At 66.8% G+C, this 56735-nt stretch carries 52 protein-coding genes (2 of these 52 cut by a window edge); 20 read left to right on the top strand and 32 right to left on the bottom strand.

Annotated features, from left to right (window positions below; translation table 11 throughout):
• Positions 1-123, bottom strand: partial view of an HAD-IB family hydrolase gene (locus tag PWF70_RS22890; protein ID WP_035754003.1) — the beginning only. It extends 1365 nt beyond the left edge of the window; only the first 123 of its 1488 coding nucleotides appear in the window; it begins with the start codon at positions 121-123; the stop codon falls past the left edge of the window.
• Positions 120-2423 (bottom strand): glycerol-3-phosphate 1-O-acyltransferase, encoded by a 2304-nt coding sequence (locus PWF70_RS22885; RefSeq protein ID WP_042376006.1) that lies wholly within the window; start codon positions 2421-2423, stop codon positions 120-122. Before PWF70_RS22885 ends, PWF70_RS22890 begins: the two co-directional genes overlap by 4 nt.
• 222 nt (positions 2424-2645) lie before the next feature.
• Here PWF70_RS22885 and PWF70_RS22880 point away from each other — a divergent pair, with 222 nt between their 5' ends.
• The gene (locus PWF70_RS22880; protein ID WP_035754005.1) at positions 2646-3287 is read left to right on the top strand and encodes a trypsin-like peptidase domain-containing protein; all 642 of its coding nucleotides are present in this window, start codon (positions 2646-2648) and stop codon (positions 3285-3287) included.
• A 101-nt stretch (positions 3288-3388) separates the two neighbouring features.
• Here PWF70_RS22880 and PWF70_RS22875 read toward each other — a convergent pair whose 3' ends face one another.
• The 8 genes from PWF70_RS22875 to PWF70_RS22840 form a co-directional block, all read right to left on the bottom strand.
• Complete coding sequence (locus tag PWF70_RS22875; RefSeq protein ID WP_005193773.1) at positions 3389-3592, bottom strand: cold-shock protein; 204 nt, start codon at positions 3590-3592, stop codon at positions 3389-3391.
• A gap of 180 nt (positions 3593-3772) precedes the next feature.
• Positions 3773-5020, bottom strand: a complete 1248-nt coding sequence (locus PWF70_RS22870; RefSeq protein ID WP_286352781.1) for an NAD(P)/FAD-dependent oxidoreductase — start codon at positions 5018-5020, stop codon at positions 3773-3775.
• The gene (locus PWF70_RS22865; RefSeq protein WP_035754009.1) at positions 5017-5337 is read right to left on the bottom strand and encodes a 2Fe-2S iron-sulfur cluster-binding protein; all 321 of its coding nucleotides are present in this window, start codon (positions 5335-5337) and stop codon (positions 5017-5019) included. Before PWF70_RS22865 ends, PWF70_RS22870 begins: the two co-directional genes overlap by 4 nt.
• 45 nt (positions 5338-5382) lie before the next feature.
• Positions 5383-6873 (bottom strand): glutamine synthetase family protein, encoded by a 1491-nt coding sequence (locus PWF70_RS22860; RefSeq protein ID WP_006357781.1) that lies wholly within the window; start codon positions 6871-6873, stop codon positions 5383-5385.
• A 56-nt stretch (positions 6874-6929) separates the two neighbouring features.
• Positions 6930-7619 (bottom strand): type 1 glutamine amidotransferase, encoded by a 690-nt coding sequence (locus PWF70_RS22855; protein WP_035754011.1) that lies wholly within the window; start codon positions 7617-7619, stop codon positions 6930-6932.
• Complete coding sequence (locus tag PWF70_RS22850; protein ID WP_035754013.1) at positions 7616-7924, bottom strand: hypothetical protein; 309 nt, start codon at positions 7922-7924, stop codon at positions 7616-7618. The genes PWF70_RS22855 and PWF70_RS22850 overlap by 4 nt, the downstream gene beginning before the upstream one ends.
• A gap of 2 nt (positions 7925-7926) precedes the next feature.
• The gene (locus PWF70_RS22845) at positions 7927-8526 is read right to left on the bottom strand and encodes an aromatic-ring-hydroxylating dioxygenase subunit beta (protein ID WP_042376001.1); all 600 of its coding nucleotides are present in this window, start codon (positions 8524-8526) and stop codon (positions 7927-7929) included.
• Positions 8523-9869 (bottom strand): aromatic ring-hydroxylating oxygenase subunit alpha, encoded by a 1347-nt coding sequence (locus PWF70_RS22840; protein WP_035754015.1) that lies wholly within the window; start codon positions 9867-9869, stop codon positions 8523-8525. The genes PWF70_RS22845 and PWF70_RS22840 overlap by 4 nt, the downstream gene beginning before the upstream one ends.
• Positions 9870-10062: 193 nt before the next feature.
• Between PWF70_RS22840 and PWF70_RS22835 the strand changes: the two genes are divergently transcribed.
• Together PWF70_RS22835 and PWF70_RS22830 are read left to right on the top strand one after the other, a co-directional pair.
• On the top strand, positions 10063-10968 hold the full coding sequence (locus PWF70_RS22835) for a MurR/RpiR family transcriptional regulator (RefSeq protein ID WP_006357776.1): 906 nt from the start codon (positions 10063-10065) through the stop codon (positions 10966-10968).
• 159 nt (positions 10969-11127) lie between these two features.
• On the top strand, positions 11128-11958 hold the full coding sequence (locus tag PWF70_RS22830; protein ID WP_035754016.1) for an aldo/keto reductase: 831 nt from the start codon (positions 11128-11130) through the stop codon (positions 11956-11958).
• Between the two features lie 68 nt (positions 11959-12026).
• Here the strand turns inward: PWF70_RS22830 and PWF70_RS22825 are convergent, their stop codons facing one another.
• The 4 genes from PWF70_RS22825 to PWF70_RS22810 all read right to left on the bottom strand — a co-directional run bounded on the left by PWF70_RS22825 (position 12027) and on the right by PWF70_RS22810 (position 16831).
• Positions 12027-12809 carry a class I SAM-dependent methyltransferase gene (locus PWF70_RS22825; protein ID WP_042376000.1) on the bottom strand — a complete coding sequence of 261 codons (783 nt, stop codon included), beginning with the start codon at positions 12807-12809 and terminating at the stop codon, positions 12027-12029.
• A 118-nt stretch (positions 12810-12927) separates the two neighbouring features.
• Complete coding sequence (locus PWF70_RS22820) at positions 12928-14322, bottom strand: FGGY family carbohydrate kinase (RefSeq protein WP_035754017.1); 1395 nt, start codon at positions 14320-14322, stop codon at positions 12928-12930.
• Positions 14319-15794 (bottom strand): mannitol dehydrogenase family protein, encoded by a 1476-nt coding sequence (locus PWF70_RS22815; RefSeq protein ID WP_042375999.1) that lies wholly within the window; start codon positions 15792-15794, stop codon positions 14319-14321. The genes PWF70_RS22820 and PWF70_RS22815 overlap by 4 nt, the downstream gene beginning before the upstream one ends.
• Positions 15791-16831, bottom strand: a complete 1041-nt coding sequence (locus tag PWF70_RS22810) for an NAD(P)-dependent alcohol dehydrogenase (protein WP_042375998.1) — start codon at positions 16829-16831, stop codon at positions 15791-15793. The genes PWF70_RS22815 and PWF70_RS22810 overlap by 4 nt, the downstream gene beginning before the upstream one ends.
• 123 nt (positions 16832-16954) lie before the next feature.
• Here PWF70_RS22810 and PWF70_RS22805 point away from each other — a divergent pair, with 123 nt between their 5' ends.
• The 5 genes from PWF70_RS22805 to PWF70_RS22785 all read left to right on the top strand — a co-directional run bounded on the left by PWF70_RS22805 (position 16955) and on the right by PWF70_RS22785 (position 22402).
• A complete protein-coding gene (locus PWF70_RS22805) occupies positions 16955-17998 on the top strand; it encodes a sugar-binding transcriptional regulator (RefSeq protein WP_035754019.1) in 1044 nt (347 codons plus the stop codon).
• On the top strand, positions 17995-19344 hold the full coding sequence (locus PWF70_RS22800) for an ABC transporter substrate-binding protein (protein ID WP_081724847.1): 1350 nt from the start codon (positions 17995-17997) through the stop codon (positions 19342-19344). The genes PWF70_RS22805 and PWF70_RS22800 overlap by 4 nt, the downstream gene beginning before the upstream one ends.
• Before the next feature lie 2 nt (positions 19345-19346).
• Complete coding sequence (locus PWF70_RS22795; protein WP_035754057.1) at positions 19347-20306, top strand: carbohydrate ABC transporter permease; 960 nt, start codon at positions 19347-19349, stop codon at positions 20304-20306.
• The gene (locus PWF70_RS22790) at positions 20306-21193 is read left to right on the top strand and encodes a carbohydrate ABC transporter permease (RefSeq protein WP_035754021.1); all 888 of its coding nucleotides are present in this window, start codon (positions 20306-20308) and stop codon (positions 21191-21193) included. The genes PWF70_RS22795 and PWF70_RS22790 overlap by 1 nt, the downstream gene beginning before the upstream one ends.
• Before the next feature lie 102 nt (positions 21194-21295).
• Positions 21296-22402: an ABC transporter ATP-binding protein gene (locus tag PWF70_RS22785; RefSeq protein ID WP_035754022.1), complete on the top strand. Its 1107-nt coding sequence runs from the start codon at positions 21296-21298 to the stop codon at positions 22400-22402.
• Position 22403: 1 nt separating this feature from the next.
• Here PWF70_RS22785 and PWF70_RS22780 read toward each other — a convergent pair whose 3' ends face one another.
• Positions 22404-23186: a sulfite exporter TauE/SafE family protein gene (locus tag PWF70_RS22780; RefSeq protein ID WP_035754023.1), complete on the bottom strand. Its 783-nt coding sequence runs from the start codon at positions 23184-23186 to the stop codon at positions 22404-22406.
• A 36-nt stretch (positions 23187-23222) separates the two neighbouring features.
• The gene (locus PWF70_RS22775) at positions 23223-24209 is read right to left on the bottom strand and encodes a DUF808 domain-containing protein (protein ID WP_196222020.1); all 987 of its coding nucleotides are present in this window, start codon (positions 24207-24209) and stop codon (positions 23223-23225) included.
• Positions 24210-24509: 300 nt separating this feature from the next.
• Between PWF70_RS22775 and PWF70_RS22770 the strand changes: the two genes are divergently transcribed.
• Positions 24510-25799 (top strand): bifunctional 3,4-dihydroxy-2-butanone-4-phosphate synthase/GTP cyclohydrolase II, encoded by a 1290-nt coding sequence (locus PWF70_RS22770; protein WP_006359597.1) that lies wholly within the window; start codon positions 24510-24512, stop codon positions 25797-25799.
• Here PWF70_RS22770 and PWF70_RS22765 read toward each other — a convergent pair.
• The 3 genes from PWF70_RS22765 to PWF70_RS22755 are packed head-to-tail and all read right to left on the bottom strand — an operon-like array spanning position 25796 to position 28403.
• Positions 25796-26542, bottom strand: a complete 747-nt coding sequence (locus PWF70_RS22765) for a GntR family transcriptional regulator (protein ID WP_006359598.1) — start codon at positions 26540-26542, stop codon at positions 25796-25798. The two genes, PWF70_RS22770 and PWF70_RS22765, sit on opposite strands and share 4 nt — an antisense overlap.
• A gap of 16 nt (positions 26543-26558) precedes the next feature.
• Positions 26559-27335 (bottom strand): 3-oxoacyl-ACP reductase FabG, encoded by a 777-nt coding sequence (gene fabG / locus PWF70_RS22760; RefSeq protein WP_035754059.1) that lies wholly within the window; start codon positions 27333-27335, stop codon positions 26559-26561.
• A gap of 48 nt (positions 27336-27383) precedes the next feature.
• Positions 27384-28403 (bottom strand): phosphotransferase enzyme family protein, encoded by a 1020-nt coding sequence (locus PWF70_RS22755; protein WP_006359600.1) that lies wholly within the window; start codon positions 28401-28403, stop codon positions 27384-27386.
• A gap of 279 nt (positions 28404-28682) precedes the next feature.
• On the opposite strand from PWF70_RS22755, the gene PWF70_RS22750 reads away from it, so the two are divergent.
• Positions 28683-30005 carry an aspartate aminotransferase family protein gene (locus PWF70_RS22750; protein ID WP_006359601.1) on the top strand — a complete coding sequence of 441 codons (1323 nt, stop codon included), beginning with the start codon at positions 28683-28685 and terminating at the stop codon, positions 30003-30005.
• A 27-nt stretch (positions 30006-30032) separates the two neighbouring features.
• Here the strand turns inward: PWF70_RS22750 and PWF70_RS22745 are convergent, their stop codons facing one another.
• The 4 genes from PWF70_RS22745 to PWF70_RS22730 all read right to left on the bottom strand — a co-directional run bounded on the left by PWF70_RS22745 (position 30033) and on the right by PWF70_RS22730 (position 32861).
• Positions 30033-30818, bottom strand: a complete 786-nt coding sequence (locus PWF70_RS22745) for an SHOCT domain-containing protein (protein WP_006359602.1) — start codon at positions 30816-30818, stop codon at positions 30033-30035.
• An 85-nt stretch (positions 30819-30903) separates the two neighbouring features.
• Positions 30904-31410 (bottom strand): flavin reductase family protein, encoded by a 507-nt coding sequence (locus PWF70_RS22740; RefSeq protein ID WP_006359603.1) that lies wholly within the window; start codon positions 31408-31410, stop codon positions 30904-30906.
• The gene (locus PWF70_RS22735) at positions 31407-31922 is read right to left on the bottom strand and encodes an NADPH-dependent FMN reductase (protein ID WP_006359604.1); all 516 of its coding nucleotides are present in this window, start codon (positions 31920-31922) and stop codon (positions 31407-31409) included. The genes PWF70_RS22740 and PWF70_RS22735 overlap by 4 nt, the downstream gene beginning before the upstream one ends.
• Positions 31923-32006: 84 nt before the next feature.
• A complete protein-coding gene (locus PWF70_RS22730) occupies positions 32007-32861 on the bottom strand; it encodes a GntR family transcriptional regulator (protein WP_042375995.1) in 855 nt (284 codons plus the stop codon).
• Between the two features lie 296 nt (positions 32862-33157).
• On the opposite strand from PWF70_RS22730, the gene PWF70_RS22725 reads away from it, so the two are divergent.
• The 6 genes from PWF70_RS22725 (at position 33158) to PWF70_RS22700 (ending at position 39937) form a co-directional block, all read left to right on the top strand.
• Positions 33158-34318 carry an ABC transporter permease gene (locus tag PWF70_RS22725; protein WP_040004230.1) on the top strand — a complete coding sequence of 387 codons (1161 nt, stop codon included), beginning with the start codon at positions 33158-33160 and terminating at the stop codon, positions 34316-34318.
• 3 nt (positions 34319-34321) lie between these two features.
• Entirely contained in the window at positions 34322-35197 is an 876-nt protein-coding gene (locus PWF70_RS22720) for an ABC transporter permease (protein WP_006359607.1), read from the top strand.
• 59 nt (positions 35198-35256) lie between these two features.
• Complete coding sequence (locus PWF70_RS22715) at positions 35257-36876, top strand: ABC transporter substrate-binding protein (RefSeq protein ID WP_006359608.1); 1620 nt, start codon at positions 35257-35259, stop codon at positions 36874-36876.
• Positions 36873-37760 (top strand): ATP-binding cassette domain-containing protein, encoded by an 888-nt coding sequence (locus PWF70_RS22710; protein ID WP_042375993.1) that lies wholly within the window; start codon positions 36873-36875, stop codon positions 37758-37760. The genes PWF70_RS22715 and PWF70_RS22710 overlap by 4 nt, the downstream gene beginning before the upstream one ends.
• A complete protein-coding gene (locus PWF70_RS22705) occupies positions 37757-38530 on the top strand; it encodes an ABC transporter ATP-binding protein (protein ID WP_006359610.1) in 774 nt (257 codons plus the stop codon). Before PWF70_RS22710 ends, PWF70_RS22705 begins: the two co-directional genes overlap by 4 nt.
• 72 nt (positions 38531-38602) lie before the next feature.
• Positions 38603-39937 (top strand): NtaA/DmoA family FMN-dependent monooxygenase, encoded by a 1335-nt coding sequence (locus tag PWF70_RS22700; RefSeq protein WP_006359611.1) that lies wholly within the window; start codon positions 38603-38605, stop codon positions 39935-39937.
• A 56-nt stretch (positions 39938-39993) separates the two neighbouring features.
• Here the strand turns inward: PWF70_RS22700 and PWF70_RS22695 are convergent, their stop codons facing one another.
• The gene (locus tag PWF70_RS22695) at positions 39994-40845 is read right to left on the bottom strand and encodes an oxygenase MpaB family protein (RefSeq protein ID WP_006359612.1); all 852 of its coding nucleotides are present in this window, start codon (positions 40843-40845) and stop codon (positions 39994-39996) included.
• Complete coding sequence (locus tag PWF70_RS22690) at positions 40842-41828, bottom strand: esterase/lipase family protein (protein ID WP_035753653.1); 987 nt, start codon at positions 41826-41828, stop codon at positions 40842-40844. The genes PWF70_RS22695 and PWF70_RS22690 overlap by 4 nt, the downstream gene beginning before the upstream one ends.
• A gap of 293 nt (positions 41829-42121) precedes the next feature.
• On the opposite strand from PWF70_RS22690, the gene PWF70_RS22685 reads away from it, so the two are divergent.
• On the top strand, positions 42122-43768 hold the full coding sequence (locus PWF70_RS22685; protein WP_035753654.1) for an acyl-CoA synthetase: 1647 nt from the start codon (positions 42122-42124) through the stop codon (positions 43766-43768).
• 17 nt (positions 43769-43785) lie between these two features.
• On the opposite strand, the gene PWF70_RS22680 is transcribed toward PWF70_RS22685, so the two are convergent.
• From PWF70_RS22680 to PWF70_RS22660, 5 genes are all read right to left on the bottom strand, one after another.
• Positions 43786-45081, bottom strand: a complete 1296-nt coding sequence (locus tag PWF70_RS22680) for a competence/damage-inducible protein A (RefSeq protein ID WP_035753656.1) — start codon at positions 45079-45081, stop codon at positions 43786-43788.
• A 127-nt stretch (positions 45082-45208) separates the two neighbouring features.
• Positions 45209-46741, bottom strand: a complete 1533-nt coding sequence (locus PWF70_RS22675) for a catalase (protein WP_006359616.1) — start codon at positions 46739-46741, stop codon at positions 45209-45211.
• A 94-nt stretch (positions 46742-46835) separates the two neighbouring features.
• Positions 46836-48026, bottom strand: coding sequence for a CaiB/BaiF CoA transferase family protein (locus PWF70_RS22670; protein ID WP_006359617.1), 1191 nt, complete (start codon positions 48024-48026; stop codon positions 46836-46838).
• A 109-nt stretch (positions 48027-48135) separates the two neighbouring features.
• Entirely contained in the window at positions 48136-49827 is a 1692-nt protein-coding gene (locus PWF70_RS22665) for an MDR family MFS transporter (protein ID WP_035753659.1), read from the bottom strand.
• A gap of 267 nt (positions 49828-50094) precedes the next feature.
• The gene (locus tag PWF70_RS22660; protein WP_006359619.1) at positions 50095-50580 is read right to left on the bottom strand and encodes a MarR family winged helix-turn-helix transcriptional regulator; all 486 of its coding nucleotides are present in this window, start codon (positions 50578-50580) and stop codon (positions 50095-50097) included.
• A 189-nt stretch (positions 50581-50769) separates the two neighbouring features.
• Between PWF70_RS22660 and PWF70_RS22655 the strand changes: the two genes are divergently transcribed.
• Positions 50770-51186, top strand: a complete 417-nt coding sequence (locus PWF70_RS22655; RefSeq protein WP_042375989.1) for a DUF5313 domain-containing protein — start codon at positions 50770-50772, stop codon at positions 51184-51186.
• Between the two features lie 8 nt (positions 51187-51194).
• On the opposite strand, the gene PWF70_RS22650 is transcribed toward PWF70_RS22655, so the two are convergent.
• The gene (locus tag PWF70_RS22650) at positions 51195-52031 is read right to left on the bottom strand and encodes an SDR family oxidoreductase (RefSeq protein WP_006359621.1); all 837 of its coding nucleotides are present in this window, start codon (positions 52029-52031) and stop codon (positions 51195-51197) included.
• Positions 52032-52466: 435 nt separating this feature from the next.
• Between PWF70_RS22650 and PWF70_RS22645 the strand changes: the two genes are divergently transcribed.
• Complete coding sequence (locus tag PWF70_RS22645; RefSeq protein ID WP_006359622.1) at positions 52467-54074, top strand: GMC oxidoreductase; 1608 nt, start codon at positions 52467-52469, stop codon at positions 54072-54074.
• 132 nt (positions 54075-54206) lie between these two features.
• On the opposite strand, the gene PWF70_RS22640 is transcribed toward PWF70_RS22645, so the two are convergent.
• The gene (locus tag PWF70_RS22640) at positions 54207-54866 is read right to left on the bottom strand and encodes a TetR/AcrR family transcriptional regulator (protein ID WP_006358058.1); all 660 of its coding nucleotides are present in this window, start codon (positions 54864-54866) and stop codon (positions 54207-54209) included.
• 205 nt (positions 54867-55071) lie between these two features.
• On the opposite strand from PWF70_RS22640, the gene PWF70_RS22635 reads away from it, so the two are divergent.
• A protein-coding gene (locus PWF70_RS22635; RefSeq protein ID WP_006358057.1) for an OPT family oligopeptide transporter crosses the window boundary here: on the top strand, positions 55072-56735 show its 5' portion. The gene runs 364 nt beyond the window's last position; the window shows 1664 of its 2028 coding nt (coding positions 1-1664); its start codon is at positions 55072-55074; the stop codon falls past the right edge of the window.

The raw sequence follows: 56735 nt of genomic DNA, 5'->3' as shown, positions 1-56735 counted from the left end.
CCGCATGATGGCGGCGGCGGAGAAGCCCTCGATCAGCGTGCCGTCGTAGTCGAAGAGCGCGGCCACCTTCTTGCCCGTCGGCGCGGAACGGATGGCCCGCATCCGGTCGGTGAACGCGCTCACCGCTCCTCCTCCCCGACGACGATCGGCTGCAGGTCCTCGATGGCCGCGATCCGTGCGAGCCGATCCCGCATCAGTTCGACCTCGTCGAGCCAGTTCTGGCGGGCGACGCGGAGATCGACAATGTCCTCACCGTGGATCAGGCCGCGGTTGTCGGCGAGACGATAGGCGCCGTCGTAGAGATCCTTGGACACCGAATCCTTGCTCCGCAGAACAGCTTGCAGCGCGAGCTGCCGACCCAGACCGAGGCAGTCCGCGATCAGCGCATCCTTCTCCTGGGCGGTGTTGCCCAGTTCCACCAATTTGGTCGCGACCACCAGCTGGGCGTCGAAGAACGGTTGGAGGGTGCGTCGCGCGAACAGTGCTCCGGTGTGGCCGTGCAACACCTCGTAGGTCCACTCCTGCGTGGGGGTGACCGCCCGCCAGCCAGGAGCGAGGAGGTCGAGTTCGATGCCGAGCCGATGCAGGAACTCGGTTTTGGGTGGGAAGAAGAACTCGAACTTGAGGAGGTCGCGGATGCGGAGGGCCTCGCGCTGTGCGGCGGTCAGCAGCGCCTCGTCGGGTGCCGGTGGGGAACCGACGTGGCTGCTCCGGATGGGGGTGCTCCCGGCCTTGACCTCGCCCTCGGCCAGCGCCAGCAAGCCCATCTCGACGATCGCGCGGTCGACGAAATGGTGCAGCGCGCCGTTGCGGTAATACGCTGCGACGGCCCGGTTCTCGGGAACCACCGACCAGACCTGTTCCGAACCGCCCTCGTAACAGCTGACCACGCCGTTACCGGCCAGCACGCGCAGCGTCCGGACGAGTCCGACGCCGCGGCAGCGCGCGGGATCGGGTCCGGGTAGGCCACGGCGGTCGATGTAGTCGAGCAGCGGAGCGAGGACGGCCTCGATCTCGGGCAGGGTGTACGCGCGGTCCTGTGCACCGAGCGCTGCGAAGCCGACGAGTGAGGTCGCGGTGATCGGTGTGGCAGAGTTGATCTCGTCCATCACGCGGAACGCGACCTTCTCCAGCTGCGCGGGCCCTTCGCCGACCTCTTCCAGCGTCTCCCGCAGCGAGATCGGGGTGCCGAAGCGGACTCTGGCCTCGCCGAGGTAGCTGCGTTGGGCCTTGGCGTAGCGCAGCAACCAGCCGACGCCCTCGGGCTTCTTGACGCCACCCGCGTCCTCGTCGGCGATCGCGCCGACCTCCTGCAACTGGTCGTAGACGATCGACGTGGGAACGATCGTCACGTCGGCGTCGTCGAGCTGTCCCGCGGCGTCGACGACGTAGTTCAGGAGTCCGAGCATCGGCTTGCGCAGCTTGCCCGTCCGGCTCCGGCCGCCCTCGATGTACCACTCGAGGTTGAACCGCTTCTCGATGATGTAGGCCAGATAGGAACGCATCGCGAACTTGTAGACCGGGTCCGACCCGAACTTGCGCCGGATGAAGATCATCCCCGCGCGCCGGGCGACCGGACCCACCGGCCAGAACGACAGATTGTTGCCACCCAGCACGAGGTTCGGCGGGAAGTCGTTGTTGCGCAGGACCGTTGCCAAGACCAACGGGTCCACGTAGGAACGGTGGGAGGGCAGGAAGACCAGGCCGGTCGACTTGTTCAGCGTCCGTAGCGAGTTCAGGGTGTCGACGTCGACGGCGACGTTCCAGGCGCGTTCGTGGAGACGGTTGAACGTCGCGGAGAAGATGTCGTCCATCAACCTGCTCTGCGTGGCGACGAATCCGGACAGTTTGTCGGTGGCCTCGGACACCACCGCATCGGTGGGTCGGCCGAGTTCGGCGGCGAGTTTGGCCGCGCCGCTCTGGAATCTGGCCGAGCTGCTGATCTGTTCGGCCACCAGGCGCGGAACCTTGTACCGGTCGCCGACGATCTGGCGTTCGGCACGTTCGGCCGAGACCGACGCCGCGATCCGGACGTACCGGTCGAAGGGTTCGCCCTCGGCCTGGTCGCGCGCATGCCGTTCGCGGAGCTCGGCGATGGTCGCCGGTTCTCCGGCCACCACGCGAAGAGCGTCGGGCCGGCGTCTGCGGATTATCGGCTGCATGAGGCCGAGCGGTCGACGCGGATTCGACAGCACCAGCACGTCGCCGAGGGTCACGCGACGCTCGCCCTGGCGCGCCGCCGGTAGCCAGACCGGCCGTACGGGCACGAGGAGCGTGTTCGGCGAGAGGGCGTCGAAATCGACGTCGGCGCCCTGCCGCACCTCGGCGTCCGGGTAGGCGTTCGCGGCCCAGTCGTTGACCGCGCGCATCTCACACGAGGTGCGGGCCTTGGTCAGGACCAGAACGGGATCGGACATCTGCATCACCCTCACGTCTCCTCGTCGACACCGTGGCGCGCTTCTCCGCGGCGCGGTGTTCCCCATGTCCGTTGTCCGCAGGCGGCGATCGCCGCCCGGCAGACGCCGGCCCGCATGCCCATTGTGACTTGGCACACATCAGGCGGGGCCGGTTTCGGCGACGGCGCACTCTGTGGAGCCCGCGCCCGCCCGCACGGTTAGGCTGTCCGTATTGCCTGGGGAGGAAACATGGGGATTCGAGGTTGTGCGGTGATGGCGCTGGGCGCGTCGGCCGCGATGATTGCGACGCCCGCGGTGGTGGCGGATGCGGCTGCGCTCACCGTTCGATCGGGAATGGCGATCAGCATCGACGACACGGTCGTCACCTCGAACAGCTGTACGCTCGGCGCGGTGATCTCCCGGACCAAGGCGTTGACCGCGGGGCACTGCGGGGATGTGGGCCGCCCCGTGTTCGACCGCAAGGGGAGCCGGATCGGGACGATCACCGCCAATCGCGTTGCACAACGGCTCGACATCGCGGTCATCGGATTGGCTCCGCGTACCGCGGCGCGTATCGACCCGGTGGATTGGAATGCGAAGTTCGACCGGGGACAGCTGGTCTGGAAGTCGGGGATCACCACGGGTTACGGAACGGGCAAGGTCACCGATCCGGCCGAGGTGCTGCGGACGTCGCACGGCTTCTCGCTCGCACCGCCGTTCCTGACGAGGCACGACTCGTATTCGATTCAGACGAGCCTGCGTTCGGAGTCGGGAGACAGTGGCGCGGGTGTCCGGGACAGCCGGGGCCGGGTCGTCGGCATCCTGTCCTCGGCGACCCTCGAGGGCACGGTCGTCGTCCCGGTATCACGTCTCCCGCGCGCACTCCGGTGACGACAAGGCCGTGCGACAACCGATTCGATGCCGAACTCGGAAACGACGAAGCGCCCCATCTGGCCGGAGCCGGATGAGGCGCTTCGTGAAGTCAGGTGTGCTTAAAGCGCGCTGACGTTGGTTGCCTGCGGGCCCTTCTGGCCCTGCTCCACGTCGAATTCGACGCGCTGGTTCTCTTCGAGGTTGCGGAAGCCGCTACCGGTGATCGAAGAGTAGTGGACGAAAACATCGGCGCCCTGATCGTCGGGTGCGATGAAGCCGAAGCCCTTTTCGCCGTTGAACCACTTGACGGTTCCCTGTGCCATACTGCTGTACTTCTTTCTTCAGTTCAGCAGCCACCAAAACTGATGACCGCCCGCCAAGTGTGGCACAGAAAACCCGTCCTGGGAAACGGGGAGTGCGAAATTCCACAAAACAGGTGCGCAATGGCGGGTTCCGGGTGCCGACTCGGCGCGTTCAACCGCCGATCACGCGGAGCGCTTCACTCAGCTGGTCGGGGTCAGGGGCGTGACGAGCGACCTGAGTGGCTTCGACGTGTCCGACGCCACGTCCGGATCGATCGCGGCCCCCTGTGCCAGCGCCCTTTTGATGGCCATGTGCTCACGAGGATCATTGACGGTGTCGCCGGCGATGAGCACGTCATCGCGGTAGTAGAGCACGGTGAGCCGATCCTCGGCGCCTCGGCGCACGACAAACCGGTCGTGGCCGTCCGAGATTCCGGCGATCTGGATCTTCAGCGCGCCCTGGTTGGACCAGAACCACGGCACTCCCCGCGCCGGGGGTTCCCGGTCGAGCAGGGTGTGGGCGGCGGTCCTGCCCTGTTCGACGGCGTTGTTCACCGACTCCACGGCGAGGAGTTCTCCCGGCCGATGCGGATGCGGTTGTAGGGTGCAGTCGCCGGCCGCCACGACGTACCGGTCACTGGTCCGGGCGTGGTCGTCGACGACGATCCCGGGGCGGCACCGCACGCCCATGAGTGTCGCGAGCTCAGTGGTCGGAACCGCGCCGATCCCGACGACGACGAGGTCCGCCGGGATCGATCGACCGTCGTCGAGGATGACGGAGTCGGCGCGTCCCCCGGTGACGCCGATGGCGGTCACCCCGCGGCTGGTCTCGATCCGGATGCCGGCGGTTTCGTGACTGTGCCGAATAAACGCCGATATGGGCTCGGCCACAACACGTCCCAGGACTCTGTCGGCGGCCTCGATGACCGTCACCGTCGCGCCGCGAGCTCGCGCCGCCGCGGCGACCTCGAGACCCACGAAGCCGCCGCCGACGATGACCACGTCGCGGGCGGTGTCGAGAGCCGCGCGGATGACGTGCGCATCGTCGATGGTGCGTAGTGCCACCACACCTTCGCCGTCGGCGCCGGGTACGGGCAACCGCCGGGGGACGGAGCCGGTGGCCAGGGCGATTCGGTCGAACGCGAGGACAGTGCCGTCGTCGAGGGTCGCGGCGCCGCCGCCGTTGTCGTCGTCACAACGCTCGACCGACGCCACGGAACGGCCGGTGATGAGCCGGATGTCGTTGGCCGCGTAGAACTCCGGCGCACGCAACACCGCCGGCTCATCTCCGTCGACGAGAAATTCCTTGGACAGCGGAGGCCGCTGGTAGGGAGAGAAGGGTTCCGCGCCGACCAGGCAGATCTCGTCGCTGTGGCCCAACTCGCGAAGGGTCACCGCGATGCTGAGACCCGCCTCGCCGCCGCCGACGATCAGGATGCGCCCGCTCACTGCTCGGGTGCGATCGTCAGGACGAGCCCGTCGAGCTCATCGGTCATCCGGATCTGGCATGACAGCCGGCTGCACTCGGTCGCCGGGGTGAGTGCGTCTTCGAGCATCTCCTCCTCGAAGTCCTCGGCCGTGCCGGTGCGGTCGATGTCGCCGGGCTCGACGAACACGTGGCACGTCGCACAGGACAACCCACCCCCGCATTCGCCGATGATGCCGGGTACGCCGAACTTGACAGCCGTCTCCATCGCGGACGCGCCGGCTTTCGCCTCCAGCTGATGCTTGGTGCCGTCGGGGCTGATGAACGTGATGGTGGGCAACGCCAACTCCTCTATCCCTACCTGTTGCGATCTGTCGGTCCGAACTCAGAAGAGTTCGAAGTACTCGCGGTGCTCCCAGTCGGTCACGCCGTTGACGTAGGTCGACTCGTCCGGGTTCTCGGCGACCCAGGCGTCGTACCGGCTGACCTCGCTGCGCTTCATCGTGACCAGGTAGTCGATGAATCCGTCCCCGAAAGCCTTGCGGTAGAATCCGTCCTGCTCGAGCACGTCGATGGCTTCGGCCAGCGAACCCGGCAGCTGGGGAACGTCGGCGCTGTACGGGTCATCGCTGACCGGACCGGGGTCGGTGCGGTTGAGGATGCCGTCGAGACCGGCGGCGGCCTGGGCTGCGATGTAGAGATAGGGGTTGGCCGCGGAGTCCCCGACGCGGTTCTCCACGTGAGAGGCCATGTCCCCCGGGGCGCTGATGACGCGCATCATCGCGGCACGGTTGTCCTGCCCCCAGGCGAGGCGGTCCGGGGCAAGCGAGTACGGCCGACGACGGCGGTAACCGTTGATCGTCGGGGTGGTGAACACCGACGCCGCCGCACCGTGGGCGAGGGTGCCGCCGACGTAGTTGACACCGAGTTCGGAGAGGGGGGTGTCGCCGGTGGGGACCATCAGGTTCGCGCCGGTCTCCTTGTCCGCGACCGACGTGTGCAGGTGCCAGCCGTTGGCGTAGAAGCCCGCGATCGCGGGTGTGCACATGAACGATGCGAGATGGCCGTTGCGCTTGGCGATCTGCTTGGTCGTGGTGCGGAACAATGCTGCCGCGTCGGCGGCTGCCAGCCCGTCGAGGATGTCGAAGGTGGTCTCCATCTGGCTGGGCGCCCACTCGTCGTCGAACGAACGGATCGGCAAGCCCATGTCCGACAGTGCGTTCCGGATCGGACGCAGGATGTCGTCGACCTCGTCGAGGTGGTCGACGAGCAGGTAGTTGTAGCCGCGCGCGACCGGAGCGACTGACGGCGGGTCGGCCGGGGAGCCGGGTGCGCCCAGCGAACATGTGCCCAGCCCGTTGTCGACGACCTTGGTGAGGTACCACTCCATCTCGATGCCGGCGACCAGCTTGTAGCCGTTCGACGCCATCTCGGCCAGCGTGTTCTTCAGGATGGTGCGCGGTGCGAGCGGGAACGGCTTGCCATCGGACATGTAGAGGTCGCAGAAGACCAGGGCCGTCTTCTCGGCCCACGGCAACACGGTGAAGGTGCCGGGGTCGGGGACCATCTTGACGTTCGGGCTGCCGCCGAGGCCGTCGAAGTCGAACCCGCCGTCGGGGCTGAACGGGTTGAACACGATGGCGTTGGCGGTGTCGAAGAAGAACGGGGCCATGGTGATCTCGTTGCCGGCCTTCATCGCGGCCAGGAACGCGGGGACGGTGAGGGCCTTGCCGCGCAGCAGACCGTGCTGGTCGGGCCAGACCACGCGGACGACCTCGATGCCCTCGCGGTTGATGGTGTCGATGGCGTGCTCTGCCGCACGGTGGTCTTCGGGTCGGTACAGGTCGTACTTCTCGACGAACTTCGCTGCGGTCATGAGAACCTCCTGGAGTGGTGACGGGTGGTGCGGATCTGGTCGGGATGGTCGATCGATCAGGGGTGGGCGGGATCTCGTACCGGCACGTCGTCGAGCCAGGTGTCGAGGAGGCGGCGCCCCGGTTGGGGACCGCCGGTCGGGATGGATTCGCGGATGGCGTCGACGTCGACGCCGAACTGTCGGAGTTTGGGTCCCTCGAGGGCGAGTAGGGCGTCGATGCCCGCACCGTCGAGTTCGGGATGGAACTGGATCGCCGTGGACGTTCCGAGGCGCCAGGCCTGGAGGTAACGGTCACTGCGGGCCAGGATCTCCGCGTCCGGCGGAGGGTCCGCCGAATCGGAGTGGAAGGAGAAGAACGTGCCGTTGAGCAACGACTTCGGGTTGGTCGCAATGACATCGATGAAACCGCACTCCAGGCCGCTGTCCCCGGGACGCGATCGCCCACCGAGCGCGTCGGCGAGCAATTGCGAACCGAGACACAGGCCGAGAAGCGGGATCTCGCGTGCATGGACGTCACGAAGGTAGGCGACCTCGTCGGCGAGGTACGGATGGCTCTCGCCGTCATAAGCGCTCTGCGGCCCACCGAGCACGACGAGCGCCTCGACAACGTCGGCGTCGGGTAGCGGATCCCCACGGAAGGGCCCGACCACCGACATCGTCCAGCCGCCGGCGACCGCGGATTCCTCGAGGACTCCGATCGACGGATTGTTCACGTGGGTGATCACGGTGAGCGTACGGGTACTCATGGTTGTGGCCTCGCCTCGATCGGCGTCGACCACGGTTGCCAGTGATCGATCTTGGCGAGGGCGGCGAGGAGTTCCGTCGCCGCAGTCCGGTCGATCGCCACCCAGTCGCTACCGGGGGCCACCCCGTACGGGGTGTAGTCCCAGATGTCGAGGGCGCGCACCGCGGCCACGAGAGGCCGTGAAGCGGCGACCTCGCGCTCGATACGTCCCACCCGTGCGCGCAGCAGTCCCAGCTCGGCGGTCAGCGTGTCGACTGCCTGGGCGAGATCGGCTTGCCCGGCGGCGGACGAGGTTTCGATATCCATGGTCAGAACACCAGGGTCAGGTTCTCGTGATACTGCTCGGAGTCGATGAGGTTGACCGACTTGAGCCGAATCCGCCAGCCGTCGTCGGTCTCGCGCAGCACATGCCCGTACCAGCCGGTGTAGGTCTTCGGGGTGCCCGCGCGCATCTCGTGGACGACGAAGTTGGAGCGCACGTACCGGAGCCCGTCTGGATGGTCGAGACATTCGACGTTGGTGATCAGTCGTCGTGTGCGTGACGGCGGCAGCTGGCTGTAGGCCAGACCGGTCCGCAACCAGTAGACGCGGTCGGTGAGACGACGATGGTCGTCGAAGGCGTGACTGACCTCGCGACGGGGGTCGCCACCACCGGCCGTGACCGGAACCCAGTACAGGCAGTCCCCGGTGAACAGGTCGAGCCAGTCGTTGAACCGGCCACTGTCGATCAGATGGGCCTCGGCGAACAGGAACGACTGCGCGCCATGCCATTCGGTCGGCTGTGAGACCGGCCAGTCGTCGGCCAGGACCTGCCGGAATCGGTCGAGCTCGTCGTACCAGTCGGCGTCGACGTGGTAGGAGAACGACGACGTGTCGGCGTAGGTGTCCGGGAGGCGGTCGAGATTCATCGCTGTGCTCCTCGCATCCGGCGCTGCCACTCCTCGTAGTAGCCGCGCATGTGGATCTCGTCGGTGACCGCGCTGCGGATCACGCCGTCGTGCTCGATGGTCTGCCAGTCGGTGTCGAGGCCGCGGTTCATGAATACCCACTCGGCTTCCGGCGCGGCCAGACCGCGTTGCGCCTCTTCGAAATTGGCCTGGTCGTCGGGTTCGCCGAAAGCGGGGAAGTCCTCTTGGGAGCGCATCCGCATGGTGTTGATCTCGTCGGGGACACCGCCGATCGAGGTGGCATGCCAGGTGAGCTGGGTGCGGTCGACCGCGAGCGGCTCGACGACCTGGATCTGGTTTCCGATGACCAGCAGGTTGGGGAAGATGCTCAGGTTGATCTGCGCACCGATGGCCAGGTCGAGGAGCCGATCGGCGTCGTCACCGTGTTCGGCGCGCACCTTCTCCTCGAACCGCTCGCGGCCCGGCTGGGGGCGCTGATTGGCCCAGAAGCTGCCCGGGCCCTCGTACACGGGACGCTGATCGATGACGCTGTGCCCGTTGCCCAGTGAGTACACCTTCATCGGTCCGTCGTCGGGGGTCTTGCCGAAGTACGACATGTCCTTCGAATCGCCCATACGAGAGGCCATTTCGAGCAGGGATCGGTGGGAGAACGCGGGATGGTAACCGTCGCCGGCATTGTCGAACGCCAGCTTCCAGTTGCCGCGGTAGCCCATCCGGTAGGCCGCGGACTTCACCGCGACCTCACTGGTGGGGGAGCGGTCGATCCAGTAGTCGAGCCAGGGCCGGGCGTGTCCGAGCCACTCGTCGACCGGAGGGGCGTCGGTGTTCATCGTGCCGAAGATGAAGCCGCGGTAGCTCTCGACGCGGGGGACGACGGTGAGGCCGAACCGCTCCTTGTCGAGTTCGCCGTACCCCGACGGCCACGGTGCGCCGACCAGTTCACCGGTGTTCCGGAACGTCCAGCCGTGGTACGGGCACTGGAAGCTCTTCGCGGTGCCCGACTCCTCGCGGCACACCGTCGCCGCACGGTGGGCGCACCGGTTGAAGACCGCGTGCAGGCCACCCTTGCGATCGCGGGTGACGATGACGGGTCGGAGGCCCATGCGGACCGACAGGAACGAGTTGGGGTCGGGTACCTGGGACTCGTGGGCGAGGTACACCCACGACTGACCGCCGAAGACCTTCACCATCTCCTCGTCGAAGACGGCGGGGTCGACGTAAAGCGTGCGGTGGACGCGGTCGTGCTGGATGAGATCGGACCATCGGTCATCGAGGGGGGCGTTCGTCTGCGGTGCATCCCACGTGGTGGTGGGTGCGTGCGACGGGCTGTTCTGCAAGGTCATCGCTGCTTCCTGGTCGAGCTGAACCGGGGGATGCGAGTGACGTTACATCCGTTACGCGGGATTTTGTAGACGTAACATGTAAAACGTTTGTTTCCGGGTATTTGGACTCTTGCCCGTCTAAGATGCGCGGATCGTGGGCGTGGGCAGCGGTCTCGGTCCGTCCCGACCCGACCACGACAACTAGACTTCGCCCATGGCTCAGGGTGCACCGCTGGAGGGGACCGTCGCGCAACGCATCCGTCAGGTACGCGGGTCGTTGGCCCCCGGTGAACTTCGGGTGGTCGCGGCCCTCACCGACGGGTACCCCACCGCAGGTCTCGTTCCCATCGCGCAACTCGCCGCGGAGGCGCAGGTCTCCGCGCCGACGGCGTTGCGCCTGGTGAGCAAACTCGGCTTCCCCGGCTACGGCGCATTCCAGGAGTCCCTGCGCGCGGAGGTTCAGACGCGGTTGTTCTCCCCGGTGACGGTGTACCCGACCGACGATCCCGGCGTCGACCGGGCCGGGCCGGCGGATGACGCCGACCTCGCCGATGCGCTGGCGCTCTACACCGACGGTGTCCGGGCGACCATCAACAATCTGTCGCGGGCCGACCTGGCCGGCGCGGTTGCCGCGCTCGCCGACACCGATCGGCGCGTGATGCTCCTGGGCGGCCGGTTCACCTCGGTGCTGGCCGCCGAGTTACACCAGTATCTCCGGATGCTCCGGTCGGGTGTCGTTCTGGTGCAACCGAATTCGGGCGACCGGATGGCCGCGATGACCGATGTCGACGATCGCACCGTGGCTGTCCTCTTCGACTACCGGCGGTACCAGCAGACCACGATCGAATGGGGACTGCGCGCTGCCGAGCGCGGCGCGGAACTCGTGTTGATCACCGACGTCTACCTGTCACCGCTGGCGTCGCAGGCCGCGTCGGTCCTGACGACCAGTCACACCGGTCCGGGCCCCTTCGATTCCATGGCGCACGGCTTCGTCCTCGCCGAGCTGCTGGTCTCGCTGGTGACGAAAGAGCTCGGGGAGCCGGCGCGGAACCGACTCGCCGACTTCGAGGAGATGCAGCTCGCCGAGGAACGGCAGCGTCGCCTTCCGCGTAAGGGTTGACGCATCGGAGCAGGTCAGGGGTGGTCAGGAATATCCCCCGCCTCCGCGTGCCTTGAACCTGAACATGGTCGTGCGAGTCCGGGCCCGCGTGTCGGATGACCGGCGACCCGCCTGTCGAGGTAGGCCCTCGTCTCGCTGCAACGAAAGGACAGATCGCGTATGACAGTCCCCAACATCACGCTCAACAACGGCATCACCATCCCGCAGTTGGGATTTGGCGTGTTCCAGGTTCCGCCGGAGGACACCAGGGCCGCGACGCTGACCGCTTTCGAGGTCGGCTACCGGCACATCGACACCGCCGAGATGTACGGCAACGAGAAGGGCGTCGGCGAGGCGCTGCGCGAGTCAGGCCTCGCCCGCGACGAAGTCTTCATCACCAGCAAGCTCAACAACGGCTTCCACGACTTCGACGACGCGCTCAAGGCGCTCGACCGGACCAATGCCGATCTCGGCGTCGACCAGGTCGACCTGTTCCTGATCCACTGGCCATTGCCCGAGGTGGGCGACTACGTCCAGACCTGGAAGGCGCTGGAGAAGGCCTACGCCGACGGCAAGGCACGTGCCATCGGTGTCTCGAACTTCCAGCAGGCGCACCTGCGGCGCCTGTTCGACGAAACCGACGTGGTTCCGGCCGTGAACCAGATCGAGGTCCATCCGTACCTGTCGCAGAATCCTCTGCGGGCCTTCAATTTCGAGCACGGTATCGCCACCGAGGCATGGTCACCCATTGCGCAGGGCAAGGTCGTCGACGACCCGGTGATCACGAAGATCGCGGAGGCCAAGGGACGTTCGGCCGCCCAGGTCACGCTCCGGTGGCACATCCAGCGCGGCGACATCGTTTTCCCCAAGTCGGTGACGCGCGCCCGCGTCGAGGAGAACTTCGCGCTCTTCGACTTCGAGCTGTCCGACGACGAGGTCTCAGCGATCGAGGGCCTCAACGCCGATGAGCGCATCGGCCCCGATCCGGACACGTTCAACTACATCCCCTGACCTGACCTGTCGGGGCGCTAGCGGGCGGACCACCCGAACAGGTGGCCCGCCCGTTTTCTGCCTCCTCCTCAGTGGCCGGCTCGTCTGGTCAGCGAGGCACGCAACTGGCTGAACCGGAAGAGCGCGGGTTCGCCGACCGTCAACTGGTATCTCTCGATCACCTCGGCGACGAACCGGTCGGTCTCCGAGTCGGGGAGCCGGTTCGTCCAGTCCGGGGAGCCGACGGTGAACCAGGCGTGGAAGTCCTCGACGGAATCGAACGTCCAGGACAGGTTCTTCACCGTCAGGTCGTCGACGGTGAAGCCGGCCGCGGTGGCGAGTTCACCGAAACGGGCGGGCTCCACATGTTCGTACGGCGCGTCGAATGCCTCGAAACTTCCGGCCCACTGCGGATCGGTCGCGACCTGCATGGCGACGTCCTCGATGCTCGGCCGGTCGGTCGCGCAGACCATCTGCAGCACCGCGCGCCCGCCGTCGACGAGGCTTCGCGCAATCTGCCGCAACGCCTCTCCCTGGTCGTGCACCCAGTGCAGGGCGTTGAAGGAGACCGCGATGTCGAAGTCCTGGTCGAATGGCAAGGCCAGCACGTCGTCGACGTGGAACTGAACACGCAGCGTGTCGAATGGCACCCGCGCCAGGGCACGGTCGATCATCCGGTGGGAGGCGTCGACGCCGACCACCGATCCCTCGGGCAATCGCTCCGCCAGCAGCATCGTGATGAACCCGTCCCCGCAGCCGACGTCGAGCAGACGTTCGTTCCCGATGAGCGCGAGACCGGAGATCGACTCCTCGGCGACCATGCGTTGGAGCCCACTCACCTTCGCGTACCGTGCACCATCCCAGTCGGCCATCGCTTCTCCCGCCGTCGGAGCATCGGCCTCCATGGTCCACCGCTCCAGGCGGGTGCGGGCGGGTTCGCCTGAAACCGGGGCGCCCCTCTGCTGCCGGGTTGTGTCGCCCTCTTTCGGATCAGCGAGCGGAGGCGGCGACTGCGCCCGCGATCTCGCGGTAGCGTGCGTACACCTCAGGGGTGGCTGTTGCGGTGAGTGTTTCGCGAGCCGCCTTCCACTCCGGCAGTTCGCCGGCGAACGCCCAGGCAGCCTGGCGTGCTGCGCCGAGTGCCACGTGTTCACCGTCCGCGGGGACCTCGACCTCGCCGCCGAAGAGTGCCGGCGCGATAGCCCGCACCGCAGCCGATTTCGCACCGCCCCCGGTGAGGAGGACGCGGTCGACGCGCACTCCCTGGTCCTCGATCTTCTCCCGGCAGTACACGACGGACGAGATGAGCCCCTCGACCGCGGCGCGGGCGATCGACGACGGACCGAAGTTGGCTGCGGTGATGCCGGTGAGGGTCCCGGTGGCGTTCGGGAGGTTGGGGGAGCGTTCGCCCGCGAACCAGGGCACCATCGTCAACCCTCCGGCGCCCGGTTCGGCGGAGATGGCGAGCCGTGCGAACTCGTCGAGGTCGACACCGAGCATCTTCGCCGTCGAGGCCAGTACCGGCGCACCGTTGAGGGTGCAGACCAACGGCAGGTGCCGGCCGGTCGCGTCGGCGAAACCGGCGACCAGGCCGTCGGGGTCGTTGGGGGCGGTGTTCGAGACGGCACACACCACGCCCGACGTCCCGAGCGACACCACCGCGTCCCCGCGTCGGGCATGGAGTCCGAGGGCTGCTGCTGCGTTGTCTCCGGCCCCCGCACCCACGACCGTCCCGTCCGAGGTGGTTCCTGCGCGATCGCCTGCTCCGACGACGGTCGGCAGGTGCGGGCTCCGCCCGCGAAAAGCCAGTTCCAGCAGATCTTTGCGGTACTCGCCGGAGGCCGCGCCGAAGTAACCGGTGCCCGACGCGTCGCTGCGGTCGGTGGTCAGCTCGGTGATGTCGGCGCTGCCACGAAGCCGCCAGGTGAGCCAGTCGTGGGGAAGGCACACTGCGGCAGTGGCATCGGCGTCCCGGGGTTCGTTGTCGGCGAGCCAGCGCAGCTTGGCCGCGGTGATGGCGGCAACCGGGACCACGCCCACGGCCTCCGCCCATGCTCCCGGACCGCCGAGGTCGTCGACGAGATCGGTGGCGCTCGACGCCGAACGAACATCGTTCCACAACAAGGCATCTCGTACCACCTGCCCGGAGATGTCGAGACACACCATCCCGTGTTGCTGTCCCGCGACCGACACCGCGGCCACGTCGTCGAATCCGCCGGCCCCGGAGATGGCGTTGCACAGGGCATCCCACCACCGGTCGGGGTGTATCTCGGTACCGGCCGGGTGCGGTGCGCTCGCCGACCGGACGACGGTCCCGGTCTCGGCGTCGCAGATGACGACCTTGCACGACTGGGTGGATGAGTCGATCCCGGCTACCAGGGTCATGACAGCAGCTCGGTGAGTGTGGCGCGTGCGCCCTTGGTACGCAGGCAATCCAGCGTGGCCAGGTACGGCGTCGTGAATCCCTCCTCTTCGGCGAGGGTCCCGAACAAGTCGGGATCGGCGACGAACGCCAGTGGATCGGTGCGCGAGCGCTTGGCCCGCGGCACGAGCTCCGCGGCCAGGGGATCGACGACGTCGATGGGGTCACCCTGTTCGTCGGTGCCCTCGGCGTATCGGGTCCAGCTCGCGACGACGGCCGCGGCCAGTTCACTACGCTGCCCGGATGCCAGACGTTCGCGGATCACCGGCAGCAACCACTTCGGGATGCGGTCCGACGAGTCCTGGCACAGCCGCGCGATCGTGTCGGCGATCGCCGGGTTGGCGAAGCGCTCGAGCAAGGTGTCGATGTAGGACTCGACGTCAACGCCGGGCATCGCCTGTAGCGTCGTCCTGCCCTCTTCGATCATGTAGCGCCGCAGCAGGGTTCGGATGTCCGCATCCGACGCGGCGTCGTGGACATAGCGGTAGCCGAGCAGATATCCGAAGTAGCACAGGGCCTGATGGCCGGCGTTGAGCAACCGCAGCTTCATCAGCTCGTAGGGGATCACGTCGTCGACGACCTGTACGCCCACTGTTTCGAGGGCCGGGCGGCCCATCGAGAAGTCGTCTTCGAGCACCCATTGGGTGAAGGGTTCGGCGACCACCGGCCACGCGTCGGCGATCCCGGTGCGTGCGGCGACCTCGTCGGCGAGGTCGGGAGGCGTAGCGGGAGTGATGCGATCGACCATCGAGTTGGGGAAGCGGGTGTTCGTCTCGATCCAGTCGGCGAGGCCCTCGTCGCGGAGCCGTGCGTAGGCGAGGAACGTCGACCGGGCCATGTGTCCGTTGCCCTGAATGTTGTCGCAGGACATCACGGTGAACGACGGAATTCCGCGTTCGCGGCGTCGGGCGAGTGCTTCGGTGACCAGGCCGAAGACCGTGCCCGGCGGTGCCGAGCCCTCGAGGTCCGCGACGATGTCGGGGTTAGTGGCGTCGAGTTCGCCGGTCGCGGGGGAGAAGTTGTACCCACCCTCGGTAACGGTCAGCGACACGATTCGGGTGGCCGGATCGCTGAGGCGTTCCAGGACTGCCTCGGGATCGTCGGGCGCGAAGAGGTATTCGACGATCGACCCGATCACGGCGGTCTCGGTGTCACCGTTCGGATGCTTCAGGGTGAGCGTGAACAGGCCGTCCTGGGGGACGAGCGCATCGCGCATCGCGGAATCTGCCGGCCGCACCCCGACACCACAGATACCCCACTCCTTCGCGGCGGGATCCGCTGCGAGCAGTCGATCGAGATACATGGCCTGGTGCGCGCGGTGGAACGCGCCGACTCCGAAGTGCACGATGCCGGGCGTGACGGCGGTGCGGTCGTACGCGGGAACGGCGGCCCCGTCGATGCGGGTCAACGATTCGGCGTTCAGCGGGGTGCTCATCGGCGAGCCTCTCCTGTCTGTTGGTCGGCGGCGCGCCACTCCGAGATGCCGGGATAGACGACGGCCTTGATGTTCCCGGGCCGGAGGTCGGCGTTGAGGGCGTCGGTGAGCTCGTCGAGACCGAACCGTGCAGTGACCATGGCGTCGAGGTCAACGGCGCCGGTCCGGACAAGGGCAAGGGCGGTCGGCCAGGTGTTGGAATACCGGAAGACGCCGGTCACCACGAGCTCTCGGTTCTGGATCAGCGTGACCGGTAGTTCCATTGTGTCCGAACCCATTCCGACGAGTACGACGTGACCGCCGGGTCGGACCCGGGTCATTCCGTCCCGGACGGCGGCAGCAACGCCGCTCGCGTCGACGAAGGCATCGACCGGGTCGGTGTCCTCGCCGGGCGCGATAGCATGCGAGGCACCGAAGTCGGTTGCGCGTTGGCGCCGCTGCTCGTCGGGTTCACTGATCACGATGCGTGCCAGACCCGACGCGCGGGCGACCTGGGCGATCATCAACCCGATCGGTCCGGCGCCCGCGATGAGGATCGAGTCGCCGGCCGCGACCGCCGCCTTGCGGAGTGCGGCGATGCCCACGCACAGCGGTTCGAACAGGGCCGCGGCCTCGTCGGAGACCTCCGGCGGTACCGGATGCGCGAAATCGGCTCCGATGGTGACGTATTCGGCGAAGGCGCCGTCGATCGGCGGCGTCGCGTAGAACTCCATGTGCGGACACAGGTGGTAGTCGCCGCGTTTGGTCTCGGCGGTGGTCGGGTCGGGTCGTTGCGGCTCGATGGACACGCGTTCGCCGACACGGTTCGGGCTGACTCCGTCGCCGACCGCCACGATCACCCCGGACGCCTCATGACCGAGAACGAGCGGTGCGTCCACGACGTGGTCCCCGATGCGTCCATGGCGCAGGTAGTGGGTGTCGGAGCCGCAGACGCCGACTGTCCGCACCTCGACCAGCACATCTCCGCGGGCGAGCCGCGGTGACCTGCGGGTTTCGGTGCCGACTGAGAGGTCCGGGTGCAGAACGCCGGCCCGCATCACCTGTGGAGCGCCCGGAACGTTCGTATCGGTTGTTGCGTGGGTCACACCAGGATGTTAGCTTACTGAGCATATTCACCGCTAGTGAGCATCTGCTCACAAGAGAACCGGAGTAGGCCATCGATGGCACCTCGTAAGCAGTCGGTCGACACCGCCGACGACCAACAGGGTTCGTCGGGACGGGCGGCGGGGCCGCGCGGCACCGACGCCGGCCAGGATCTGCGCTTGCTGGTCCGCGCCGCGACGATGTACCACCTCGAAGGCCTGACCCAGGCGGAGATCGCCGCCCGCCTCGGAGTCTCCCGACCCACGGCCGGCCGCCTGGTTGCCCGCGCCCGCGCGCAGGGACTCGTCCACGTCTCGGTCTCGGCGCCGCCGCATCTGTCGTCGTCGATCCACACCGAGCTCGAACGCGCGGTCGAGGAGACGTTCGGTCTGGACGAGGTCCTGGTGATCGACGAGGTCGCCGACGGATCGACCACCGGCAACGCTGCACTGGGGCGGGCCGGGGCGTCGGTTCTGACCCGACGTATCCAGGCCGCGGACACCTTCGGGTTCACCTGGGGGCCCGAGCAGGTCGCGGTCGCCGACGCCATGGGAGCCGCAGCCTCCTGTCAGCGGGTTGTGCAGATGGACGGTTCGATGACGTCGGTGGAGTACCACACGGGTGTCGACCACGCCCTGTCGCGTTTCTCCGAACGCCTGCACGCCCGGCCTCTGCGCCTGGTCGCGCCGCTCTACGTCGATCCCGAGACGGTCACCGCCGTCAACCGCGATTCGATTCTTTCGCAATCGCTCTCGGCCGCCCGCGGTGCGCAGGTCATGCTCTTCGGCGTCGGTTCGGTCTCGACCTCGACCACCCTCTTCGAAGGCGCTTTCATCGACGCGATCGTGCTCGACGAACTCGTCGAACTGGGCGCGGTCGGCGAGATCGGCGGCCGGTTCTACGACGCAGACGGAAACGCGGTGGCATCGAGCCTCGTCGACCGGACCGTCTCGGTCTCCCTCGACGCGGTCCGCGCCTGCCCCACCTCGATCCTGGTCTCCGGTGGTGAGCACCGGCGGGAGTCCATCCTCGGTGCTCTCCGCGGTGGTTACGCCACCATCTTGGTCACCGACGTCCCCACGGCGGAATGGCTTGTGTTGCAAGAGAAAGGTGAACAATGAAGTTCTCCCGACCCCGGATGTTCGGCGCCCTGGTGGCGACCGTGACGCTGGTGATGACCGGCTGTTCCGGCGCCGGTTCCCTCACCGGTGGAGGCGGGCGCGAGATCACCGTCGCGATGGTCTCCAACTCCCAGATGCAGGACGCGGTCGCGCTGTCCGACCAGTTCGAAGAGCAGAACCCCGGCGTCTCGGTGAAGTTCGTGACACTCTCGGAGAACGAGGCGCGAGCCAAGATCACCGCGTCGGTCGCCACCGGCGGCGGCGAGTTCGACGTCGTGATGATCAGCAACTACGAGACCCCGATGTGGGGCGAGTACGGCTGGCTGGTCAACTTGAGCCCGTACATGGACGCTGATCCGGAGTACGACGCCGACGACTTCATCCCGACGCTGAAAACCGCTCTGTCACACGATGGGTCGATGTACTCGGCGCCGTTCTACGGTGAGTCGTCGTTTCTGATGTACAACAAGAAGCTCTTCGAGCAGGCCGGGGTCACGCTCCGAGCGAATCCGACCTGGCCCGAGGTGGCGGAGGTCGCGAAGAAGCTCGACAACGAGCGCACTGCGGGGATCTGCCTGCGCGGCAAGCCCGGCTGGGGTGAGGTGCTCGCTCCGCTCAACACCGTCATCAACGCCTTCGGCGGCCGTTGGTACGACGAGGATTGGAACGCACAGCTCGACAGCCCGGAAGTCGAGGCGGCCGTGCAGTTCTACGTCGACACCGTCCGTAACCACGGTGAGGCCGGCGCGTCGTCGTCGGGCTTCCAGGAGTGCGGAAATCTCCTGTCCCAGGGGCAGGTTGCCATGTGGTACGACGCGACGTCGGCGGTCTCGGTCCTCGAGAGTCCGGAGACCTCGTCGATCGCCGGCGACGTCGGCTACCTCCCCGCACCGAGCATGGCCAAGCAGGACAACGGTTGGCTCTACACCTGGTCGCTCGGCATCCCCACCAGCAGCAAGCACCCGGACGAGGCGTGGTCGTTCATCCGCTGGATGACGAGCAAGAGCTACATCGAATACGTGTCGGAGAAGCTCGGACCCAGCCACGTTCCGCCGGGTAGCCGGCTGTCGACGTACGAATTGCCTGCGTACAAGGAACTCGCGAAGCCGTTCGCCGAGCAGACATTGACCTCGATGCAGGCCGCGAACCAGCTGAAGCCCACTCTGCAGCCGGTGCCCTACACCGGGGTGCAGTTCCTCGCGATCCCTGAGTTCCAGGATCTCGGTACCCGTGTCAGCCAACAGATCTCGGCAGCCATCGCCGGACAGATCAGCGTCAAGGACGCGTTGGCCCAGTCCCAGGAGTATGCCGAGGTCGTCGGCAAGTCCTACCAGAGGGAGCAGTGATCATGGCCACCGCAGTCTCGACGCGCTCGCCCGAGGAATCCTCGCCCGAGCGGACACCACTGACGTCATCCCGCGACCGCATCTCGCGGGCGGAGGGGTGGCGGCGACGCGGACCCCTGCTGCCGGCCCTGATCTTCATGATCGTGGTCACGCAGGTCCCGTTCGTGTTCACCCTGTACTACTCCACCCAGTCGTGGAACCTCGTCCGTCCCGACTCCCGGGCGTTCGTCGGCCTCGACAACTACGTCGCGGTCTTCGGTGACAGCCAGTTCTGGCGGGTCACGGTCAACACGATCCTGCTGATCGTCGGCACCGTGCTGATCTCGGTGATCCTCGGACTGATCTTCGCGCTGCTTCTCGACCGGAAATTCTTGGGACGCGGCGTGGTTCGGACCCTGCTGATCACCCCGTTCCTGGTGACACCGGTGGCGGCGGCACTGCTGTGGAAGACCAGCCTGCTGTCGCCCACCAACGGCTTGGTCAACTGGATGCTGAGCCCGTTCGGCGTCAAGGTCGACTGGCTCTCGGAGTTCCCCCTGATGAGCGTCATGGCCGAATTGGTCTGGCAGTGGACGCCGTTCATGATGCTGCTCATCCTTGCCGGACTCCAGTCGATGCCCCGCGACGTCCAGGAGGCCGCCCGCGTCGACGGTGCGACGAGCTTCCGGCTGTTCCGTGAGCTGACGCTGCCGCACCTGCGGCGGTTCATCGAACTCGGCGCCGTGCTCGGCGCGATCTACCTGGTCAACACCTTCGACGCGGTGTACATGATGACCTCGGGTGGCCCGGGAGTCTCGAGTTCGAACCTCTCGTACTACATCTACCAACGCGCCTTCCTCGGCTTCGACATCGGTCAGGCCGCCGCGATGGGTGTCGTGACGGTGGTCGGCACGATCGTGGTCGCCACGCTGGCGCTGCGTCTGATCTTCAAATCATTCTCCGGAACAGAGGAGCCGGCCTGATGAGCACCGACATCCGCCCCGACCGCACTGCGACCGAACCCGCAGAACAGCGCCCCGGCAGGGAGATCCGACGACGCCGCAACCCCCGAGGGGGTCTGTTGACCGCGGTCACCTGGATCATCGCGATCGGATTCTTCTTCCCCGTCCTGTGGATGGTCCTGACCGCGTTCAAGCAGGAGAGCGACGCGGCCACCAACCCGCCGACCTTCTTCTTCGAACCGACGCTGCAACAGTTCCGCGACGTCTTCGACGCGGGAATCGCGACACCGCTGCTCAATTCGCTGTTCGCGACCATCGTCTCCACCATCCTGGTGCTGCTGCTCGGCGTACCCGCCGCATTCGCCCTGTCACTGCGGCCGGTGCGAAAGACCAAGGACGCCTTGTTCTTCTTCATCAGCACCAAGATGCTGCCGATCGTCGCGGCGATCATCCCGCTGTACGTGATCGTCGGCGAGATCGGCATGCTCGACAACATCTGGACTCTGGTGATCCTCTACACCGCGATGAACCTCCCGATCGCCGTGTGGATGATGAGGTCCTTCTTCCTCGAGGTCCCCGGCGAACTGCTCGAGGCCGCCAGCATCGACGGCGCGAGCCTGTGGACCTCGGTGCGGGAGGTCATCCTTCCGCTGATCTCGCCCGGGATCGCCGCCACCGCCCTGATCTGCGTGATCTTCTCGTGGAACGAATTCTTCTTCGCCGTCAACATGACCGCGGTCAACGCGCAGACGATGCCGGTGTTCCTGACCGGCTTCATGTCCGGGCAGGGCCTCTACTGGGCGCAGCTGTCGGCAGCGTCCGTCCTCGCCGCACTGCCGGTCGTCATCTGCGGTTGGATCGCCCAGAACAAGCTGGTCCGCGGGCTCTCGTTCGGCGCGATCAAGTGAAGCGGAGGTCGCGTGCCGCGGCACCAGTCCCAGCTCGGCGCCATCAAATGACCGCCCGCACCCACCGACTCGAAAACCTCTGAGACAGAACCGGAGAACATCATGGCTTCCATCACCTACGACAAGGCCTGCTGCGTCTACCCGGGCGCGGACAAGCTGGCCGTCGACTCCCTCGACCTCGACATCAAGGACGGCGAGTTCGTCGTCCTCGTCGGACCGTCGGGTTCCGGCAAGTCCACCGCACTGCGCATGCTGGCCGGCCTGGAGGAGATCGATTCCGGGCAGATCCGCATCGGCGGTGACAACATGGTCGGCGTCGCGCCCAAGGACCGCGACATCGCGATGGTCTTCCAGAACTACGCGCTGTACCCGAACAAGACCGTCGGGGAGAACATGGGTTTCGCGCTGAAGATGCGTGGTGTGCCTCTGGAGGAACGCAAGCGCAAGGTCGCCGAGGCCGCGAAACTGCTCGACCTCACCGACTTCCTCGACCGAAAGCCGGCCAAGCTGTCCGGCGGTCAGCGCCAGCGTGTGGCGATGGGACGCGCGATCGTCCGTGAACCGCAGGTGTTCTGCATGGACGAGCCGCTGTCCAACCTCGACGCCAAGCTGCGCGTCCAGACCCGCACCCAGATCGCAGCACTGCAGCGTCGTCTCGGCACCACCACGGTCTACGTCACCCACGACCAGGTCGAAGCCATGACCATGGGAGACCGGGTTGCGGTCCTCAAGAACGGCCAGCTGCAGCAGTTCTCGACGCCCACCGATCTCTACGACAAGCCGGTCAACGCCTTCGTCGCCGGGTTCATCGGCTCGCCGGGGATGAACCTGTTCACCGCACCCGTCACCGACGGCACCGTCGCCATCTCCGGTGGCACGGTGGACATCGACGCCGAATCCGAGGCGGCTCTGCGTCGTTCCGGTCTCGACTCGGTGATCGTCGGCATCCGCCCCGAACACCTGGCCCTCGCCGACGGTGGCACCGGCATCGAGGCGGAGGTCGCGCTGCTGGAAGAGCTCGGCAGCGAGACCTACATCTACGCCAACCTCGCCGATCAGTCGGTGAAGAGTCTCGACGGCGAATCGATGGTCATGGTCGCGCGGTCGGCGGAACGGTCACCGGCCAAGCGTGGCGAAGGCATCCGGCTGCGCCAGTCCGACACAGCTGTTCATCTTTTCGATCCGTCCACCGGCGACCGCCTGGTCTGACTCAGGCCAGCAACCGCCACAACCCGATCAGGCCGACGACGACGATCACCCCGCGTAATGCGCGGGGTGAGAGTCGTCTACCGTAGCGGGCCCCGATGACGCCGCCGAGGAGTGAGCCGACGGCGATGACTGCGGCCGCCGACCAGTTGATCCGGTCGAAGGCGACGAGCGTGTAGGTGACGGCCGCGACGACGTTCACGACCAGGGACAGCAGGTTCTTCGCGGCGTTCATCCGCTGCAGGTGGTCGGGGACCACGACACCGAGGATCGCCATCAGCATGATCCCCTGGGCGGCGGTGAAGTACCCGCCGTAGATGCCGACCGCGAACGTGCCGGCCACCATCGCGGCAATGCGGGCGGGGGTCAGGCGCGGCGTGCCCAGGTGCGTCGGCGCGGTGGACCGACGACCGACCCACTTCTGGATCCACGGTTGCACGACGACCAGGATCAGAGCCGCCACCAGCAGGATCGGCACGATCGCCTCGAACACCGTCTCCGGCAGATGGAGCAGCAGCCAGCAGCCGACGATCGCGCCCACGAACGACGCGGGGATCTGCCATCGCAGCTGCGGCCACTGGCCCTCGAGTTCACGTCGGTATCCCCAGGTACTGGACACTCCGCCCGCGACGAGACCGATGGCGTTGGAGATGGTCGCACTGACCGGCGGGACCCCGAACGCGACGAGCGTCGGGAAGGTGATCAGGGTGCCGCTACCGACGACCGCGTTGATCGCGCCCGCACCCACACCGGCCAGCAGGACGGCCAACAGTTCCCATGTGCTCACGACTTCTGAGGGTGCCCGGTGTCTCGGGTGGGTCGGTCACCGGGGTGAATCCCAGGGGTGCTTCTCAGTGAGCCGGGGGGCCGCGTCCTTCTTCTTGCGCTTGGGGATGACATGGAGAATCGCGACGAGGATCGCGCCCACGATCAGGCCGACGACTGCGGACAGGACGGTTCCGGCCGTCCAGGACAGCACGCCGCCGAAGCCGCCGTGCACCAGTTCGCCGAACCAGTGCTCGACGTGGTGCAACTGGTCGGCGGGCCAGTGGAAGCCGGCCTCACCCACGTTGACGATGAGGATGTGCCCGCCGACCCACAGCATCGCCGCGATGCCGACCACGGTGAGCGTCGACATGATCTTGGGCATCGCGGTGACCAGCCCGCGGCCGATCTTCTGACTGAACGTCGACTCCCGTTGTGCGAGCGCGAGCCCCACGTCGTCCATCTTCACGATGATCGCGACGACGCCGTAGACGAGTGCGGTGATCAGGAACGCGACGACGATCAGAACGCCCAGGCGAGTCCAGAACGGCTCCTCCTCGACCGAGGACAGCGAGATCACCATGATCTCGGCCGAGAGGATCAGATCGGTGCGGATCGCGCCGCTGACCATGTGCTTCTCGAACTCGGGATCGCCCCTCCGGGAGCCCGACTCCTCCTCGTGATGGCCTCCGGCGATCGCCTCGTAGACCTTCTCCGCGCCCTCGTAGCAGAGGAACAAACCACCGGCGATCAACAGGTACGGCAGCGCCTGGGGGAGGAACTGACTGAGGATCATCGCGACGGGCAGGATGACCAGGAGTTTGTTGCGGATCGATCCGATCGCGATCTTGCGGACGATCGGAAGCTCGCGGTCCGGGGTGAACCCGTCGACGTAGCGCGGGGTCACCGCGGTGTCGTCGACGACGACACCCGCAGCTTTCACGCTCGCTTTGCCGGCCGCAGCGCCGATGTCGTCGAGTGACGCGGCGGCGGCACGGGTGAGTGTCGCTATGTCGTCGAGCAAGGCGACGAGACCACTGGCCACGGGGACCTCCCGGTTCGGTGAGCTACATGCTCGATGAGCTTCGGTCATCGAACAGTATGCCGAAGACGACGGCGAGGCCGGTCATCCGTTCGCCCGGATCGGCGTATTGCCCGAATCGGCGGCCTGTGAGTGGCGGAATTCGGCGTCGGGCGCGCGCTGACCTGCGGGGACGCGGGTGCCGACCGGCGAAATTCGCCAGCCACTCGCGGGTTTCCATACCGACACGGAGACGGTGTCGAATGGCGTGCAGGTCGTGGGGACACCACGACGACCATTCTTCGTCGACGTCGAGGAGAACTGATGAACGCCATCGAGAACGCCATCGATGCCCTGCGTGCGGGCCGCCCGGTTCTGGTGACCGACGCCGCCGACCGGGAGAACGAGGGCGACGTCATCCTGGCCGCCGACCGGGTGAGCACCGAGTGGACCGCCTGGACCGTGCGCAACACCTCCGGTCTGCTGTGCGCCCCGATGACAGGCGAGCGTGCGGACATGCTCGAACTGCCGTCGATGGTCACCAACAACGAAGATCCCAAGGCCACCGCCTACACGGTGACCGTCGACGCAGCGGAGGGAGTCACGACGGGCATCTCGGCCGCCGATCGTGCGCTCACGCTGCGCATGTTGGCCGGGGCCGCATCCGGCCCCCGAGACTTCACCCGGCCCGGACACGTACTACCCCTTCGTGCCCGGCCGGGTGGGGTCCTCGAACGTCCCGGACACACCGAGGCCGCCGTCGACCTGTGCACGCTCGCCGACGTCGCCCCGGTCGGCGTGATCGCCGAACTCGTCGCCGCCGACGGTTCGATGATGCGCTACCCGCAGGTCGCCGCGATGGGTTCGCGCATGGGCCTTCCGGTGCTCACCATCGAGGAGCTGGTCAACTACCGCCGTATCCACGACGCGGACCGCTGGTCGGTGGCACCCCGGGTGCGTCGCGGGGCGGAGACGGTCCTGCCGACCCCGACCGGTGAACTCCGCGCGATCGGTTACCGCGACACCGAGACCGGCGCTGAACACATCGCCCTCGTGAGCGCCGGGATGTCCGGAGACCGCCTCGACCTGCGTGCCCCGCTGGTGCGGGTCCACTCCGAATGCCTGACCGGAGAGGCATTCTCGTCGCAGCGATGCGAATGTGGACCGCAACTCGACGCGGCGATCGAACGCATCAGCTACGACGGTGGGGTCGTGGTCTACCTGCGCGGGCACGAGGGCCGGGGAATCGGGCTGCTCAAGAAACTGGCCGCTTACCGGTTGCAGGACCAGGGACTCGACACCGTCGAGGCGAACCTCGAACTCGACGAACCGGTCGACGGACGTGAATACGGCGCCGCTGCAGCCATTCTCGCTGACCTCGGGATCGACCGGGCGCGCGTCATGACCAACAACCCCGACAAGGTCCGCGGACTCACCGACTCCGGGATCGAGGTCACCCAGCGTGTCCCGCTGATCGTGGGCGTGATGCCGGCCAACGTCCGCTACCTCGACGCCAAGCGCCGGCGACTCGGGCACTTGCTGGGCGGCACGTCCGGCGGCGGGTTCGACGCCAGTCAGACCGGCGACTTCTCGGTGGGGTCGCGCGCGAACTAGCTTCCCTTCACTTCGCGGGTCACCGTCGAGGTGGACACGAGTCGGACGCGATCCGCCCGGAAGAGGTCGAAGGAGTACTCGAACGGGATGCCCGCCCAGTCGCGGGACACCCGGGTGATGGCGAGAAGCGGACGGCGGACGCCGATGTCGAGCCAGTCGGCTTCGCGCCCGCTGGCGGCTCCGACCTCGACGGTCTCCGTGGTCTCGGCGGCGGCGAGTCCGTAGTGCGTGCGCAGTAGTTCGTAGAGCGATCCGTCCAGCGGGTGCGCCGGCAGGCCGGGTGCCAGTTCGACGGGGAAGCAGGCCAGGTCCACCGACAGTGGTGCGCCGTCGGCGAGACGGATGCGCCGGATCGCGAACACCTCTGCACTCGAGGTGATCTCGAGGGCGCGCGCCTCGATCAGTGTCGCCGGTCGTCGTTCCACACCGACCACCCGCGTCGCACTGGCGTGTCCGGACTCCGCCAGCAGCTGTGGGAGACTCGATGATTCGGCGGCGTGTCGCTCGACGACATCGGCTCGGATGAATGTTCCTCCGCCGCGGCCGGTTCGGCGTTCCAGGACACCCGCCCGGCTGAGGGGGAGGAGTGCACTGCGCAGGGTCGATCTCGACACCGAGAACTCCTCGGCCATATCGCGCTCGGTGCCGAGCCGGGCGCCGGGCGTCAAGGTCCCCTGGGCGAGCATCGCCAGGATGCGCCGGCGGACATCCTCGGCGACCGGCCCGCCGCTGGTCTCACCCATCCAGGCGTCGCGTCCGTCAGGCCGGGATCGCGTCCGGTGACTCGGGCAGCACCTGGCCGCCGTCGACCGCGATCGCCTGCCCGGTGATGTAACCGGCCTCGCGGGTGGCGAGGAACGCGGCGAGGTGGCCGATGTCCTCGGGGGTTCCCAGGGCTTTCATCGGGATGGCGCGGGTCATGCCCGCGATGTAGTCCTCACCCATCTCGACGAGCCCCTCGGTCAGGACGTTTCCGGGCATGATCGCGTTGACGGTGATCCCCTGGCCGGCGAGTTCGATTGCGGCCGTGCGCATGAAGCCCAGCTGGGCGGCCTTCGACGCGCCGTAGTGCGACCAGTTGGGGAAGCCGGTGATCGGGCCGGTGATCGACGAGGTGATGATGACCCGGCCGCTACCCGATTCGGCGAGTGCGGACAGGCAGGCCTGCACGGTGAACACCGTGCCCTTCACGTTCACGTCGAGAACCTGGCTCAGGTCCCCGTCGGTCATCGTCGCGAGCGACGCCTCGGGGAAGATGCCGGCGTTCGCGCAGACGACGTCGATCGACCCGACGGTCTCCAGCACGGTCCGGGCCATCTCGTCGCACGACGACCGGTCGCTGACGTCGGTGATGACCCCGACGACCTTGCCTTCTCCCAGACCGTCGAGTTCGGCTATGGCCGAATCGATCTCGGCGGCCGACCGTGCCGCGATCGCGACGTCGGCACCGGCCCGCGCGAACACCCGGGCGATGCCGCGTCCGATTCCCTTGGTGCCGCCGGTGACGATCACCGATCGGCCGGCCTGGCTGAACATGGTCATGGTGCTCCTCTGATGTGCGTGGTGGGGCGGTGACCGGAGGTGTCAGGCCGCGGATGTCCGGGTGGCGACCCGTCGCAACCACGACGGGTCGTCGAGGTACCTGCGGGCGAGAGCTGCGGTGCCGGAGACGAAGTCGTCGGCGATGCCCAGAGCCGCGTCGGCGTCGGCGTGGGACGCCACCCACGCGGTCAGGTGGATGCGGCGGAGCAGCACGAAGGTCGGGATCATCGCGAGATGAGCGTCCGGCAGCGGTCGGACCGCGGTGTACCCGCGGAGCCAGTCGTCGATGAGGTCCTCGGTCCCGGGCTCGTGTTCGACCCACGAGACGGCGGACCCGAGATCGGCGAGGTGCCAGGACCATCCGCAGTCGTCGAAGTCGATGACGGTGATCGCCGGGAGGTCCGCTTGCGGATCGACCATCAGGTTGGCCAGCCGCAGGTCGGCGTGGACGAGTCCGAACCGATCGGGCCCGCTGCCGAACTGGGTGAGCCGTTCGGTGATGACCCGGACGGCACGGTCGATGTCCGCGCGGTCTTCGGGGGACAGCCCGGGCGCCTCTCGCCACTGCCCCCACCGCGCGTCCGGACCGAGGATGGTCTCGACGTCCCAGGTGAACCGGACGAAGTCCGCGGGCGCCGGCCACCTGGAGGCGTGCTCGTGCAGGTGCGCGGTGATCGCGCCGATCGTCGCGAAATCGACGACGCCAGGAGATTCTTCGGCGGTGCACCCCGGCACCACCGTGACGGCGTCCACCAGAAGGGTCCGGCCGTCCACGGTCACATCGACGACTTCGGCACCGTCGGCGGCGGCGACCGGTGTGGGGGTGGACACGGGGCTCTCCGCCCCCAGGGCGGTCATCCACCTCAGTTCGGAGCGGATCGCCTCGATGGAGTGATACCCGGGACGGTGCACGCGCAGAACGAGTCGACGGGCGGGGTCTTCGGCGAGGTAGGTGGCGTTCTCCGACAGACTCAGCAGGCGGAGCGTCGCGGACGGGGCGAAGCCGTAGTGGCGCAACGCCTTCTCCGCGAAGGCGTGATGGTCTGCGGGTAGTCCGGGCACCGGAACAGTGTCACCCGGAATCCGAATGAGAGCAGACCAAAAGGCGATGTTTAACGTGGCCGTAGCGATCGCGGGTCGGCGGAAACGCGGTGGAAACAACCGGGCGCCGACGGCTCGTCGATATGTTGCCCACCAACGCAATACGGCGTAGAAGTGAGGATGACGCCGAGCCGGTCCCGGACCACTGTGCCTGGGCGTACCCGGATGTGGTCCCCATCGAGCAGACCAAAACGTTCGGCGGATCGATCCCGATCACCACTACTCCAAGAAAGACCCCACGTGAGCTTCTCCAACATCATGGATTCCAACAGCTACACCGGTGGTTCGGTGGGGCGGCACGGGGACGGACTCATCGAGGCCCGTGAACGGATGCTCGGGCCGGCGTACCGGTTGTTCTACCGCAAGCCCGTTCACCTCGTGCGCGGCGAGGGGAGTCACCTCTTCGACGCCGACGGGGACCGCTACCTCGACGCCTACAACAACGTGGCGAGCGTCGGACACTGTCATCCGCACGTCGTCGACGCCGTGATGCGGCAGATGACCTCGGTCAACACCCACACCCGCTATCTCCACGACGGGATCGTCGACTACTCCGACCGACTGCTGGGCACGCTTGGACCGGGCATCGACCAGGTGATGTACGCGTGCACCGGCTCCGAGGCCAACGACCTGGCGCTGCGGGTCGCGTCGATGCACACCGGGACGACCGGGGTCGTCGTCACCACCGAGGCATACCACGGCAATACCCAGGCGGTGACGGCGATCTCGCCGTCGAACGGAGGGCCGGCGGTGCTCGGTCCCCACGTCCGCACGGTGCCGCCGCCCGACCGGCGTGGGACCGGTTCGGCGGCAGAGGCGTTCGCCGATCACGTGCGCCGAGCCGCCGACGATCTACAGGCCGCGGGCTTCGGGCTCAGCTGTCTCATCGTCGACACGATCTTCTCGTCGGACGGCATCTTCGCCGCGCCCGACGTCCTCGCTCCCGCGGTCGCGGCCGTGCGTGAACACGGTGCGGTGTTCATCGCCGACGAGGTGCAGCCCGGCTTCGGCCGAACCGGTGAGGCCATGTGGGGGTTCGATCGGCACGGAGTGCGGCCCGACATCGTCACGATGGGCAAACCCATGGGCAACGGCCTGCCGGTGTCGGCGATGGCCGTTCGGTCCGAGGTCCTCGAGCGATTCGCGTTGACACAGCCCTACTTCAACACTTTCGGGGGCAACCCGGTGTCGATGGCGGCGGCGGCCGCGGTGCTGGACGTCATCGAGAGCGAGGACCTGCCTGCTCACGCGCTCCGGATCGGCGGCCGCCTCCGGGGGGAGATCGCCGGCGTCGCGGCCGAACACGCCGGCGTCGACGACATCCGGGGCACCGGCCTGTACATCGGGGTGGAGATCGTGACCGACGACGGTGCTCCCGACCGGCGGCGCGCCCGCGCGATCGTCGAGGCCATGCGGGACGCCCACGTCCTCATCTCGGTTTGTGGCGAGCACGGCAACGTTCTCAAGATCCGCCCGCCGCTCGTCTTCTCCGACCCGGACGTGGACTGGTTCTGCACGGCACTGGAATCCGCACTGACCACGACACTCACGACCGTGGGCTGATCGGACGGCGCCGGTCAGGTCCTCGGGTCAGAGACGGTTGAGCAGTTCTGCCTTCTTCGACGAGAATTCCTCGTCGGTCAGGATCCCGCGCTGGTGGAGGTCGGCCAGCGACTCGATCGCCGCGACGATGGCGGACGAATTCTGTGCAGGTGCCGCCGGTTCCGGAGTGGCGGCGGGCACCGGCGGCTGCGCGGGTGCGTCCGACGAGGGTGCAGGTGCCGCCACCGGGGTTCCGGCGTCCCGTTGCGGTCCGAGCTCGACGAGGCTCGACACGTCGAAGGTGCCGTACTGGCTGGAGAAGCTCACCGAGCCGTATCCGGAGCCCTGCTGTTGCTGGACGCCCCCGATCCGGTGATCCGCAGTGTCGAAGATCCGCGTGACCCCGGCGACCTGGATGGCGAGGCGACGTGTTGCCGGGAACACGGCGTACCGGACGTCGTTCTGGCCCCCGGTGGAGCTGGGCGCACCGAGGTCCGCCGGCCACCAGGACCCCGCGGTGACGAAACCGGCGCCCGGCTGCTGCCCCGGCGCGGCCGGGAAGATCGACGTGGTCGTCAGGACGTCGGCGAGTTCGTTGCACAGCGAATCGACCCGGGACTTGAGGGAGTTGTCGAACATGTCGCCGACCATCGTCATGCCGCCGCGCATCCACTGACCGGAGCCGCCGAGTTCGGGAATGTTGAACTGGGCCATGGTGCCACCGCCGGCATTCACCGCCAGAAGCATCGCCAGAACGGCGTCGCGAGACAGGCCGAACCGGACGGCGATCTCGATGATGGCGTTCTCTGCTTCAGGTGTCACACGGCTGGTCATCGTGATGTCCTTCGTCGAGGAATGCCCCAACAGGGTACACACGGATCGCCGACGTCCGACGCCACGAATCGACGAGCGGGTCGACTCAGGCGCTGAGCCGCGCGAATGCCGAGCGGTGGAAGACGATCGGTTGTTTCGAGTGATCGTTGGCCAGCCCGGTCACCCGCAGCACGACGATCTCGTGGTCGCCGGCCGTGTGCGAACTCTCGATGGCGCACTCGAAGTGCACCGGGGCATCGTCGAGGAGCATTGCCCCGCTGGACAACACGGTTGTCTCGACACCGGCAAAACGCTGGGTCTTGTCCTTGGCGGACAGCTGGCGGATCACGTCGGTGTGGCTCTCGCCCAGCACCGAGACGCCGAGACTGGGCAGCTCGCGCAGGATCGGCCAGGTGGTCGAGCTCTGCTGCACGGCGAACATCACCAGGGGTGGTTCCTGGGAGACGCCGACGGCGAAGGAGGAGGCGACGATGACGGCCGGTTCGGCACCGGACATTCCGGCGAGCGCGACGACGCCGGTCGGGAAGGCGCCGAACGCCTTTCGCAGTTCGGTGCTGTCCAGGTCGGTGGTGGGGGTGACGGACGTGGTCATCGGTCACCGGCCGGGACCGTTGCCTTCGTCGAGGCGAGCACGACCGAACCCCAGCGGTCGATCCAGGGCTGGAATGCCTCGGTGTCGTCGTAGAGCTTGTCGACGACGTAGAGACCGGCGGCCGGGACGGTCGCGCCCAGCTCGACGAGCACCGGCTTGAGAAGCAGGTCGGGCGCCAGGTAATGAGCGGGTCCGGCACCCAGCATCAGCGGGATGGCGGTGACGTCCTGGAGGCCGTCACTCGTCGAGAACTGATCGAGGAAGAGCTTCAACAGCCCCGTGTAGGTGGCCTTGAAGGTCGGCGAGGCGAAGACGACGAGGTCGCTGCCCGCAACGGTCTCCACGGCTTCCGCGACCGCGGTGTCTCCCCAGCCGAGCAGGCCTGGACCCAGGTCGACCACGTCGACGACATGGTCGGGTTCCTTGCCGGTCAGGGTCGACGCCAACAGGCTTGCCGCCGTCAGTGTCCTCGATGCAGGCTTCGGATTGCCTGCCACAACGGAAACGATCACGATGCTCCCCTTCGAATGTCGCGAGATGCGTTCTCGTGCAGAGTGCGCGGGCGACATTGCCGATTGGTCAACCGACTATTTCCCCTAGATTGCGCGAGGAGAGCCGATCGCTCCGGGCTGCGGGTCCTGCGATATCCCGTTGGTGCGCAGGGATTCTTCCGCGGAAGAGACCGGGTCGGGCTCCGGGCACCAAGTGACGTCGGAGTTGTCGATCTGCGATTCGAACCGGATCCGATCCGCCCGGAAGCGGTCGAAGACGATCTCCACCGGTGTGCCGTCGGCGGTGGTGTAGAGGATCTCCCGGGACAACAGGGTCTCGCCGGGCCGGACGTCGAGCAGGCGTGCGGTCCGTTCGTCGGCGCGCTCGGCGCCGATGGAGACCGAGGCGCCGCCCGGTGCGACCCCGAAGAACTCGGCGAGTGTCCGTGCCATCGACATCGGCTTGTCCCGAAGGACATTGGGGTCGGCATTGAACCGCGGGGAGAAGTAGGCGCTGCGCATCCCGATGATCTCGTCGTGGGCGATGAAGGAGTTCTCGACGAGACGCACGACGTCGTCGTCGATCTTCAGGCGCTCGCGGATGAGTGGGAAGGCCGGCACGATGCACTGATCGGTCACCTGGATGTGAACCAGTTCGCCGCCGGTTGCGGAGATGTCGTCGAGTGCGACACCCAGATCCCGGCGGTTCACCCGCGTGCCGACACGTGGGCGCCGGATCACGACACTCGTCTCGCTCAACTCGCTCAGCGCCGCGCGCACCGAGCCGCGGCTCGAGTTGAACATGATCATGAGGTCTTCCTCGACCAGTTGCGCGTCGATGTCGATGGTGCCGTTGCGAATCGAGGCGAGTATGAGGTCGCGGACGCGGCGGGACGACACCTGGCGCCCACGCGCGGAACCGCCGCGCGAACGCGGGTGGAATGGGGGTGGTGTCGTCATGGAGATGACTTCCGATCTTCTTCCAACAGCGGGGGCTGAACTGCCGATGGGTTGTGAGTCTAAGGACTCTTGCACGCATCGGCGCGGGCAAGTTGTGTGCGTCACATTCGGCGCGAAAACGACCTTGCCGATGCCGAACGGCCCCTTGACCTGCGGCTACGCGTCAATGGTCACGAATGTGAACCCGCGCAATTGACCAGTCACGCCAGGACGCGGGATTCGAAACAAATCGGCCAGAGGATCAGCACCCAACAGATCGAGACCCAACAGATCGAGTCCTAGATGGGAGGGATCGAGTGACCGTCGATATCAGTGTCGAGCCAGGCATTGCCGGCCCGGGCGCAGTCGATGCACGACATGCGACGACGACCGCCGGTGGCGGTGGTGCCGGGACGAAGGGGTCCGCCGTCAGGGTGGTCCTGTCACGACTTTCCGAGTGGGCGTGGATCGGACGTGCGGCCGGCCGCGGCATCGTCAACCTCCTGATCTTCGTCGTCGTCGCCTTCTTCCTCGTCCAGCTGATCCCGGGTGACCCGCTGGTCTCCGCCTCGGGTGGCCGCCTGTCCGGCGCCGCACTCGAACAGGCGCGGGAGTCATACGGGCTCAACGGATCTCTGTCGACCCAGTACTGGACATATCTGACCTCGCTGATCAGCCTGGACCTCGGCAACTCGATCGCCACCGGCCGCCCGGTCGCCGAGGACATGGCCACCCGGGTCCCCGCGACCCTCGAGCTCATCGGCGCCGGCCTGTTCTTCGCCTGTCTGGTCAGCCTGCCGATGTCCTACCTGGTCGTGACCCGGCCGACCAACCGGTTCTCCAAAGTGCTTCGCTCGTACGCGAGTTCGGCGGGAGCGATCCCCGAGTACGTCGTCGGTATCCTGTTCCTGTTCGTGTTCTTCGCGACGCTGGCCTGGGTTCCGGCGCCGTCCGGACGACTCGACCCGATCCTCATGCCGCCGACCGAGGTGACCGGATTCCCGGTCCTCGACGCATTCATCGCCGGCGACACCGCCGCTGCCAACTCCTACATCGCGCACCTGATCCTGCCGGTCGCGGTGATGACCGTGTCGCACTCCGCGATCCTCGTGAAGTCGCTGGTTCTTGCGCTCGACACCGAGATCGACAGCCCGGCAACGCGGTTCCGGATCGCCTCCGGTGCTCCACGACGAGTGGTCGTCCTGAGCATCTACCGCCGGGCGCTGCCGTCGGCGGTAGCGATGCTCGGCATGATCTTCGGCCTCCTCCTCGGCGGTGCGGTGGTCCTGGAATCGCTCTTCGGTCTCGGTGGCCTGGGTCAGTACGCGGTCGACGCGGTCCGCTCGTCGGACGTGTTCGCCCTCCGGTCCTTCCTGATCGTCATCGCCGGCATGTGTCTGATCGTCTACTTCCTCACCGAGGTGGCCACCGGCCTTCTCGATTCCCGTCGACGCGACTCGCGCAACCCGGAGGTCTGACACATGGCCATGGCACCGCTCTCCACAACGACGGAAATGTCCGGTGCACCAACGAGTGCCAGGAAGACGTCCGGGCTTCGTGACTACGCGGCTCTCATCCCGTTCGCCCTCCTGCTACTCCTCGCGGTCTTCGGGCCGATGCTGGCACCGCAGGCGGCGACCGAAGTGGTCGGCACCCCCTCGACCGCGCCGTCGGGCGCCCACTGGTTCGGCACCGACTCCAACGGATTCGACGTGCTGTCCCGGACTCTCACCGCCTTCCGGTTGGACATCGCCATCGCGATCGGAGTGACCCTGCTCGCGACCGTCGTCGGCATCGCCATCGGATCGATCGCCGGCATGTACGGCTCGAAGGGCGGACCGCTCGGTGTGATCGCGGCGACACTCGGCCGCACGATCGATCTGGTCCAGGCGCTGCCCGTCATGATCGGCGGGCTGGTCATCGTCTCCTTCTTCGGCCGCAACTCGGTGGTCATCGCGCTGGCGCTCGCGTTGGTACTCATGCCCTTCCAGGGCAGGTTGATGCGCACCGAGGTGCTGCGCACCCGAAACGACGGTTTCGTGACCGCGGCGCGGATGAGCGGCGAATCCGAGTTCCGCATTCTCACCCGCCACGTAATCCCGAACTCGTGTGCTCCCGTCCTCGAGAACGCCTCGGCGATCTTCGGAATGGGGATCATCTTCTGCGCCGGCCTGGGATTTCTCGGCGTCGGCATCCCGCTCCCGACCGCGGAGTGGGGCAACATGCTCGCCGACGGAGCGGCGGACGCAGCGGTCGGACGCTGGTGGCCCGCCCTGTTCCCGGTCCTCGCACTCGCCTACTCCGTGTGGGCGGCCTCCCGAGTCACCACCTTCATCTCCCGTCGCCGACGTTTCTGACCGCACGACGTGTAACAGCTGCTCTCTCAACCCTTCCCAGAACGGAGTCCCCGATAACCATGAAACGACTGTCCACCCTGGTGAGCGGAACCGCGCTCGCCCTCGCCGCCGCACTGACACTCAGCGCGTGTGGTGGCGGGTCGTCGAACAACTCCGCCGAGGGCGGCGTGGTCATCGTGACCGCGGCCCAGCCCCCGAGCTTCAGCTACGAGACCAGCGCAACCGGCTACGAGGCCGCGGAGTTCTTCCTGAACACCGGTGCCACCCTCATCCGCAACCCGTACGTCGCCGGTTCCGACGGCCTCTCGGCGCACCAGGAGCTCTTCAAGTTCGAGCCGGTCCTGGCCAAGAGCTATGAGGTCAGTCCCGACGGCAAGACCTACACCTTCCACCTCAACACCGAGGCGAAGAGTGCAGCGGGCAACGCCCTCGACGCCGACGACGTGATCTTCTCGTTCAAGCGCAAGTTCGACGTCGACACCAGCATCGTGTCGTTCGTCAGCGCTCCGGTGATCACCTCGACCGATCAGGTGAAGAAGGTCGACGACGCCACCGTCACCATCTCCATCGCCGATCCGTCGCACGGCTTCACGCTGCTGTCGCTGCTGGCGAACACCCCGTACGCCATCTACGACTCCGAGGTGCTCACCGCGAACGCCACCCCGGACGACCCGTACGGCGTCGAGTACTCGAAGACCAACGCGGACTTCGGCTTCGGTGCGTACAAGTTGACCAGCTACACCCCCGGCCAGCAGATGGTCTACGAGGCCAACCCCGGATACGCCCTCGGTGAGCCAGGGGTGAAGCGTGTCGTCCAGCGCGTCGTCGCCGACGCCGGCCAGCGCTCCAACCTCGTGAAGAGCGGTGACGCATCGGTCGCCACCCAGCTGCGTCCGGCCGACCAGGTCGCCCTGCGCGACGCGAACGCCGCCCAGATCTTCACGGTGCCCAGCAATGCCTACGTCTACGTCCCGCTGACCACCACCAAGGCGCCCTTCGACAACGTCGAGGTCCGCCGCGCGTTCTCGTACGCGGTTCCCTACGACGCGATCATGAAGGACGTCTACAAGGGCCGCCTGGGTCCGATCTCGTCGATCCTCAACGACACGCTCCCGGACTACAACGGCAACGGCCTGAAGAGCAACACCACCGACCCGGCGAAGTCGTTGGAGATCCTGCGCAACGCGGGGATCACCACGCCGGTGAAGTTCGAGCTGACCGTCAACAACGCCGTACCCGATCTCAAGGAGTCGGCCGTCCAGATCCAGACCGCGGCCCGCGCAGCGGGATTCGAGGTCACCCTCAACGAGGTGAACTCGGCGGTCTTCCAGGAGGGACTGGCCAACAAGACGTTCCAGGCATCGATGGGTCGTGACTACGCGGTCGTGCAGTCCCCGCCGTACGTGCTGTCCCTCTTCTACACCCCGGGATCGCCGATCAACTGGCCGGACTTCGACTACGCACCGCTGAACAACGCCATCGCGGCCGGCAACGCCTCCGGCGAGCCGCTGACCCCGGCCGCATGGGGTGAGTGGAACGAAGCCGAACGCATCCTGCAGGACCAGATGCCGACCGTCTACATCGGATACGTGCAGCCGCTCAACGCATTCGCCAACGGTGTCGAGGGCTACGTCTTCCGCACCGACAGCGTGATCGACTACTCGGAGCTCAAGCCATGACCACGCTCACCGACCAGGTCTCGGTAGCCGGAGAGGACGTGACGGGCACCGCTGCCCCGGTCCTCGAGGTCACCGATCTGACGATCCGTTACGGCGGGGTGGAGAAGGTCCACCCGACCTCGTTCACGATCGGCCGGCGCGAGCGGGTCGCGATCGTCGGCGAGTCTGGCTCGGGGAAGTCGAGCATCGCCAACGCACTCGGCGGGTTCATCCCGCCGGGTGTTGGCGAGGTGTCGGCGGCGAGGATGTCGCTGTCGGGCCGTTCGTTGCTGGCGGAGAAGGCTCAGAGGATCCCGGCTCGGCGTGAGGGGATCTCGATGATCTTCCAGGACGCGATGAGCTCTCTCGATCCGATCTGGTCGGTGGGCAGTCAGCTCACGGCGGTCCTCCCGAAGAGCAGGTACGGCTCCCGCAAGGGCCGTGCCGCGGCCGCCGAGGCCCGTCTGGAGCAGGTCGGCATCGTCGAACCGCGCCGGGTGATGACGTCGGTACCGGGTCAGCTCTCCGGCGGCATGCGGCAGCGAGTGATGATGGCGATCGCGCTGGCGTCCGAGCCGGAACTGCTCATCGCCGACGAACCGACGAGTGCTCTCGACGCGTCCCTGGCGGTGTCGGTCATGGAACTCATGACCGGCCTCACCATCGAGAACGGGGCATCGCTGGTCTTCATCACCCACGACATCGCACTCGCGCGTCGTTTCGCCGACAAGGTGCTCGTCATGCAGGCCGGCGGCGTCGTGGAGACCATCGCCGCCAGGGACCTGGACCACGCGACCCACCCGTACACCCGGGGATTGCTGGAATGCATGCCCACGCTGAGTTCCGCTCAGTTGGAACGTCTTCCGACGCTGGACACGGTCATGAGAGAGGAGGCCGCAGCATGAGCACGATCATCGAGGTCGTCGACGTGCACAAGCAGTACGGGCGCAAGGTGACCGCCATCGGCGGGGTGACCACCAAGTTGGAGAGCGGCCGCGCCACCGGAATCGTCGGCGAAAGCGGTTCGGGAAAGTCCACTCTCGGCAAGATGATCGTCGGACTCACCGCACCGACCTCCGGGCAGGTCCTGGTCGACGGCCGCGACCTGTCCCGGCTGCTGGAACGTCGTCCCGGCCGTCTCGAGTACCGCCGCAAGGTGCAGCTCGTGGCCCAGGACACCACCACGACGTTCGATCCGCGGCGGATCATCCGCGAGGCGATCCGACGTCCGGCGCAGATCCTCGGCGGGCTCGACGAGAAGGCGGCCGACGCCGCCGTGGACGCCATCGTCGCCGAACTCGGCATCGCACCCGAACTCGTGGAGCGGTATCCGCACCAGCTTTCCGGCGGCCAGCGGCAACGTCTTTCGATCGCGCGTGCTCTCGTCGTCGGACCGGACATCCTGGTCTGCGACGAGGCGGTGAGTGCACTCGACGTGTCGGCACAGGCCGTGGTCCTCAATCTCCTCAAGGACTACGTGCAGACGCACTCGCTCGGGCTGGTCTTCATCTCGCACGGCCTGCCGGCCACCGCCTTCATCACCGACGACCTGCTCGTGATGAACCGCGGCAAGGTCGTCGAATCGGGCGAGACGATGTCGATCCTGCAGGCGCCGTCGAACGACTACACGCAGACGCTGGTCGGCGCATACCAGGCCATGGAAGCGGCGGCCTGACCCCACGACTCGCCGGCCATCCCGGTCGGTGGCAACACATCTCACAATCATTTCTCACGACAGGAGATCGCAATGTTCCACATGGGTTGGTTCCTCGGAGACGGCTTCGGCATTCACCCCTGGAGCCCGACGAACGGTGACGGTCCGTGGACCGGCACCAACCACCTGGACTGGATGAAGCCCGACATCCACGTCGACATGGCCAAGAGCCTCGAGCGTGCCGGCTTCGACTACATCCTCATCGAGGACACCTCGATGGTCGAGGACTCCTACAACAACTCCGCGGAGACTTCGCTGCGTCGTGGCTTCATGGCCCCCAAGAACGATCCGCTGCCGCTGGTCCCGCTGATGACGCAGGCCACCAAGCACATCGGCATCATCCCGACCGTCTCGACCATCCAGTACCCGCCGTTCCTCGCCGCACGCGCCTTCACCACCCTGGACCACCTGACCGAGGGTCGTGTGGGCATGAACGTGGTCACCAGCGTCACCGACCGGGTTGCCCAGAACTTCGGCTACGAACGACATCTCGAACACGACGAGCGCTACGAGATGGCGATGGAGTGGATCGACGTCGTCAAGGCGCTGCAGAACTCGTGGGAGGAGGGCGCCGTCATCGCCGATCCCTACGCCGGCGTCTATGCCGACCACACCAAGGTCAACCCGATCGAGTTCGTGGGCAAGTTCTTCAAGTGCCGCGGCCCGCTGAACACCATCCCGGGTCCGCAGCGTGAGGTGCCGGTGTGCTCGGCCGGTAGCTCGGAGCCGGGTCGTGTGCTCGCCGCCAACTACGACGACACCCAGATCGCCATCGTCAAGGACGCCGCAGACGCCAAGGCCTACCGCGAGGACATCCGTGCCCGCGCGGCCGCCGCCGGACGCAACCCCGACCACATCAAGGTCCTCTTCATCGCGACCCCGACGATCGCGGCCACCGACGCCGAGGCCCAGGCCGCCTACGAAGCGGCGCAAGCGTTCCGCAAGACGGACAAGGCCATCGAGTACAACCTGTGGAACATGTCCTACACCTCGGGTGGTCGTATCGACTTCGGTGCCATCGATCCCGACACCAGGGTCGGCGACATCGATCTGTCCAAGCAGAACGGCGAGTACACCTCGATCGCCGGACTGTTCGGCGGCCGCGAGGACGAGACCCTGCGCGAGGTCGTCGCGAGCAGCTTCCAGGTCAAGGACATGGGACTCATCGGTTCACCGTCGACCATCGCGGACAAGATGGGCGAGATCATGGAAGAGGCGGGTGGAGACGGCTTCCTCTTCTATCTGCCCACCACGCGCATGAACATGGCGATGATCTCCGACGGCCTGGCACCGGAACTGCGTCGCCGCGGACTCATCCGTGAGGAGTACACCGGATCGACCCTCCGGGAGAACCTGCGCGCCTTCTGATCACCGAGACCACTGTGTCCCCGCACGTCTCGGCGTGCGGGGACACAGGCGATCGTCTAGCGGTACGCCGCGCGGGCGTGCGGCACCATGCGGATGGCCCTGGGCAACCGCGGGATGATCAGCCGCGACTGCAGCGAGATCAGGCGGAAGAGAAGGCGGCGTCCGGCACCCCAGTCGATGCCGAGCAGCTCGCGGAGCTCCGGTGTGAGCAGACCGGCGGTGACGGTGGCCAGGACGAGACCGGCCACGGGACGGACCGTCGTGTTCCAGACGAGCGCGTGCCGTAGGACCGGGATGTGCGGCGGCGGTTTCGGCGACGTCACCACACCGAAGACGCGATCGGTCATGTCGGAACGCTCGAGTCGGGTGCGGGTCATCTCGTCGAACCAGGCGCAGAATGCCTCCCAGTTCTCCGGCATGTCCTGCTCGCGCACGCCGTACATGAGCCCGACCCGGCGCATCTCGAGGTAGAACTGCTCGACCTCGCCGGGCTTCCACCCTCGTCCGAGTTCCTTCTGCTGGGTGTAGATCCCGTGCACGAGGCTCGCGTGAACCCAGTGGAACGCTTCGGGATTCAATGAGCTCCAGCGGGAGCCGTCGGGATTCCGGCCCTTGATGTCGCGGTGGCGTTCGCGCAGCCGGCGCGCCATGGCGAGTGCGTCGTCGCGGCCGTAGACGACGCCCATGATCATGTCGAGTGTGCGTTCGGCACGTCCGTACGGGTCGGTCTCGAAGACCGAGAACTCGCGCACGCCGGTCGCCACCACGGGGTGGGCGACGTCGATGAGGAGCCGACGGGGCGCACCCAGGACGAAGGTCAGGTCGCCGAAGACCGTCCAGGCCACCGAATCCGGTCCGAGGGGAGTGATCTCGGAGTTGTCGATGGACGCCTCGGGTTCTGCTGTCATCTGCCTTCGCTCATTCCCGGATAGAACGGGTCGACCTGGAAACAGGGTACGCGCGTTGCCTCGGCGGGCGTCAACGCATTCTTCACGTGACGCCAGGTGCGCTCGCTGAAGTTGATCGACAGGTGCTCGGAGAGATCTACCGGACAGTCCTGCTGCAGAAGAATGTTCGTGACGTTGTCACCCTCGAGGAAGCCGTTGGTGAACGGGGTCGCGATCTCGTCGTACTTGGTGACGATCGTCGTGTAGTGGGGTCCCGGCTTGGTGTCACCGTTGCCGTAGACCTTGCGAACGAGGTCCGAATACTGTGCCTGCTGTGCGAAGGCGGGGAACAGTGCCTTGAAGATGTCGTAGCCGACGGGTCCGAACGGCGGGATGAAATACCGTACGTAGGTGAGCATGTCGCCCGTCGAACCGTGGTTACCGGGCGCGATGCCGATGACCTTGTCGACCTTCTTGTCGCCGCCGAGGAAGTCGATGTAGTAGTGCGGCAACAGGCCACCGCCCTGCGACCAACCGACCAGATCGACCTTCTTCGCCCCGGTGCTGCGCATGATCCGGTCGATGTTGCGCGAGACCTCGCGGGCTGACCGCTCGATGTCGGCGAGACCCTGGATGGGGAAGCTCGGCAGCGGCGTGATGTTGCCGTAGTTGAACGTGTAGACGCAGTACCCGCGGTTGGCGAGGTACGGGGCGCCGGCACTGTAGGCCCACTGGGTGGTGGCGGTGGCGTTCAGCAGGATCACCGGGTTGGGGCGGTCCTCGGTCAGCTTGCACGACGGGTCGTTGGCGCCCGGCGGGGACCAGTTCGCGTCCAACGTCTGGTTGAGCACGTTGGGGATCGCGGACCGGAAGTCCCAGGACACGGGGTGTTTCTTCGACGGCGCGGCCTCGGCCGAACCCACCCCGGTCAGACCCAACGTCGCTGTCATCGTGCATGCCACCGCAGCGGTGACGATCGTCGTCAGCCGTCTCATCTTGAACATGTTCCTCCACCCTCGATCTGAGGACAGATGTTGTCAGAGTCGTCGCGGATCCGCAACGAATCAGTTACCCGATCGCCCGCCCGACCCCCCACCTGCCGCGAGGCGTCCGGCAAGATCGACGACAACCGTTGGCACCCGGCCGATTTCGTCGAAGCGGGAAATTGCTCGCAAGGTCGCGACCTACTCTGGCACCTGCATCGGCCCCTGGTGACGCCCGTGACCAACGTCGCGTCATCGTCGAGCCGACCCCGTGGGCGCGGACTAGCGGCTCCGGCCGCGAAAGGTGAGTGGACATGGTCTCGGTGACCGGCGCAGTCGGAACCGCCGTCGAACAGGTGCAGGACGCCGTCGGCGCCTTCAAGGTGCTCAAGCGTTCGGGTCTGCTGGACCCCACGCGACCCAAAGAGCTCCTCACCACGGTCAAGCGCGCGAAGATCATCGGGCCCTGCGCGTCGGTGGTGGCGCATGGTGCGGACGAGTACCCGGAAGCGGGTGCGGTCGCCGACGAACGCGGTGAACTGACCTACGGTGAACTGAACGCGAACGCGAACGCGTTGGCCAACCATCTGCTCTCCTCCGGCGTCGAGCGAGGCTCGGTGATCGGCGTGATCGCGCGCGACCATCGAGGTCTGCTGACGACGATGAGCGCCGCGGGCAAGGCCGGTGTGCGGCTGGCCATGATGAACACGGGATTCGGAAAGACCCAGTTCGTCGAGGTCGCCGAACGCGAGAAGATCGTCGCGATGCTCTACGACGAGGAGTTCAGCGATCTCGCCGACGCCCTACCTCCCGAGACTCTCCGGATCGTGACCTGGGTCGATGGCGAGCGCCCGGTCCCCGAAGGGGTTCGCACCCTCGACGACATCGTCGCCGGCGGGGACACGTCAACACCCGCGGAACCGGATGAGTGGGCCGGACTCGTGATCCTGACGAGCGGCACGACGGGACTGCCCAAGGGGGCTCAGCGCTCCAAGTTGTCCCCGTTCTCGAGCGCCCTTCTGCTCGACCGAATCCCGTTCCCGCAACGCGGGACCATGGTGATCGTCTCGCCGATCTTCCACTCCACCGGCTTCGCGCTCTGGGGTGTGGGGGCGGCTCTGGGCAACAAGGCCGTCGTGATGCGACGGTTCGATCCGGAGAAGACGCTGGCCGCGCTGGCCGAACACAAAGCGGAGGTGCTGGTCGCGGTACCGACCATGCTCCACCGCATGGTGGCTCTCGGACCCGACGTCATCAAGAAGTACGACACGTCCGCGCTGCGGATCATCGTGATCGCGGGATCGGCTCTGTCGCCGACGCTTTCGGAGGCCGTCCAGGACACGTTCGGCGACGTCCTCTACAACCTCTACGGGTCGACCGAGGTGGCGGTCGCCTCGGTGGCGCAACCCGAGGAACTGCGTCTCGCGCCGGGCACGGTCGGCCGGCCGCCGGTCACCAGCCGCCTCGCCCTGTTCGACGACGAAGGTCGACGGATCTCCGGAACCAACGTCCGTGGAAGGCTCTTCGTCCGCAACGGTGCTCCTTTCGAGGGGTACACCGACGGACGCAACAAGGAGGTCATCGACGGCTTCATGTCCACCGGCGACATGGCGCGGTTCGACGAACACGGCCTGCTGCACATCGACGGCCGCGACGACGACATGATCGTCTCCGGCGGGGAGAACGTCTATCCGCTCGAGGTGGAGAACCTGCTCGGCGAACACCCCGACATCGACGACGTCGCGGTGATCGGCGTGGACGACGACGAGTTCGGAAAGCGGCTGCGCGCCTTCATCGTTGCGGCTCCGCATGCCAACCCTTCGCCCGAGGACGTCAAGGCGCATGTGAAGGCGCATCTCGCCCGGTACAAGGTGCCGCGCGACGTGGTGTTCGTCGACGAGTTGCCGCGCAATCCCACGGGCAAGCTCGTCCGCCGGCAGTTGCCGACGGGGCCGCTGTAGGTCTCGATCAGCGGAGGTCAGCCGGCGGCCCGGTCTCGCTTCAGCTGTGCGACAACCAGATGCAGCGCGGCGGTGGTGGTGAGGGAGCGGACCCGTTCCCGGTCACCGGGGAAGCGCCGCGTGATCGTGTGGGTCGGGCGGCCCTTGATCGCGACGCCGAAGCAGACGGTGCCGACCGGCTTGGCCTCGGTGCCGCCGTCGGGACCGGCGATTCCGGTGGTCGACACCGCGACATCGGACTTGAGATGGCGGAGGGCTCCCTCGGCCATCGCCGCGGCGACCTCCTCGCTGACCGCGCCGCGTGAGGCGATGAGTTCGGCGGGAACGTCGATGAGATCGGACTTCGCGTCGTTGGAGTACGACACGACGCCGCCCGTGACGTAGGCGGAGGAGCCGGGACGGTCGGTGAGTCGAGCTGCGACGAGCCCGCCGGTGCAGGATTCCGCCGTGGCGATCAGCCGACCGTCGAGGGTCGCGATGAGCTGGTCCTCGATCGTCGATCCGTCGGTCGAGAAAATCTGTCTCCCATGGTGTTCGGTGAGAAAGTCCAACAGCTGTCCGTAGGTGGCGGTGTCGGCGGCGGCGAACCGGGTGACCATGTCGAGTTCCCCGCGTCGCAGGCAGGTGGTGATCTCGAGGGCAGCGAAGCCGGGAATGGTCTCCTCGGCACGGCGCAGGGTCTCGGCGAGCTCGGCCTCATGCAGACCGTAGGCCCGGATGGTCTCCTGCGTGAGGTCGTCTGCCCGGGACACCACGTCGGCGATGGCGGGTGAGGCGATCGCGGCCGGCCACATCGCCTGAAGTTCACCGGGCGGGCCGGGCAGGACGAGGATCGCCGGCAAGGGTTGCGTACCGGGGACTGCGGGAATGGCGACGCCCGGCGCCGTGCCGGTGGGCGGTATCGCCACGGCACCGGCGGGAACGCGGGCCTGCTTGTGGATACCGATGCGGGTCGGGCCGTCGTCGAGGTCGACGGTGTCGGGTCGCCAGCGTCGGATGATGCCGGCGATGTGCTCCTCGAGAGCCGGGTCGAGCTGCAGGTCGCGCCCGCAGAACTCGGCGACCGTCGCCACCGTGAGGTCGTCGGCCGTGGGACCGAGACCGCCACTGGTGACGATGAGATCGACCTGCTGGTCGGCGAGGAATCGCAGCTGCGCGGTGAGGTCGGCAGGGCGATCCCCGCAGATCGTGATGTGGGCGACGTCGACGCCGGCCGCGAGTAGTTGCTCGGACACCCACGGGCCGTTCTGGTCGGCGATCCGTCCGGTCAGTACCTCGGTTCCGGTCACCACGATTCCTGCGCGCACAGTCACGGGTTCGAGCCTAGTCGGGGACTCCTCCGGTGAGGGTGCCTGCTGGTTCGAACCGTACGAACTCAACTCGGCCGCCAGACTTCGATCGAAGTCTGGCGGCCGAGTTGAGATCTGGGAGTGAGGTTCTCTACGCCTTCTCGGCCTTCGCCTTCTCCTGCATCGACGACCGGGCCGGGTTGGCCTGGTCATCCGACTTCGGGTCGGACTCGTCCTTCTTCTCGGTCACGCCCGACTTGATGCGGGCACCGATGTCGGGATCGACGCGGTGCCAGTACTCGAACGCGCGCTGCAGAACGGGTTCGGAGACACCGTTGAGGAGATGGCCGACGACGTTGTCGACGAACCGCTCTCGCGCGTCGTCGTCGAACACCTCGCGGACCAGCGTTCCCGCCTGGCCCCAGTCGTCGTCCTCGGGATGATCGACATAGGCGCTGCGCAGGATCTCGCCGTTGGCCGCCCACTGTGGTTCGCCCTGACCGGGATACAGCGCCGACGGGCCTCCCTTGGAATTGGGTGCGTAGACCGGGTCGGTGACGTTGTGGATACGCATCGCGCCGTCCTTGGAGTACGAGTGGACCTCGTTCTTGGGCGCGTTGACCGGGATCTGCTTGTAGTTGCCGCCGAGACGGTGCCGGTGGGCGTCGGCGTAGGAGAAGACGCGGCCCAACAACATCCGGTCGGGGCTGAAGCCGATGCCGGGCACGACGTTGTTCGGCTCGAAGGCGACCTGCTCGATCTGCGTGTGATGATCGACCGGGTTGGTGTGCAGCGTCATCTTGCCGACGTCGATCAGCGGGTAGTCGCCGTGCGGCCACACCTTGGTCAGGTCGAATGGGTTGAACCGGTAGCCCACCGCGTCGTCGAACGGCATGAGCTGGACCTTCAGCGTCCAGCTCGGATGGTTACCGGCGTCGATGTTCTCGAACAGGTCCCGGGTGTGGAAATCGGTGTCGGCAGCGGCCATCTGATCGGCCTCGTGCTGCGTCAGGTGCTCGACGCCCTGGTCGGACTTGAAATGGTATTTGACCCAGTGCTTCACGCCTTCGGCGTTGACCCACAGATACGTGTGCGAGCTGTAGCCGTTCATGTGACGCCACGTCTTCGGGATGCCGCGGTCGCCCATCAGCCAGGTGACCTGGTGGGCGGACTCGGGCGACAGCGTCCAGAAGTCCCACTGCATGTCGTGGTCGCGAAGGTTGTTGTCCTGCCGACGTTTCTGGGAGCGGATGAAGTGCTGGAACTTCATCGGGTCCTTGACGAAGAAGATCGGCGTGTTGTTGCCGACCATGTCGTAGATGCCCTCGGACGTGTAGAACTTCAGCGCGAAACCGCGTGGGTCACGCCAGGTGTCGGGGCTGCCGCGTTCGCCGGCCACCGTCGAGAACCGCGCCACCATCTCGGTCTTCACGCCGGGCTGGAACAGTGCGGCGCTGGTGTAGGCCGAGACGTCCTCGGTGGTTTCGAACGTCCCGAAAGCGCCACTGCCCTTGGCATGTGGCTGTCGTTCGGGAATTCGTTCGCGGTTGAACTGGGCCATCTGCTCGATCAGATAGTGATCGTGCAGGACGATCGGTCCTCCGGCGCCCACGGTCAGAGAGTGTTCGTCACTCCCGGCCGGCGCGCCCGAATCCCGGGTTGTGTAGAGCGAATCGTCGGACATATCGCCTCCGAGAGGTCGTCGTATCCGTGCAAGAAAATGCGCGACCCGAGGGCTGCAGGTCCGCCCAGCCGATCCTACGCTGAGCCGATCGCCGTCACGGCCGCTCGCCCGCGACGATGCCGAACTCGCGGAGCACCGCGTCGGTGTGTTCGCCCAGGGCGGGTACCGGTCCCATCGCGAGCTCGACGTCGTCGAACGTCATCGGCGGCAGCACCGCCTTGATCGGTCCGACCTCGGTGTCGACGTCGCGCCAGCGGTCGCGTTCGCCGAGCTGCGGATGCTCGACCACGGCCTCGAGATCGCGGATCTCGGCGGCCGGCACACCTGCGTCGGCGAGGCGCCGGTCGAGCTCCTCGGTGGTGAACCGTTTGGTCTCCGCCGCGATGACGGCGTCGACCTCCGCCCGACGGGAGACGCGATCGATGTTGGTCTTGTACCGGGGGTCCTCGGCGAGATCCGGGCGATCGAGCACGACGCGGGTCAGCGTGTCCCACCCGCGGTCGTTCTGGACCCCGATCAGGATGGTGCCGTCCTGGGTGGGGTACTTGTCGTACGGCACGATCGCCGCGTGGCCGAGGCCGACGCGAGCGATCTGTTTGCCGCCGTAGAGCCGCATGTACATGGCGTGACCCATCCACTCGACCGTGGAGTCGAACATCGACACGGCCACCCGTGCGCCGATGCCGGTGGTGGCGCGGCGGAACAGCGCCGACAGCACCGAGGTGAGGGCGTACATCCCGGCGGCGATGTCGGAGGACGGGATGCCGGTCTTGGTCATGTCCTCGGGCGTCCCGGTCACGGAGATCAGGCCGGTCTCGGCCTGGACGAGCATGTCGTAGGCTTTGCGGTCGCGGAACGGGCCGGCGTCGCCGTAGCCGGACATGTCGACGACGATCAGTTCGGGATGGTCGGCGCGCAGGACGTCGGCGCCGAGTCCGAGGCGCGCCGCGGCGCCGGGAGCCAGGTTCTGCAGGAAGACGTCGGCTCCGGCGATCAGCGTCTTGATCGCGTCGCGGCCGGCTTCGCTCTTGAGGTCGAGTTCGACCGATTCCTTGCCGCGGTTCAGCCACACGAAATGCGAACCCGCGCCGCCGCGTACAGCCGAGTCGTACTGCCGGGCGAAGTCCCCTTCACCCACGCGCTCGACCTTGATGACCCGTGCACCCAGGTCGGCGAGGTGCCGGGTGGCGAGGGGAGCGGCGACGGCCTGCTCGAGGGCGACGACGGTGATCCCCTCCAGCGGCAGCAGGGCTGAGTCCGAGGAGGGCGACTGGTCCGAATTCACCGGCCAAGGATCACCTGCACTTGTCGGGTTCGTCAACGCGATCGGGATCAACCCGACCATCTGTGAGTCCCGCGTCACGATCGGCGTTGTGCGCCGTCGCGGGCGGGGGTCATGAGCTGCGGTCGACCGGTTTCACCGCCGGGTCGGCGAGCGCCCGCCGGTCGAGGTCGGCGTCGACCCCTGTGCCGTCGAACGTCTCGCCGGCGATGACCTGGGCGAACTCCTCGTCGGCCGTCTCCACGGCCGCCTCCGCGGCGAGCCGCTGCTCCTCACCGGTCAGGGTGTTGAGAGCGACCTCCTTGATGAAGAGGACCGCGATCGTGCCGACGATCGCCATCGCCATCGAGACCAGGAAGATCCGGGCTGTGCCGTCGCCGTACGCGCCGCGGACGATCGCCGCGATGGGTGCGGGCAGTTCGTTGAGGTTGGACAGGCCGGCACCGCCGGAGCCGGACTGGGTGATGCCGATCGCGCGCAGGCCCTTACCGATCAGGTCGGTGACGTGGTTCGACAGCACCGCTCCGAGCACCGAGACGCCGGCTGCACCACCGAGTGAGCGGAAGAAGGTCACGGTCGAGGTGGCCGCACCGAGGTTCTTCGGCTCCACGGTGTTCTGCACCGCGAGCACCAGATTCTGCATCGTCATGCCCATACCGAGTCCCAGCGCGAACAGGTAGCCGCTCAGGACCGCCATGTTGGTGTGGGCGTCGATCGTCGCGAGGAGGCCGAAGCCGACCGCCATCACGATCGAGCCGGCGACCAGGTAGTTCTTCCAGCGGCCGTACTTGGTGATGAGGCGCCCGGAGAGGGTCGCCGAGACCACCGAGCCGAAGACCATCGGGAGGGTCAGCAACCCGGCCGCGGTGGGGGAGTAGCCGCGGGCGATCTGGAAATACTGGCCCAGGAACACCGCGCCGCCGAACAGGGCCACACCGACCGCGATGCTGGCGATGGTCGCGAGGGTGGTCGTGCGCTCCTTGAACAGGTGCAGCGGGATGATCGGGTCCTTGGCCCTGGACTCCACCCAGATCGCGACGGCGAGCAGGGCGAGTCCGAGTGCGACGAGACCGAACGACACGCCCGAGACCCAGTCGAAGTTCTTGCCGGCGAGGGTGACCCAGATCAGGATGACACTGACGCCGGCCGAGATGAGCAGGGCTCCGGCGTAGTCGATGTAGACCTTGCGCCGGACGACCGGGAGGTTGAGGGTGCGCTGCACGACGATCATGGCGATGACGGCCAGCGGGACACACACGTAGAACGTCCAGCGCCAACCGAGCCAGCTCGTGTCGACGATGACGCCGCCCATCAGTGGTCCGGCGACGGTTGCGATCGACATGACGCCGGCGATGGCGCCCTGGTAGCGGCCGCGCTCACGCGGGCTGAACATCGACGCGATGACGATCATGACCAGCGACTGCATGCCGCCGAGGCCGAGGCCCTGGATCACGCGGAAGCCGATCAGCATCGAGACCGAGGTCGACAGACCGGCGAGCATCGAGCCGATCGTGAACACGCCGAGCGACAGCTGGACGAGGAGCTTCTTGCTGAAGACGTCGGACAGCTTTCCCCAGATCGGGGTGGCGGCCGTGGAAGCGAGCAGGGTCGCCGTCACGACCCAGGTGTACTGATCCTGGGTGCCGTGTAGCTGGGTGATGATCGTCGGCAATGCGTTGGACACGATCGTGGCCGAGGTCAGGGCGACGAACATGCCGAGCAGCAGGCCGATCAGCGCGTTGATGCGCTGCTTGTGGGTCATCGGTGTGTCGACGGGTTCCACTTGTGGTGGGGACGTTGTCATACGGGGGTTCCTCCGGGGTCGTGCGTGCGCCGTGTGGACGGAGCCGGATGGCGGCGACCACAGAACATCGACGAAAAACGGGCTCGTCGACCTCGTGGACTCAGGTGCCGGGAACAGCTGGCGGAAACGGGGGTCCGGCATAGGCCGCCGCCCGTTTAGTTGAATGCTGCAACTATAGGGCGCGAAAGGTGTAACGCGCAACTAAACGGGTTATTCCCGATGCCCGGAACCCGGTGGGGAATTGTGCCGCCTGCCCGACCCGGCGCGTCAGGACTCCGGGTCGACGACCGGGTCGTTGGTCGCCTCGCCGAGCCGGTGGAGCAGGCGTGTGAGGGTGCGGATGTCCTCGGGGTTCCACTGGGCCAGACGGGCTCGCCACTCGGAGATCGCCGACGCGAGAACGGCGTCGACCCGTTCGCGCCCATGATCGGTCAGCGTGACCATGCGGGCCCGTGCGTCACGCGGGTCGGGGTGCCGCTCGGCGAGCCCGAGTCGTACGACCGCGTCGATCTGCCGCGTGACCGTCGACTTCTCCATCCCGACCGCACTGACCAGGTCGGACATCGGCATCGAGTTGTGACGGGCGAGCACGGAGATGAGCGGATAGCACGACGGGTCGAGACGGCCGTCGATCTCGCGGGCCCGCAGACGCGTCCGGATTCGGCCGCGTCGCCAGAAATCGGTGAGCTCGGCTTCCAGGCCGCCGATGGCGTCGGGGCCGATGGGGTCGGCAGCCGTCGGGTCCGAGCTCATGATCGGGGAGTCCTTTCGCCGGTACGCCGTGCCGAGTCGCGGTCAGACTACCGACCGAACAGCCGTCGAGCACACGCAGCCATGGCCCATTTGCCCGATTATCGGGGTCTGTCTATGGGCGATCGCGTGGGAGCGGCCCGGTCGACGGGAGTGTGGCCTGCGTCAACCTGCTTGGAGTCGGCCTCCCCGATGGGGCACGATCGAGGAGTGAGCACGACACAACGCACCACCCCGAACGTCTGGGAGTACATCAAGTACTGCTACTGGGCGCCCCTGCCGAAGTCGATGACCGCCTGGGTCGAGAACGACCTCGCGGGACCCGGGGCCTCGTGGCGGATGGTCGTGCGGTGGGCCATCCCCTGCATCATCCTCGTGAGCCCGATGATGTTCGTCCCGGCGGACTGGGGTGTGCGGGTCATCATGACGTTTCCGATCCTCATCGCCTACCTGTTCTTCTCGATCGCGCTGAACCGCGTGTACCGCCGTCATCGGCTGGCCCAGCACGGACTCAACCCAGACCTGATCAACCGGCTCGAGCGGGAGAAGAACTCCGATCTGTACGACGAGTACCACCGCAAGTACCGCGGGGAGCATCGTCGCCGCTGATTGCGAGGTCAGTACAGGTAGTCCTCGCCGCTCGCGCGCACGGTCACGTCAGAGAGGCTGATCCCCCAGGGCTGATCGATGACGTGGACGACGGCGTCGGCCAGGTCCTCGGGAGTGATGAGCCAGTACCGGATCGAGTCCGCGTCGGTCAGCTCGGGCGGTAGTTCGCCCTTGAGCATCTGGACGACGTGCTCCCGGTACGACGCCGCGCGCTGGCCGACGATGCCGCGGATCGCGCGGTCATTGACGATCCAGCTCGCCAGATTGGTGCCCGCGACACCGGTGGGCTTGACCGTGGTGACCTTGATCTTGCCCTTCGCCTCGATCCGCAACGAGTCCGACAGCATGGTGACCGCCGCCTTCGTCGCGCTGTAGACACCCGATCCCTCGAAGCCGCCGTTGCCGTAGATCGACGCGATGTTGACGACCTGCCGGCGGCCCTGCGCGATCATCTGGTCGTAGACGGCGGAGATGCCGTTCACGACGCCCTTGATGTTGATGTCGATGGCCTTGTGCCACTTCTCCCAGGCGCGTTCGTGATCGGCGAAGAAGGCCAACGGCATGACGCCGGCGTTGTTGACGATGACGTCGATGGCCCCGAACTTCTCGACGGCGAGCGTTGCGGCCGACCGCATCTGTGCCATGTCGGTCACGTCGGCGACCTGCGCGACCGCCGATCCGCCGGCGGCGACGATGCCGTCGACAACGGCGGTCAGACCGTCGGTGTCGATGTCCACGCCGACGACATGGGCACCACGCGAGGCGCACCTCTGGGCGATGGCCTTGCCGAATCCGCCACCGGCTCCCGTGATGATGATGGTCTTGTCCTGCAAGTGATCTGACATGCATCTCCCCCGGCCGCGAATAATCGGGCCACCCTAACAGCGAACGCGGGCAGCAAGTTGGACACGAGACCCGGTCAGGGTGTGCACCCCTCAGCGCACCATGACCGAGGGGGCGCATCAGAAGAGCCCGCCGGATCCGCGGCCCTACTCGACAGACCCACCCCGGGTCGATCGTCGGCTGTGGGTCTGTCGTGTTGACCCGCTGGCCATCGATTCAGTCATATGACTCAGCATCTGTCAAGCCTTGCGGCGAGCTGATCAGAACGAGGGACGAAAACCGTTGTAGCCCTTGACAGGACTGTGTTCATGCCGAATTCTGCTTCGGGCGGCTGCATCTCGCAGACGTCATCTTCTCCCTATCGCGGTCGAGAGTGCCGTGACTTCCTCAGTGCATGCGTGTGCGGGATCGTCTCGTGCACCGACGACAGGAGATCCATGTCCGGGGCGTTACCGACGAGACGAACCTTCCTCAAGGCTGCGGCGGTCACCGCGGCCGGCGCAGCGGGCGCGATCGCTGTGTCCGCGAACGGGACCCCGGCGTCGGCGGCGCCGACGCGCCGTGTCCGGCGCACCCGGGAGGAGCATCGGGTGGTGGTGGTCGGCTCCGGATTCGGTGGAGGTGTCTCGGCACTCCGCCTGGCGCAGGCCGGTGTGCCTGTCCTGATGCTCGAGCGGGGGAAGCGATGGCCGACCGGGCCGAACTCGGAGACCTTCCCGCGGGCGTTGAGCCCCGACAAACGCATGCTGTGGCACGAGTCCACACCGAATCTGTTCGGTAAACCGCTGAGCGTCGAACCCTATGTGGGACTGTTCGAATCGGTTGCGGGCGAGAACATGACGGCGTTGTGTCCGGCGGGACTCGGTGGCGGATCGCTGGTCTATCAGGGCATGACATTGCAGCCGAGCGAGGCGGTCTTCAACGAGCACTTCCCCAACGCTCTCGACTGGCAGCTGATGAACCGCGTGCACTATCCGCGGGTCGCCGAGATGCTCAAGGTCGCGGTGGCACCCGACTCGGTGGTGCGGTCACCCCAGTATCTGGCCCCGCGTCAGTTCGCCAAACGGGTTCGCGCCGAGGGACTCCCGCTGCAGAAAATCCCGATGCCCATCGACTGGGGATACGCCGAGGCGGAGCTCCGCGGTGAGATGAAGCCGTCCTACACCAACGGTGACGGCGCGATCGGCGTGAACAACGGCGGCAAGCACAGCGTCGACGTCACCTACATCAAGCAGGCCGAGGCGACCGGGCTCGTGACCGTGCGGACACTGCACACCGTCCGGCAGGTCAGCAGGCGGAAGGACGGCAAGTGGTCCCTCGACGTCGAACGCACCGATGAGACCGGAAAGGTGCTGGAGCACAAAGAGATCGTCACCAAGACGCTCATCATGGCGGCGGGCAGTGTCAACACCACCAAGCTTCTCGTGCGGGCCCGCGAGGCAGGCGCGATCACCGACCTGCCCGATGGCCTCGGCCGCGGCTGGGGGACCAATGCCGACCGCATCTACACGTGGACGAGCCCGAGCATCGATTTCGGCACGGCGCAAGGCGGTCCGGTTGTGTACGGCAGTCCCAATTGGAGCAACCCGAAGAGTGCGTTCACCGTCATCCAGGCGTCTCTGCCCCCGATGCCGGTCTACGCCGGGACCACGATGCTGGTGGGCTTCGGTGTCAGTTCCGGACGCGGAGTCATCTCCTACGACTCGAGGGCCGGCGACGCGATCATCAAGTGGCCGCACGAGGGCGACTCGGAGATCCAGACCAAACACATCGACGGCGCGGTCCGCAGGATCGCCGGGCCCGACGCGATCCTCACCGACACCAACGCATTCTTCCCGTCGACGTGGCATGCACTCGGGGGCGCCAACATGGGCACGGTCTGCGACCTCGAGGGGCGGGTCAAGGGGCAGCCCGGTCTCTACGTCCTCGACGGTGCGCTCATGCCGGGCACCACCGCAGCCTGCAACCCGTCCATGACCATCGCCGCGGTGGCCGAACGCGCGCTCGACCACATCGTCGCCAAGGACGTGGGGGCCACGATCTGACCCTTCGTGGCTCGCTTCGCTCGCACCTCAGGGATCGAGAGGAGGTCCGCCGATGGAATGCACCCACCAGGGGCCGCCCGATGACACTATGTCGGCGATGTCGCTGCACCGGGCGGTTTCCAGGCGCGCTGTTCAGGGGTGGTTCTCGGTCGCGGTGGTCGGGGTGACCGGGGCGAGCCACATGCCGGTGAGGGCGTCGACGACGATCGAGCACTGGTGCTGCCAGGGCGTGACCGGGCGATCACCGGAATCGGCGGCGCGCTCGATGTCCGCCAGGATGTTCACGATGATGTGGCGCGTCATGTTGTTGCGGATCTCGAGAACGGGACCGGGGAACTCCGGCAGCGCACCGTACAAGCCCTCGAGGATCGCCAGCAGCGGTTTCGACTCGCCCATCTTCTCGTACAGCAGGATGGTGGTGGCCGGATCGCTGGAGACATTCGCGAAGAACCGGGCGAAGTACGTCGGGGCGCCGAGCCCGCCGACATACTCGATCTCCGGGCACACCAGACACCGGATCCAGTCGCGGACCTCCGGGTCCGGTCCGATCGCGTCGAGCGCCTTCTGACGCATTCGATCGATGGTGGCGTTGTGTCTGTCGAGGGTGGCCCGGATCAGGTCGTCCTTGGAACCGAAGTGATGGCCGACCGCATAGTTGTTGCCCTGACCGGCGGCTTTGCTGATCTGCCTGCTGGAGACCGCAGACACGCCGTGCAGCGCGATCAGCTCCTCAGCCGCGCTGATCAGCGCCTGGCGGGTACGGGCAGACTGCTCCGTCTTCCCATCGGTCATGGGTAGATGATGCCCTACCGTCGTAGGCTTGCGGCGCCGGGATTGTGACCTGTTATCCGGGTCCCGACGCGCGCGCCGACCTCCGCGGACGGACCGGTTTGCGTCGGTCAGGCCACCCGGCCCTAAGGTGGATCGACTGTACTCAAGTGAATCCGGTCCACGCCCTCACGCGGCGGGCCGTCCACGACCTGTGTGAGGGGACCTGATGGCGATCACGCCCACGGCCACGACGAGTCTGCGAGAGCTGACGCTCCGAGGGGTCATCCTCGGCGGAGTCATCACCCTCGTCTTCACGGCGGCCAATGTCTATCTCGGTCTCAAGGTCGGGCTCACGTTCGCCACCGCCATCCCGGCGGCGGTGATCTCGATGAGCATCCTGCGGTACTTCGCCAACCACTCGGTGGTGGAGAACAACATCGTCCAGACGATCGCGTCGGCTGCCGGCACGCTGTCGGCGATCATCTTCGTGATCCCCGGTCTGGTGATCATCGGGTGGTGGACGGGATTCCCGTACTGGATCACGGTCGCCGTCTGTGCGATCGGCGGCATCCTCGGCGTGATGTATTCGATCCCGCTGCGCCGGGCGCTGGTCACCGGATCCGATTTGCCCTATCCGGAAGGTGTTGCGGCGGCTGAGGTCCTGAAGGTCGGCGACTCGGCCGGCGGTGCCGCGGAGAACAAGGCCGGTCTGCGCACGATCGTCATCGGTTCGATCGCGTCGGCGGGTTTCGCTCTGCTGACGAAGCTGAAGGTCTTGAGCGACTCGATCGCGACGACGATCAAGGTCGGCGCGGGCGGCACGCTGTTCAGTGCCGGACTCTCGATGTCGCTCATCGGCATCGGGCACCTCGTCGGCGTCACCGTCGGTGTCGCGATGCTCGTCGGTCTGGTGATCTCCTACGGCGTCCTGCTGCCCATCGAGAGCCAGAACCAGGGTGAGGCAGGAGAGTCGCTCAGCGATGTCGTCTCCTCGGTGTTCGCCAACGACGTCCGGCTGATCGGCGCCGGCGCGATCGCCATCGCTGCGATCTGGACTCTCATCAAGGTGATGGGACCCATCGCAAGCGGGATCAAGGGCTCATTGGCATCGTCGCGGTCCCGCCGCGAGGGGGTGACCGTAGACATCACCGAGCGCGACATCCCGTTCAACATCGTCGGCGGCAGCATCCTCGTGCTGCTCATCCCGATCGGTCTGCTTCTGTGGGACTTCGTGCACGGCACGGTCCTCGATGGCAGCGCAGCCGGGATCATCGCGGTGAGCGTCGTCTTCGTCTTCGTCATCGGCCTGGCGGTGGCGGCGGTCTGCGGCTACATGGCCGGTCTCATCGGCTCGTCGAACTCCCCGATCTCCGGCGTCGGCATCCTGGTGGTCCTCATCGCCGCTCTCCTCATCAAGGCGACCTTCGGTGGTGCCGACTCCGCCCAAACCGACGCCCTGATCGCCTACACGTTGTTCACGGCCGCGGTGGTCTTCGGCGTCGCGACGATCTCCAATGACAACCTGCAGGACCTCAAGACCGGTCAGCTGGTCGGCGCGACACCGTGGAAGCAGCAGGTGGCGTTGGTGATCGGTGTGCTCTTCGGTTCGGCGATCATCCCGCCGATCCTCGGACTGATGTACGACGTCTTCGGTTTCGTGGGTGCTCCCGGCGCCGGCCCCGACGCTCTGGCCGCACCGCAGGCGGGCCTGCTGTCCACCCTCGCCAAGGGTGTGCTCGGCGCCGATCTGAACTGGGCCCTCATCGGACTCGGAGCCCTCATCGGCGCGATCGTCATCCTCATCGACGAACTGCTGGGTCGTGCGGGCAAGTTCCGGCTGCCGCCGCTCGCGGTCGGCATGGGCATGTACCTGCCGATGTCGGTCACCCT

The sequence above is a fragment of the Gordonia sp. Swx-4 genome (assembly GCF_030316175.1).
Classification (GTDB): domain Bacteria; phylum Actinomycetota; class Actinomycetes; order Mycobacteriales; family Mycobacteriaceae; genus Gordonia; species Gordonia alkanivorans.
This window is presented reverse-complemented; position numbering and strand designations above follow the sequence as displayed.

Bases quoted from the DNA above. Each gene is read 5' to 3' on its own strand.
- PWF70_RS22645 (WP_006359622.1), top strand. From the start codon at position 52,467: ATGTCCGGGGCGTTACCGACGAGACGAACCTTCCTCAAGGCTGCGGCG.
- PWF70_RS22705 (WP_006359610.1), top strand. From the start codon at position 37,757: ATGAGCACGATCATCGAGGTCGTCGACGTGCACAAGCAGTACGGGCGC.
- PWF70_RS22885 (WP_042376006.1), bottom strand. From the start codon at position 2,423: ATGCAGATGTCCGATCCCGTTCTGGTCCTGACCAAGGCCCGCACCTCG.
- PWF70_RS22795 (WP_035754057.1), top strand. From the start codon at position 19,347: ATGGCCACCGCAGTCTCGACGCGCTCGCCCGAGGAATCCTCGCCCGAG.
- PWF70_RS22665 (WP_035753659.1), bottom strand. From the start codon at position 49,827: ATGACAACGTCCCCACCACAAGTGGAACCCGTCGACACACCGATGACC.
- PWF70_RS22820 (WP_035754017.1), bottom strand. From the start codon at position 14,322: ATGACCCTGGTAGCCGGGATCGACTCATCCACCCAGTCGTGCAAGGTC.
- PWF70_RS22650 (WP_006359621.1), bottom strand. From the start codon at position 52,031: ATGTCAGATCACTTGCAGGACAAGACCATCATCATCACGGGAGCCGGT.
- PWF70_RS22825 (WP_042376000.1), bottom strand. From the start codon at position 12,809: ATGGCCGACTGGGATGGTGCACGGTACGCGAAGGTGAGTGGGCTCCAA.
- PWF70_RS22640 (WP_006358058.1), bottom strand. From the start codon at position 54,866: ATGACCGATGGGAAGACGGAGCAGTCTGCCCGTACCCGCCAGGCGCTG.
- PWF70_RS22785 (WP_035754022.1), top strand. From the start codon at position 21,296: ATGGCTTCCATCACCTACGACAAGGCCTGCTGCGTCTACCCGGGCGCG.
- PWF70_RS22710 (WP_042375993.1), top strand. From the start codon at position 36,873: ATGACCACGCTCACCGACCAGGTCTCGGTAGCCGGAGAGGACGTGACG.
- PWF70_RS22790 (WP_035754021.1), top strand. From the start codon at position 20,306: ATGAGCACCGACATCCGCCCCGACCGCACTGCGACCGAACCCGCAGAA.
- PWF70_RS22880 (WP_035754005.1), top strand. From the start codon at position 2,646: ATGGGGATTCGAGGTTGTGCGGTGATGGCGCTGGGCGCGTCGGCCGCG.
- PWF70_RS22855 (WP_035754011.1), bottom strand. From the start codon at position 7,619: ATGAGTACCCGTACGCTCACCGTGATCACCCACGTGAACAATCCGTCG.
- PWF70_RS22730 (WP_042375995.1), bottom strand. From the start codon at position 32,861: ATGACGACACCACCCCCATTCCACCCGCGTTCGCGCGGCGGTTCCGCG.
- PWF70_RS22770 (WP_006359597.1), top strand. From the start codon at position 24,510: ATGAACGCCATCGAGAACGCCATCGATGCCCTGCGTGCGGGCCGCCCG.
- PWF70_RS22805 (WP_035754019.1), top strand. From the start codon at position 16,955: ATGGCACCTCGTAAGCAGTCGGTCGACACCGCCGACGACCAACAGGGT.
- PWF70_RS22835 (WP_006357776.1), top strand. From the start codon at position 10,063: ATGGCTCAGGGTGCACCGCTGGAGGGGACCGTCGCGCAACGCATCCGT.
- PWF70_RS22675 (WP_006359616.1), bottom strand. From the start codon at position 46,741: ATGTCCGACGATTCGCTCTACACAACCCGGGATTCGGGCGCGCCGGCC.
- PWF70_RS22765 (WP_006359598.1), bottom strand. From the start codon at position 26,542: ATGGGTGAGACCAGCGGCGGGCCGGTCGCCGAGGATGTCCGCCGGCGC.
- PWF70_RS22840 (WP_035754015.1), bottom strand. From the start codon at position 9,869: ATGACCTTGCAGAACAGCCCGTCGCACGCACCCACCACCACGTGGGAT.
- PWF70_RS22695 (WP_006359612.1), bottom strand. From the start codon at position 40,845: ATGACAGCAGAACCCGAGGCGTCCATCGACAACTCCGAGATCACTCCC.
- PWF70_RS22860 (WP_006357781.1), bottom strand. From the start codon at position 6,873: ATGACCGCAGCGAAGTTCGTCGAGAAGTACGACCTGTACCGACCCGAA.
- PWF70_RS22745 (WP_006359602.1), bottom strand. From the start codon at position 30,818: ATGACCAGCCGTGTGACACCTGAAGCAGAGAACGCCATCATCGAGATC.
- PWF70_RS22875 (WP_005193773.1), bottom strand. From the start codon at position 3,592: ATGGCACAGGGAACCGTCAAGTGGTTCAACGGCGAAAAGGGCTTCGGC.
- PWF70_RS22685 (WP_035753654.1), top strand. From the start codon at position 42,122: ATGGTCTCGGTGACCGGCGCAGTCGGAACCGCCGTCGAACAGGTGCAG.
- PWF70_RS22655 (WP_042375989.1), top strand. From the start codon at position 50,770: ATGGGGCACGATCGAGGAGTGAGCACGACACAACGCACCACCCCGAAC.
- PWF70_RS22690 (WP_035753653.1), bottom strand. From the start codon at position 41,828: ATGTTCAAGATGAGACGGCTGACGACGATCGTCACCGCTGCGGTGGCA.
- PWF70_RS22700 (WP_006359611.1), top strand. From the start codon at position 38,603: ATGTTCCACATGGGTTGGTTCCTCGGAGACGGCTTCGGCATTCACCCC.
- PWF70_RS22815 (WP_042375999.1), bottom strand. From the start codon at position 15,794: ATGAGCACCCCGCTGAACGCCGAATCGTTGACCCGCATCGACGGGGCC.
- PWF70_RS22810 (WP_042375998.1), bottom strand. From the start codon at position 16,831: ATGCGGGCCGGCGTTCTGCACCCGGACCTCTCAGTCGGCACCGAAACC.
- PWF70_RS22845 (WP_042376001.1), bottom strand. From the start codon at position 8,526: ATGAATCTCGACCGCCTCCCGGACACCTACGCCGACACGTCGTCGTTC.
- PWF70_RS22715 (WP_006359608.1), top strand. From the start codon at position 35,257: ATGAAACGACTGTCCACCCTGGTGAGCGGAACCGCGCTCGCCCTCGCC.
- PWF70_RS22850 (WP_035754013.1), bottom strand. From the start codon at position 7,924: ATGGATATCGAAACCTCGTCCGCCGCCGGGCAAGCCGATCTCGCCCAG.
- PWF70_RS22740 (WP_006359603.1), bottom strand. From the start codon at position 31,410: ATGACCACGTCCGTCACCCCCACCACCGACCTGGACAGCACCGAACTG.
- PWF70_RS22830 (WP_035754016.1), top strand. From the start codon at position 11,128: ATGACAGTCCCCAACATCACGCTCAACAACGGCATCACCATCCCGCAG.
- PWF70_RS22660 (WP_006359619.1), bottom strand. From the start codon at position 50,580: ATGAGCTCGGACCCGACGGCTGCCGACCCCATCGGCCCCGACGCCATC.
- PWF70_RS22720 (WP_006359607.1), top strand. From the start codon at position 34,322: ATGGCCATGGCACCGCTCTCCACAACGACGGAAATGTCCGGTGCACCA.
- fabG (WP_035754059.1), bottom strand. From the start codon at position 27,335: ATGTTCAGCCAGGCCGGCCGATCGGTGATCGTCACCGGCGGCACCAAG.
- PWF70_RS22800 (WP_081724847.1), top strand. From the start codon at position 17,995: ATGAAGTTCTCCCGACCCCGGATGTTCGGCGCCCTGGTGGCGACCGTG.